Origin of the sequence: Acinetobacter sp. A2 (genome assembly GCF_012371325.1) — a bacterium.
In the GTDB taxonomy this organism is placed as follows: domain Bacteria; phylum Pseudomonadota; class Gammaproteobacteria; order Pseudomonadales; family Moraxellaceae; genus Acinetobacter.
Window position 1 is genome coordinate 1 of the sequence record NZ_JAAZQX010000007.1, and the last position, 56376, is coordinate 56376.

The window sequence follows — 56376 nt, forward strand, 5'->3', positions numbered from 1 at the left end:
TGACCGACTCAGGCTCTAGTTACACGCTTGGCAACAAGACATTAACAGAGTGCGAATTAGTCCTTGACTATGTTTGATTACATTTTAAGGAACAGTTTAAGTTCAAACAGTGGCGTATTATGTGATGCGTTTTTAACTCAGTTATGTGTTTTTTTACTGCTTTCCCTGTTGTTTTAAACGTGCAATATGCAAATCAATTTGATTGGCGATTTCAGGCAAAATCTGTTTTAAAAACAGACTATAGCCCAAAGCATCTTCCAGCTTTAAAACACCTGCTTGCACCAACTGTTCCTGCTGAAAAAGCATGGACTGTACTTGATTTAAATCAGGTTTTTGCCCCTGACTTAAACCTAGACTAATTTGCTCAAAACTCCAGTACAATTGGTCACGCTGCTGAATTAAAGCTGCCTGAGTAGACTCCTGCTCCTTGCCCTCAGTCTGTATAGGAAAGAACGCTGTTTGTGCTGTATTTTCAGCGTGTAACGTCAGTATTGGGCTCATTGCTGTAGGCGTTACATTCGACCGAACTGTTTCTGTTTCTGTTACGGGTGCTGGTGGTGGTTGAAACACATAGACCACCACAAACAATACAGTGACTGCAATAATAAAAAAACCAATGCCGAGCCATCGTGGATGTTTCATGCGCTTGCTCCAAACGCAAAGCATCTTCAATTTTTAGCGACAACGACATATCAGTGATTTTTTGGATAATCACACTTTATTCAATGCACTAAAATCTGCAAAAATTATAGTTTTTAAGATGCTTCACGCTACCTGATTGGTTAGTTAAGGGGTTGACCAATCGCTAGGAGCGTAGCCCAAACGCACCCGTTGTGGATGATTACCTACAGGCACGCTACGCACTTTTTCACCTGTAGCAAAGTCAATCACGGTCACTACATCGGTTTCACTTTCTGAAATCACACAGCTTTTCCCATCCGGGCTACGGGTTGCCCAATATGGTTTACCCGCAGCAATTAACTTGCCTGCTTTTAAGCTTTGACGGTCTACGATGGTCGCATAATCATCCATCGTGCCTGCTACACATAGTTTTTCACCATCAGCGCTGATAGATAAACCATGATGACGTGAATCATTGACCCATTTGCTGCGGTCTTTCGGAATCGTACTGCTACCTGGTAACTGTGCAACACGTGTCACCTTATCGGTTTTTAAATCATATTCAACCAAACCATTGAAGAACGATACCTGTGCATACAATTTGCTTTCATCTTTACTCAAGACCATAGGGCGCACAGAGTTGGATAAATCTTTACGTCCAAAAGCATCTAAAGCAGGTCTAAAATCAATTTTTTTCAGAACTTTATAAGTGTTGGCATCGGCAATGGTAATTAATCGCTTACCTTTGGTGAAATCTTGCCATTGTGCATCCATCGAGGTTTCTACATTGCCAATTGCAGAGTTTAAAATTTTGCTTCCACCTGCAAAGTAAATATTTTCATGCGGTTTATCTCCCGTGGAGAAACGCCCCAATTCTTTACCCGTATGAATATCTAGAACATGCACCACATTCCCAGAAGATGCCGATACTGCTACACGTTGACCATCTGGCGAAACAGCCATGTGGTCGGCACGAAAACCTTTTACAGGGGTACGCCAGTTGATTTTTCCTGTTTTAATATTGATAGAGACGACATCAGCAAAACTTGGACGCGATGCCACAATAGACTGACCATCTGGCGTGGAGTACATGTCATCCACCAGTTGATCATTGCCCTCGCCTGCGGTTTGCTGAATGTAGGTATAGGCAATTAGTTTGATAGGGTTCAGATGGATTTCCAGTAGCCGTTGTTTCCGATCGGGAATCATGTTGACCACCCCAATTTTGCCAAAATCTTGCGATGGGCGAATCACTGTTACAGTTCCATCCCAGTTATTCCCCACAAAAAACACCTGTTGAGTATTTGGCGGTTGTGGCAAATTACTGGAATCGGCATAACTTTGTGCACTCACTGCAGCGCCTAAAGCAAGCACAGTTTTACAAAGATATTGCAGCATCTTGTTTGAATAATTCATGCGTGTGTTCTCCCTGAACGGCAAAATGCATGTTGTTGTTTTTATTTTCACGTGTGTTTTTACGTCATTTTTATTGTTGACTTCAGTTGTATTTGAATAGCTTATGCTTAAATTTCTTCAGCTTATTCAATGTGCATAGCATACGCATATTGAATATTTTGCGTCTACCACTACAGCCCAACTATCCGATAGCAGACCAACTTTCAGATAAACTGAAACACTTAGCTGAAAGTGAGCAATGTTCAAAACCTTACTCACGACTACAACGACTATTCATACAAACAGCCATACTTTGTGCAATTTTCTATCAACAGCAAGCCATAAAAAAGCCCTATCACAATGACAGGGCTTTTTTAAAATTCACGACAACTTGCTCAGGTCTGGTCGATCGGTCTTGACAAGGTATCAATCATTACACCGAGCCAAAGGATCGCAACTGAGCCAAGTTATTTTGACTTTTGCAAGCGCAGTGCATTAATTACAACTGACAATGAGCTGAGCGACATAGCCACGGCAGCAAACATTGGGGTGAGTAATAAACCCGTGATTGGGTAGAATACCCCTGCAGCAACTGGAACGCCCAAACCATTATAAACAAAGGAAAATGCAAGGTTTTGTTTCATGTTTTTTACCCCCAGTTTGGCCATGTGAATTGCATGTGCTACACCACGAATATCTCCTTTAACCAAGGTCACTTGTGCAGTTTGCTTGGCAATATCGGTACCATTCCCCATGGCAATACCCACATTGGCCTGTGCCAGTGCAGGTGCATCATTAATACCATCTCCCGCCATCGCAACAATTTTGCCTTGGGCTTGATACTGTTTCACAATTTCAAGTTTTTGCTGTGGTGTGCAGTTACCGTGTACATGCTGAATACCCAATTCATTCGCCACTAATTGCGCATTTTTCTCGTGGTCACCTGTTGCCATCACCACTTCAATACCATCTGCAATCAGTTGATCAATCACTTGATGCGCATTGTATTTTAATGCGTCATGGATGGAAATGTAGGCCAGAACTTGTGTCGAACTTACCAAGAAACTGATTACATTTCCCGCAGAGCGTTGCTGATCCATTTTGGTTTGAACCTCGGAACTTAAAGATAGACCTAACTGTTCAATCAGTTTTTGACTGCCTACATAATAAGTTTGTCCTTCAATTTCACCTTTTACCCCAAAGCCTGATACATCTTCAAACTGTTCAACTTTGCTCAACTGCGTTTGTGGTACCAATTGGGTTAAAGTCTGTGCAATCGGATGGGTTGAAAATTGCTCCAGCGAGGCAATCCATTGTTCTGCCTGCGTTTGAGTCAAGTCACTGCTCAATACCTGAATTTCTTTTAAACTTGGCTTACCTTCAGTCAATGTCCCTGTTTTATCTATAATCAAGGTAGTGACCTTACTCAAGGCTTCAATTGCTTCGGCATCTTTAAACAGTACGCCTTTTTGTGCTGCACGTCCTGTCGTTGCCATGACCGACATCGGAGTAGCCAAACCTAAAGCACATGGGCAGGCAATGATCAGTACCGCCACCGCACACATTAGTGCTAAATCAAATTGTGCCTTGCCAAAAATCATCCATGCAATAAAAGTCAGCAAGCTAATTACTAACACACTCACCACAAAGTATTTAGCAAAGATATCGGCCAAGCGTTGCAACGGTGCTTTAGAGCGTTGTGCTTCTGCCACAGTCTGAATCATTTTAGCCAAAGTGGTATTACTGCCCACCGCAGTGGTTTGAATACGAATACTTCCCTGCTGATTGACAGTGCCACCAATAACCTGATCATTCAGCTCTTTTTTCACAGGTACAGGTTCACCCGTCATCATAGCTTCATCGACGTAGGTTTTACCCTCTACCACCACGCCATCTAATGGAATTTGCTCACCCGATGCAATTTGCAAAATATCACCTTTTTTGACCATGGCAATATCTACTTCGGTGATTAAATCACCCTGTACCAATTTGGCAGTATTGGCTTGAAGTTTTAACAAAGACTTTAATGAATCTGCAGTTTTGGCACGTGCTTTTAACTCTAAAATTTGCCCGAGCAAACTTAAAGACACAATCATACAAGCAGCTTCATAGTAAACCGCAACGCCATGCCCTGTTTTAGCTTCCATCGGAATCACACTTGGGAAAACTGTAGCCACCACACTGTAAATAAAGGCAGCCAACACCCCAACGCCAATCAAACTCCACATATTTAAATTGCGGGTTTTATAAGAGCTAAAGCAACGTTCAATAAACGGTTTACCCGCCCAAAGCACGACTGGAATAGATAAGACCAGCTCAATCCACGGTTGAATATGCTGTGGAATAAAGGCATGAATATGCGAACCCATCGCCAAAATAAAGACTATTAGGGTCAGAGGTAAAGTCATCCAGAAACGATGACTAAAATCCACCAGTTCAGGGTTCGGGCCTTCGTCCAAGCTTGGTTGCATTGGCTCTAAAGCCATACCGCAAATTGGACAGGTACCCGGCCCTTTTTGAATAATTTCAGGGTCCATTGGGCAGGTGTAGTCCATATCTGCCGCACCTTCAGGCACAGGACGCTGATCGGGTGGAATTAAATAAAATTCTGGATCATGCGTAAATTTATCTAAACAAGATGTGTTACAGAAATAATATGTCTGGTTTTGATAATCAGTTTTTAGGTCTGTGCTCACATCTACCGACATACCACAGACAGGGTCAATTTCGGTATCACCACTCACCGCTTGTGTAGAACCACAACACCCCATTTTAGGTGCAGTTTCAACATTTTTAGGTGCACAGCAAGCTGAACTTTGTGCAGTCGAAGCAGGTTCCACCTTGCTAGATGAGCCGCCAAAACAAGTACTTGTTTTGATAGGAGCAGCTTTTTCTGTATTACAGCAGCCACTTTTTGTACTGAGATATTGCTCAGGCTGCTGCTGAAATTTGGTCAAGCAGCTCGCACCACAAAAATAATACATCTGCCCTTCATACGTGGTGTGTGGCTTATTTAAATCTGTCACGGTCATGCCACATACTGGGTCAATATAACTTGGCTGTGTTACCACATCTGTTTCTGGCGTATTACTACAGCCACAACCTTTGCTTACAGGCATTACTGTAGTTGCTGTTTTTTCTTTACCTGCGCAACAAGTTGAAGATGCTGCTGTTACATCAGTACTTTGCGCTGTATTCGAGTCAGTGTTTTGCATACTGGTTTGATTTTGCACACTTGTACCCTGCTGACGATACATTTCAGGCTGTGCAATAAATTTTTTCTGACAATGTTCACTGCAAAATAAATAGCGTTGCTGCTGATGTTCGGCATCGACATCATCTACAAAAAATTGGGTGTTTGGTTTTACCTGCATGCCACACACGGGGTCAATGCTGAATACCTCAGTGGCTGTTTGCTGTTTTGAGCAGCAAGATTTTTTATGTTGTTCGCTCATCTTACTTACCTACTCTGCAGATTCATTTGTGGTAGCATAAAGGCTGTACCTAGGTACGGAGTCAACCCTTTTTATGAGGTTTTTATGCTCACCATTGGAAAACTTGCCAAACATTGTCATGTGAATGTGGAAACCATCCGCTATTATCAACGTATTGGTTTATTGCGTATTCCTGAAGTACAAGGCAGCTATCGTTATTACAGCGAACAAGACATTGAAACCCTAAACTTTATTCAAAAAGGTAAAGATGCAGGCTTGCAATTGAATGAAATTCAGGAATTATTGCAATTACAATTAGATGACCGTGAGCAAGTGCGGCATGTGATTGAACAGCGTTTGGCAAAAATTGACCAACGCATTCATGAATTGCAGGCTTTAAAAAACCGTCTAGTGACCTGGATTGACCATTGTAAAAGCACCCAAGACAGCAATTGCCCTATTTTACGTGAACTGAAAAATAAATAGGCAATCTTGTAGTGTTTAGTCTTGGTTCAAGGCGCCGCTTTAATTTTTACCCATAAGGATCAGTTTGAATGCAGTTGTCGGAACTCAAAACTTTACGCAAACAACTTCGACAACAGCGCAGAGCTGTGACACGCACACAACAGCAGCAAGCCCAACAGGCCGTTTTGCAGAGTCTTATACGCTTCCCAAAATTTCAGCAAGCACAAAAAATTGGCCTCTATTTACATGCTTTTGGTGAAATTTATACCCAAAGCATCATTGAATATTGCTTTGCTCAAGGCAAGCAGGTGTATTTACCCATCATTTGCAATATGAATCAGCGTTTGCGCTGGGTACGCATCAGCCAACAGCAATACCGCAATCGACGCTTTTCACACCATCCATTAGGTATGCAGGAACCCATGAGCAGCCGTGGTATGGCTGTCACCCACCTAGATCTTGTCCTGATGCCATTACTCGCCTGCGACATACATGGCACACGCATTGGGATGGGGGGTGGTTATTATGACCGCACTTTGGCTACAGCACCTCGCCATCCCTATCGTTTAGGTCTGGCACATGATTTTCAGTTTATTCAGGCAAACTTGCCACGTGAAAGTTGGGATCAACCCTTAGATGCTCTGCTTACACCACAGCGTTTTTTACGATTTAAGCGTTAAAAAAATGAGCAACTGGGCGTTGTTTTTGCTCATCTGCGCAGATAAACAGCGAATAAATTTTCATGAATTGATCATTTTGACTGAGTAGATCAATTTAAAATCACATATTTAGCTACTTTTTAAACAATTTGTGTTGACCTGCCCTTGTATTTTAAAAAATACCCATCACTATTAAAAACATGGCAACACCGTTGTCACTCATTAGGAGTGCCCATGTCTGAAATTATTATGAATCAAGAAACCTTAGAGCCTCAGGTTCCAAGTGTATTACCGCTTTTAGCGCTACGTGATGTGGTGGTTTATCCGCACATGCAAATTGCGCTATTTGTAGGTCGTGAAAAATCGATCAATGCAGTTGATGTGGCTCGTAACAGTGACAATCTAGTATTTGTAGTTGCGCAAAAAGATTCGCTTACAGAAGAAATTGATCACGACAATTTATATCAATACGGTACTGTCGCGAAGATTGTGCAAGTTGTGAATCACGAAAATGATGAAAACTGTATCAAAGTGCTGATTGAAGGCTTATACCGCGCCAAACTCGAAAAAATTATTGATGAAGACGCGTATTTGACTGCTGAGCACAGCTTAAGCTCAATGACTGTGGCGATTGATGAAAACACTCAAGCCACTCGCCTGCAAGAACTCCGTGCCCTATTTGCGCAATATGCAGAAGCAAAATTACGCAATGCACGTGAGCTGATCGCAGCAGCCAATAAAATTGATGACTTATTACAGTTATTGTTCTTTGTTGCCACACGTGTGCCACTGAATATTGATGTGAAGCAAAAATTCCTCGAACACGATGAATTTGAAGCGCACTTAACTGAATTGATGACGTATCTCTTGCAACAGTCTGAAGAACAACAGATTGAGCAAACGTTGCATGACTCAGTGAAACGCCAGATGGAAAAAAATCAGCGTGAATACTTCTTAAACGAGAAGATGAAAGTCATTCAACGCGAACTGTCAGATATGAATGGCGGTGCAGAAGATGATGTCGCTGAGATTGAAAAACGTTTGGCTGAAGCTGACTTGCCTGAGCATGTACGTAAAAAAGCAGAAGCTGAGTTCCGTAAACTTAAAGCGATGCAACCTGCGTCTAGCGAAGCGGCAGTGGTGCGTAACTATCTAGAAGTCATTTTAGATACACCATGGAACAAAGCCAGCAAAGTCAGCATCAACCTGAACAAAGCTCAGGAAATTTTAGATGCCGATCATTACGGTCTAGATGAAGTCAAGGACCGTATTGTGGAATATCTTGCTGTGCAATCTCGCGTGAAAAAGCTCAAAGGCCCTATTCTGTGCTTGGTTGGCCCTCCAGGTGTAGGTAAAACTTCTCTGGGTGAATCGGTTGCCAAAGCAACAGGCCGTGAGTTTGTGCGTATGGCTTTGGGCGGTGTGCGTGATGAAGCTGAAATTCGTGGTCACCGTCGTACTTATATTGGTGCGATGCCAGGTAAAATTGTGCAGTCATTGACCAAAGTGGGTGTAAAAAACCCACTGTTCTTGCTCGATGAAATTGACAAAATGGCACAGGACTACCGTGGCGACCCTGCTTCTGCTTTGCTTGAAGTACTTGACCCATCACAAAACAACAAGTTTAACGATCACTACTTAGATCTGGACTTAGACTTGTCAGAAGTGATGTTCATTTGTACTGCCAACAGCATGAACATTCCTGAAGCGTTATTAGATCGTATGGAAGTTATTCGTCTGCCGGGTTATACCGAAGATGAAAAAGTGAATATTGCAGAACGCTATCTTGTACCGAAGGCCATCAAAAATAATGGCTTACGTGCTAAAGAATTGACTGTTCATGAAGAAGCGATTCGTGACATCGTGCAACGCTATACGCGTGAAGCAGGTGTGCGTAGCCTAGAACGTGAAGTGTCAAAAATTGCCCGTAAAGTGGTTAAAGAAGCGGTCAGCAAAAAAGCTAAAAACCTTGAGATTGATGTCACTTCTCAAAACTTGCCAGACTATCTTGGTCCACACAAGTTTGACTATGGCATGGCGGAAGAAGAAGCAGAAGTCGGTCGTGTAAATGGCTTGGCATGGACTTCAGTGGGTGGTGAATTACTCACCATTGAAGTCGCTACCATGAAAGGCAAAGGCAATTTCATTACCACAGGTTCATTGGGTGATGTCATGCAAGAGTCAATCAAAGCGGCTATGACCGTCGTGCGTACCCGTGCTGACAGTCTAGGCATTGAAGCGACTGTATTTGCTGAAACTGATGTTCACGTACACTTACCTGAAGGTGCAACACCAAAAGATGGCCCATCGGCAGGTTTGGCGCTGACTACAGCATTGGTATCTGCCTTCACAGGTATTCCAATTCGCCCTGACATTGCCATGACAGGTGAAACTAGCTTGCGTGGTCGTGCAATGCGCATTGGTGGCTTGAAAGAAAAACTGCTTGCAGCACACCGTGGTGGCATCAAGTTGGTCTTCATTCCTCAGGAAAACGTGCGTGACTTGTCTGAAATTCCAGACAATGTCAAAGAAGGCTTGGAAATTAAAGCTGTGAAAAGCATTGATGAAATCTTGCCTTTGGCACTGACCAGTATGCCAAAACCTTTGACTAAGGCTCCAATTGTGAAGCCTGTGGCAGCAGGTAAAGCAGCACGTCACTAAGTCAACGGCCTGCTTGAACATGAGAACTTCACAAAAGAGCACTGCGGTGCTCTTTTGTTGTTAGTGCTATTGGTTTAAAACCAAAAATTTTTCTTAATTTTTAAACATTTAAAATTTATTTCACACCATTTGCTTGAAAAATAGGCAAAGCATCCACATATATTTAAGTAAGACACATCGCGCTGTATGTTTCTTATTGTTGGGTCTGTATGGATAGACCCATTTTAAATTGATCTAGCAGCCTTAAATTATAGCTTGCTTTATGGTCTGGTCATCCATATCTCCAGGTGGATGACCTTTTAACCGCAGTCCTAGTACTATTCAGGGCTGCGTTTTTTATACACGAAGATTATCCGATCAAGGCTGTAATACTTGCTGAACCAAGCCATTCACCACAGCAGCCATTTTTTCCACATTCAGCGTTTTCACCGTGTCTGCAGCGCTATGTCGTTGCGGATTGCGATAGCTGCCTGTATCGGTAATTAAAATAGCTGGAATATCATATTTCCAATAATTTAACTGATCTGAAACATCCATGCCTTTTACAAAGCTGGGAGCCACCACACGCTCACATTGCAACTGATCCAAACGCAGCATGGCATCGCAATAAGCCAAGCTTAGATCACGCGACTGCATATTGCTGAATGCCGCAATAAAGTTGCCATGACTTGGATAAATCCACTTTAAACCAATCGGGTAATTCTGCACCAAATTGCTATCATAATAACCAATCATATCCAGCACAAAGACTGCACGAATCTTTTCTTTTTCAGCCTGTACCGATTTGGCATGTACAAAACTGCCCATCAACTCCGTTTTAAAAAATGGTGGCTCCGCCAAAGTATAAAAGACAAACTCAACATTTTGGCTCAGTTTGTTTTTTTCCTGTGCCAAAATTCGGGCTGTTTCCAGTACCCCAGCCACACCAGAAGCATTATCATTTGCGCCCTGCTGCTGTCCATACACATCGTAATGCGCACCAAAAATTGTTTTTTTAGCCGCACCTACGTTTAATTTGCACACTACATTGCGGTAAGTTTGTTGATTGACCGTATAATTCTGAAACTGACAGGGTATGCCAAATACACGCATTTGTTCACGAATCCAAGCCGACACGCGATTTAGTTCGTTTACATTTTTATGGTGTCGATACTGCTCGGAACTGCCAATGCCCTGCTGCCCAATCACCTGCTGCAGATATACAGTTAAATTCTGTGGCTCTGCTTCTGAATGTGCCGTTCCAGCAAATGCTGGAGAGATCATCCCAACCATAGCAATGCCAAGCATGCCTAAATTTAAACGCTGAACATGTAAAGCGCGCATTGTGATGATTCCATTCCAAAATAAAGCCCTGAGGATTGCTGAGTATTAAAGCAACAGCCTGTTGGCAAATTCAATTGCAAATTGTGTCGTTACACAGCGCTTGTGTTGAATCATGGTTATAATGCGAGATTCTTAATACTGACCGCTTGCACTCGCTTATGAAAATTCGAATTCTGACCATCGGACAAAAAATGCCAGCTTGGGTATTAACCGGTTTTGAAGACTATTTCAAACGCATTCAACCGTTTGTTCAGACCCAAATTATTGAACTCCCTATGGCAAAGCGAGGCAAAAATGACTCTGAAGCTGACATTTTGAAATATCGTCAAATTGAGGGCGACAGTATTTTAAATGCAATGAAAGCCAATGAAGTGTTGATTGCGTTAGAAGTCGGTGGCAAAGAATTTAGTACTGAAAAACTGGCAGATACGATGAAAGGGTGGATGCTAGAGGGTAATGATGTAGTCTTGGCAATTGGTGGCCCAGATGGTCATTCTGAAGCGGTACGTAAAGCCGCAGCTTGGCATTGGTCGCTGTCTAAACTGACCCTACCACATCCACTGGTTCGTGTAATGCTCATTGAACAGCTATACCGCGCCATGAGCATTAACCACAATCATCCTTATCATCGTGCAGGTTAAATACGATCATAATTCATCTTTGAGATACCGAAACATCTTCAATTCAAGTGACGTTGCAAAGCTGCAACATAGCGTTGAATAAAAGTACATTTCACTCATCTGCTTTTTTTGAGATGCTAGCAAGGCACAGGCTTTTAGGGATTTTGGCATGAACTTACAGACATTACCCGGTTTATTTATCTCGCATGGTTCACCCATGTTGGCACTCAATCCTGAACAGGTTGGGCCTGCGCTGCATCGTTTAAGTTCTAATTTGCCAACACCGCAGGCCATAGTCGCAATGTCTGCACACTGGGAAAGTAATTCTTTAGAAGTCAATACAGGTATTCGCCCTGAAACATGGCACGATTTCCGTGGCTTTCCTGAAGAATTATACGCCCTGCGCTACCCTGCTCCGGGCTTACCAGAACTTGCCGAAGATATTTTACAACGCCTGGCGGATGCAGGCTTTGCTGCGCATGCCAACAGCACCCGACCGCATGACCATGGGGTGTGGATGCCGTTGTTGCACATGTATCCCGATGCCAATATTCCTGTGATTGCGGTTTCGCTGCCAATAAATATGAGCGCAGAACAGATTTATCAGATTGGTCAAAGCCTTGCTCCTTTACGTGAGCAACAAATCTTGCTGATCGGCTCAGGCAGTATTACCCATAACTTACGTGAATTGTCATGGCACACGGCTGATGCAACTGTACCTGAATGGGCCTCTAGCTTCCGCAACCGTGTGGTACAGCATTTAGGCCACAGTGATTATGATGCAGTGCTCGACTGGCAGAATTTACCTTATGTTGCGCGTAATCACCCAACCCTTGAGCATTTTGCCCCTTTATTTTTTGCGATGGGTACGGGAGATCGTTTTAGTATTGTGCACAGCAGTTTTAGTATGGGCTCACTTGGCATGGACATTTACCGTTTTGATTAAGCCCTAACCTAAACAGGTGAAAAAGTATTATTTTAAATGAGCTATGTTTTGGATTTTGACGACAACTTATAGCGAGTTTTAGCAATTTGAAAATCTGAGTCCCATAAAAAACCGATGCAATCTTGCATCGGTTTTTTGAAAGTCTATTTAAGCGAATAGCTTAGAATACACCTTGAGACAGCATTGCATCGGCAACTTTTACGAAACCAGCAATGTTCGCACCGTCTACATAGTTAATAGTACCATCTTCTTGAGTACCGTATTTCACGCAGTTACGGTGAATTTCTTTCATGATTGCATGTAAGCGCTCATCAACTTCTTCAAACGTCCAACCTAAACGGATTGCGTTTTGAGACATTTCAAGACCAGAAGTTGCCACACCACCCGCATTCGATGCTTTACCTGGTGCGTATAAGATTTTCGCTTCTACGAATCTCTCAACAGCTTCTAAAGTTGAAGGCATGTTCGCACCTTCAGCCACACAGATTGTGCCATTCGCAAGTAAAGTTGCTGCATCATCACCATTCAACTCATTTTGAGTTGCACATGGTAATGCGATGTCACACTTGATCCCCCAAGGACGTTGACCTTCAAGATATTCAAAACCGTGTTTAGACGCAAATTCAGAAATACGACCACGTTTTACGTTTTTAAGTTCCATTACTTCACAAAGTAATTCTGGTGTGAAACCTTCTTTTACGTACACAGTACCGTTTGAGTCAGAAAGTGAAACGACTTTCGCGCCCAAGTACATCGCTTTGTCTGCAGCGAATTGTGCTACGTTGCCTGAACCTGAAATTGCAACGACTTTATCTTTGAAGCTATCGCCACGTGTTTTGAGCATTTCCTCAGCGAAATACACAGTACCGTAACCCGTTGCTTCTGGACGCGCCAAAGAACCACCGAAAGACAAACCTTTACCTGTGAATACACATGAAGTGTCATTGCTGAGCTTCTTCATCATACCCGCCATGTAACCTACTTCACGGCCACCCACACCAATATCACCCGCAGGGATATCTGTGTTAGAACCTAAATGACGGTATAACTCGATCATCAACGCTTGGCAGAAACGCATGATTTCGCCTTCAGACTTACCTTTAGGGTCAAAGTCTGAACCGCCTTTACCACCGCCCATTGGCAATGTAGTCAAAGCGTTTTTAAAGGTTTGTTCAAAACCTAAAAATTTTAAAATAGATAAGTTCACTGAAGGGTGGAAACGCATTCCCCCTTTAAATGGACCAATTGCTGAGTTGTACTGTACACGGAATGCACGGTTTACATGAGTTTGACCTTGGTCATCTACCCATGAAACGCGGAATTGAATCGCACGCTCAGGCTCAACCAAACGCTCAAGCAAACCATGTGCTGCATATTGAGGGTTCTTTTCAATGAATGGCCAAAGGCTAGTCATTACTTCTTCTACAGCTTGTAGAAACTCTGGTTGATGTGCATCACGTGTTTTAACGTAATCTAGGAATTCGTTAAGGCTGTTGTATTTCAACGCTTAATCCTCAGCAGAAAATGGATCAAAATTGGTCAAAATTTCAATCAATGATATATTTTGGCGCAAAATATTAAATATCTTTTGTTAACAATCTACAATAGTTTTTTTCAAAAAACTTTAAAACATTTGTATTTTCATAAATTTAACTTATTTTTTAGCGTGTTAAGCCTATAAGTTAATGTAACAAATTAATTCATAGTTTTGAGCATTTTCGCCCAAAAAGCTAGCAGTAATTGTACTGAATTTGCGCACAAGCCTAAAAGCAGAAATCGTGCTAAAATCATCGACCTAGAATTTTGACCTCGTTTTATCTTCCGTTTTCTACTGCTGTTTAGGCGGTATTGGTTTGTCCATGAATTCGCAAATTGCCCTGATCCAAAATATTGATGCACTGCTTCCACAAACCCAATGCGGTTTATGCGGGCATCGTGATGGTTGTTTACCTTATGCCAAAGCGATCGCTGAAGGTGAAGCGGCCAATAAATGCGTACCTGGTGGACAACCTGTTGCGGATGCCTTGGCAGCTTTATTACAACGGCCTGTATTGACCGCAGAAGCCAGTGTTTGGCCTGTGCAGGCAGATGGACGCCCACAACGTATGAAAGCGCTTATACGTGAAGATGAATGCATTGGCTGCACCAAATGTATTAATGCCTGCCCTGTAGATGCAATTTTAGGTTCAGGCAAACTTATGCACAGCATTTTGACCGACTTATGTACAGGTTGTGAACTCTGCATTCCACCTTGTCCAGTCGATTGCATCGATTTAGTTGAAGATACCCAACCCTTGCTGTCTGAAAGCGCACGTGTGGCAGAACAGCATGATTTACGTCAACGCTACTACGCACACATTCAACGTGAAGAACAACGTCGTTTACACCGCAAAGGCCCTGTGGTACGTGCAGAAATTGATACAGAACTGTTTGCTCAATTTACAGCACAAGCAAATGTGGCTGTACCTGTGATTGAATTACCTGTGCAAAAAACGGAACAAATTTCCACAGCCGATGCGCAAACCACCATTGAACTTGCAAAATTACGCACACAAATTAAAAAGTTAGAAAAACAACTGAGCGTGCGTGAAGATGAGAAAAAACGTGTCATGCTTGCCAATTTACAACAACAATTACGTGAATTAGGAGCATAAACATGTCCTTAAAAAGCACGACTTTAAAAGCCAAGCCTGTTAAAGAAGCGTCAAAAAAAACGGTTACGGTCAAAGAAAAATCTTCAAAAAACATGACCAAAAAACAGATTCAGACTTTTTTTGAACGCTTGCGTGAGCAGCGCCCTAACCCAACCACTGAGCTTAATTTTTCCAATCCTTTTGAATTATTGATTGCCGTGACTTTATCGGCTCAAGCTACGGACGTCAGTGTCAATAAAGCCACTGACAAATTGTTTCCTGTTGCCAACACACCTGAAGCGATTTATGCCTTAGGTGTAGATGGCCTAAAGGAATATATTAAAACCATTGGACTATATAATTCCAAAGCAGAAAATGTCATTAAAACCTGTAAAATTCTGATCGAAAAACATGGCAGTATCGTGCCGAATAATCGAGCCGATTTAGAAGCTCTGCCCGGCGTGGGTCGTAAAACAGCCAATGTGGTACTAAATACCGCTTTTGGACAACCGACTATGGCCGTAGATACGCATATTTTCCGCTTAGGTAACCGTACAGGTTTGGCTGTGGGTAAAAATGTTTTAGAAGTTGAACACCGTCTGATTAAAGTTATTCCTAAAGAATTTTTAATTGACTCGCATCATTGGCTGATTTTGCATGGCCGTTATTGTTGTATTGCCCGCAAACCTAAATGTGGGGAATGTGTGGTGTCTGATGTTTGTAATTGGCCTGATCGCTTTGAATTTGGGGCACATCGCAGTATTACAATGCACGAAATCTAGCTTGAGCAATCTCTAACTAAGCGTTTCAATAAACAGACTGTGCCAAACAACGAAGACAATGTGGATAACTGTGCAATCTATACACAATCACAGCATGAATAAATCTACTTATCTTCAGGGTCTGATGTATGAGATGACTGCTCGCTTTGTTGTTGCTTCAATTTCGGATGCAGTTGATAGTGATTGCCAGTTTTCTTCTCTGCTGAATCTTGCGCTTGCGTATTGCGCAACAATTTATAGCTCACAAAAACAAGAAAGCCTAAAACGGCAATACTTGCCAATAACATGATGATCACAGCAGCATGTTGCAAAGCACTCTCCCAAACTGAAACAAATAAAAAGAGCCCTAATATGAATCAGGACTCTTTTAAAGTCAAAACAAGCAGCCTGTTTAAACGATTTTATTTTCTTTTAAACAGACTTGGTCTAAGACCTAGACTTATTTTGCTTGGTCTAAAATAGCAAACAAATCTGCTTGAACTTCTTCAATTGGACGAAGACCATTCAATTTGTTATAGCTTGGTGCATTTTCACCAGAAGCAGCACGACCTTGATAGAAGCCAACCAATTGCTCAGTTTCTGAGTGATACGCTTTTAAACGTTTACGAATAGTTTCTTCTTGGTCATCTGGACGTTGAACCAAATCTTCGCCAGTTTCGTCATCTTTACCTTCCACTTTTGGTGGGTTGTAAACAAGGTGATAAATACGACCAGATGCAGGGTGCTGACGACGACCAGACAAACGCTGTACGATTTCTTCGTCTGCAACATCAATTTCAATCACGTGGTCGATATTGATGCCTTCGCTTTCCAAAGCTTCAGCTTGTGGAATGGTGCGAGGGAAACCATCAAAAATACAACCATTCACGCAATCTGGCTGCGCAATACGCTCTTTCACTAAGCCAATGATTAGTTCATCAGATACCAAACCGCCACCGTCCATGACGCTTTTGGCTTGTAGACCTAATTCAGTACCTTCACGAATTGCAGCACGGAGCATATCACCGGTTGAAATTTGTGGGATATTGTAGCGCTTACAGATCAACTGAGCTTGTGTACCTTTACCTGCTCCAGGTGGTCCGAGTAAGATAATGCGCATAAAAAAACATCCTCATTTTAACAATGTATTTGACACTCGTTGCATATCAGAGCCATCGCCCTTTACGCAGCCAGCATCCTCTTATAAGAAAGCGACAAACAAATGTATTAAACCAGCAATAAAACCAGTTACACCACCCAAGACAATTAAAATCCACTCATCTTCCTGAAAGGCAGGACGCAAGAGATTCTGGAATTCTTTTGGCGTCAGTTCACGAATACGATCTCTGAACATTTGATAAATTTTCTGTGCACGGCTCGCATTAAAGGCAGGGTCGCATACAGGCACCATCGTAATTTCAATCGAACGATCAATCAAGTCAGTCTTGAGTTTGGCATACTCTTTTGGCCCCAAAGACAACTGTAAAGAGGTACGAACCAATGGTGTTTCCATAATTTCGTTGATGTGGCGTTTGACAATACGGCGGGTTTTGTCTTTTTTACTGCCATACATCATTTCAGTCATAATCGATTTTAACGTAATCAGATCTTCTGTGACTACCGTTGCAAACACATCCGAGACTTCTTCTTGGCGTTTCATGAACGCACCCTGAATATTATAAGTCCCAATGCGTGGAATCACTGGCTTAATCCATGGAAATTGACGATTTTCAGTCAATTTAAAGAACTGCGGATATTTCACGTAATGTGGTTCGACTGGGTTAAATACCATCCAAATCGCAATCCAGTTGGTCAAGAAGCCCCAAATTGCCGCCCAAAATGGAACCGTCCAGTGCCATGGTACAAGAAACCAAACAATCATTTGGAAAATACCAAAGAACATCCCAATCAATGCACTGATATGCCAAATAAAGTTAATTTCTTTTTGACCGACTTTTAGGAACATACGCACCATTAAGCGGCGATCACCTTCCATTTGGCTGACCACCATTTCACGCATATCCACCAAGGATTCAACATTCAAGGTCAGTTCAGTCACCAATTCACGCAGCACACCTGGCAATTGTTTATGCGCCTGTGCGTAAATACGGCGTTTAATCGAATACGGTAGGTTTTCCCAAAGCACAGCATTGCGGTCTAACATGACCTCATCAATTAAGTGCTCAAGTTCAAAACCCACTTGCTCACCAATAATACGCGCCATATCTTCAGGGTCCATAGCATTGAGAAACTCACGCAATGAACCTAATTTTGACAATGTGTTATCGGTAATGATGCCTGAAATACGCCCTGCTTTACGCGGTACAATCCCCTGCCATCCCACAGGAATAGGCCCAAGGTGAAAGCCCCAAAAGCTAATTGGATAGAACACCATTTTTAGTGCCATCCACACGTGCGCCCAAGTCACAAAAGCAGTCACAGGAATAATACTGAGCACGGCCCAAAAATCTGGACGATTCAAAAAGGTTTGCCACAACTGATTGACGTACTCAAGCATGCATTTTTTCCATATTTAGTTCTAATTACAAGATTCTAAAGTAGTTAAAAGTCACTATTCTGACTACAAACCCATACTGAGCGTATAGGAAAATTGTAGTCTAGGCTCAGTTTCCGCAATCACTCGCCCTTGTCGATCTTCCAATTTTTCACCTGCGCCAATGCCAACACTAAAGCTACTGATGCGTTCAGGGCCCAGTAATACATAAGCCAGATCAATGCCTGCACCTAAACGCGCTTTTTCTTCACCATCCACCCATTTAGATTCTAGGTGTCCTGCGTAAGCGCCAATATAATAACCATTTTTGTCTTTACCTGTGAGGTGGTATGGGTAACGAAAACCTGTTTGCCCACCGACTTCATGGTCACCATTTAAAAAAGCCCCCGCTTTTAGATAGGCAATGCCATAAGGATTGACCCATTCACCATTCAAATGCAGTAATTTTTGGGTAATACCCGCCCCTACATTCCAGGTTTTTGCGCTATCTGCGCTAATTTTTGCTTCAGGTAAAAAAGCAGTGTTCCCAGCAAAGCTAAAACTTGAAAAGGCAAGTAATGCCACGAAAGAATAGACTTTTGTCATTATTGTCACCAGTGTCCATTTGTTTTAATTTTAAAAACAGTCCTGTTTTCGTGTGTTGACTCTAGCAGAATTGTCAGGATTCTTATATACAGCAAATTACAATTTTGATGTCGCTAAAGTCAAAAATTAAGATTGCGCCCATCTTCTAGGTTAAATCGGGCAATTCAGTCAAACATGGTTACTCAAAATTGCCAATAGATGCGTTAGAATAGTCCAAATTCGTTCTCCCTCATTTTTGTTAAGCCAATTTTTGTATGAAACAACACTATCCGTTAAAAAATGCTCAGCAAGAGAAGCGTATTTTTCGCAATCGCATCTTTTTTTCGGTGGGTGTTGTGGTTTTTTTCTTGCTGCTGTTGGTGGCTCGTTATGCCTTTTTACAAATTAGCGGCTACGATGAATTTGCGACTGCATCAGATAAAAACCGAATTCGGCTACAACCACTCGCACCTGCACGTGGTTATATTTATGACCGCAATGGTGTGTTATTGGCAGATAACTACCCTGTGTTCTCAGCCACTTTAAGCCGTGCAGATGTTGAAGATATTGACGATACCATTGCGCGACTGACACCTGTTTTACAACTGACAGAAGAAGATATCGATCGCTTTAAAAGTCGGATTAAAACTTCACGTAAAACTGAACGTGTATCGATCAAGCTGAATTTAAATGAATCCGATATTGCCCGCTTTAGTGAAGTGAAGTTTCAATTCCCAGGGGTCAATATTGAAACTCAAATGACGCGTTACTACCCACATGGAGAGCTATTTGCGCATGTGATTGGTTATGTCGGGCGTATTAATGATAAAGAACTGAAAGAAATTGATAAGGATGCTTATGCAGGCACCAACCTGATTGGCAAAATTGGGGTGGAAAAATCTTATGAGCATTTGCTGCACGGAGTTCCAGGCAATGAATCTGTAGAAGCCGATGCACACGGGAATGTACTGCGCAATTTAGGACGCAAAGACCCTGTACGTGGCAATGATTTGTTTTTGTCATTGGATTATGGCTTGCAAGTGGTCGCCTCTGAACAACTGGCAGAACGCCGTGGTGCAATTGTGGCACTTGACCCACGTACAGGTGAAATTTTAGCTTTAGTCTCTAGCCCAAGTTTTAACCCCAATTTATTTGTCACAGGCATCAGTCATACTGACTACTCTGCCCTGCGTGATAATTTAGATCAGCCACTGTATAACCGTGCAGTACAAGGGGTTTATCCACCTGGTTCGACCATTAAGCCCATGTTTGGCCTTGGTGGTATTCACTATGGTTATGTCGACTGGAAAACTGCCATTCAAGATTATGGCTATTTTACTTTACCGGGTGACAGCCACCGTTTCCGTGACCATAAAAAATCTGGACATGGCATTGTCGATATGCATAAAGCCCAAGTCGTGTCCTGCGATACATATTTCTATGTACTGTCCTATCGTATGGGCATTGAAAAAATGAACGATTGGATGCGTCAGTTTGGCTTTAGTGAAAAAACTGGAGTAGACCTACCAAGTGAAAGCACAGGCTTGTATCCAAACCCTGATTGGAAAATGCGTACTCGTAAAGCCAAGTGGATGAAAGGTGAAACCATTTCCGTCAGCATTGGACAAGGCGCCTTCACTTCTACCCCTTTACAATTGGCGATGGCCACCGCCATCACCGCCAACAAAGGCTTTAAAGTTACACCACACGTACTACGTGAAAGCCGTGGTGCAAAACCTTTTAAAGTTCACAATGGCACCAACGGTAAAATTGACTTTAATGGTACTGAAGAAGACTGGATTAAAATGCGTGAAGCTATGGTTGATGTGATTCAATCAGGCACAGGTAAAGGAATCAAAAGTGGTTTGCAATATTCTGTTGCAGGCAAAACAGGCACAGCACAGGTTAAAAGTATTGCACAGGGTAAACGCTATAATGAAGCATTGTTGACAGATCGTCAGCTTGACCATGGCTTGTTTGTCGGCTTTGCCCCTGCGGAAAACCCGGAGATTGCCATTGCAATTATTCTTGAAAATGGCCGTGGTGGTTCTGCCGCAACAGCCTTGGCGCGTCCAATTTTGGATTACTGGTTACTCAATAAAGATAAAAAGCCTATTCGCCCTTCTGCTGCACAAGTCAGCGGTGGTTTAATGACAGCAGGTTTAAAACCGAGCGAATTGCCAAGCGGTGAAGTGACATCAACAGTTGTGCCATCTGCCAACCCAACCAATACAGCAACAACAGCCTCACCTGCTGCAACAACTCGCTCATCCACAAATCCGAGCGCTGTAGTTCAATCTCAGCCAGCTGTGTCAAATCCATCAGCAACATCAGCATCTCCAGCAACACCCGTAGAGAGTGATTAAATTATGAAAAATCAACTGCGTATTATTGGTGGAGAATGGAAACGTCGCCAATTGGCATTTGCCTCTATTGAAGGACTACGCCCGACCCCTGACCGTGTGCGAGAAACCTTATTTAACTGGCTGATGTGGGATGTGCAAAATAGTAAAGTTTTAGACCTTTGCGCGGGCTCAGGTGCTTTGGCCTTTGAAGCACTTTCACGTGGTGCAGCACAAGTAGTGATGATTGAGCCAAATCGTACGCAGGCTGAATTTCTACAACAGAATTTAGAGTTGTTACGTGTCACTAAAGCACAGGCGCAACTCAAAGTCAGTACAGCACAACAGGCCTTAAACTCACTAAAAGGTCAGTTTGATTTGGTCTTTTTAGACCCGCCGTATAGTCTAGATTTATGGGAAGAGTTGTCACATTTAAGTGATCCGCTCATTGCAGAAAATGCTTTGATTTATGTTGAAGCAGATCGGGATTTAAACATCTTAAAACTACCAAATAGCTGGCAAAAAATAAAAGATACCAAAGCAGGTACAGTTCGTGCAGGCTTATATAGAAAGACTACGGCTTAAATTGGGCTGAATTTATCGTTTATACCTTTCTTTCACCATGCAGATTTACTGGTATTTTTAAATGTATGAATACCACTAACGAGCCTTTAACACTTAGATGAGCATCCTTATGACTTGGTTACTGTTTATCTTAGGTGCGATCATTGCAGGTTTTATTCAAGGCTTGACTGGCTTTGCTTTTGCCTTGGTGGCAATGTCATTTTGGGTTTGGGTACTCCCACCACAATTGGCTGCGCCCTTGGTGGTGTTTGCGTCCGTGTGGAGCCATTTAATTTCACTGTATAATGAACAACCACATCAACTCAGCAAACAGCTGATTTTGCCTTATCTCATTGCAGGTTTTATTGGTGTCCCTTTGGGAACGTATTTGCTAAATGTACTCAATGCCGAAACCTTTAAAATAATTTTAGGCTTATTTTTAGTGTTGTGGTGCCCAATTATGCTGCTTAACCCTCAAATTCCAGCCATTCAACGCTCAGGAAAAATTGCCGATAGCACTATTGGTTTTATTGGCGGTATTTTAGGCGGTTTAGGTGGATTTTGCGGTTCGGTACCTTCTGCATGGGTCATGCTAAAAAATCTTAGTAAAGAACAACAACGCTATATTCTGCGACACTTTAACTTTGCCATTCAGCTTTTTACACTGTTGGCTTATGCTATACAAGGTCACTTAGACACAACACAATTGCCCTACATGGCAGTAATTATCATCAGTGTGAGCCTGCCAGCAATTTTAGGTGCAAAATTATTTTATAAAATTTCTGAAAAGCAATTTAAACAAATTGTGCTGAGCTTGTTATTTGCTTCAGGCTGTTTTCTTTTACTCACCACTGTATAGATACAAATACCACAAGCGCAACAATTTCTGCTTTTCAAATCCGCTTAAATATGCAATATTATAACATTACAATATTAGGTGTTTTAAAACGTATGAAAGTTCGATCTTCATTAAAAAGTGCAAAGTCACGCGGTGATTGCCAAATTGTAAAACGTCGTGGCAAATTATTTGTGATCTGCAAATCTAACCCACGCTTTAAAGTAAGACAGGGCTAATGCCCTGTCTTTTCAATTGAGACATTCAATTTGAATGTTGATACCATCGCTTACTCTGAATAGTAACGTGTATCCACACTAAAGTTTTCAGGAAATTTAGCTTCAATTTGTGCATAAAATGCCATAATTTCAGCCATGTCCTTTTCATAATCACCCGTAGGAAAAATAATTTTACCTATACCTGTTTTCTTTTTTGCATAGTCCATATATGCCAAAGCAATAGGTACACCTGCATTTACAGCCACGTGATAAAACCCTGTTTTCCATTGTTCCTGACGCGCACGTGTTGCCTCTGGCGTGACCAACATGACCAATTTCGGATGGGTCTTAAATAAATCCGTCATTAGCTGCACCATACTTGGACGCGCTTCACCAGGTGCTTTAGGACGACGATCTATACCAATTCCACCCATGGCACGAACAAAAGGGCCAAAGGGTAATTTCATATAGCTGTCTTTAATGGTCAGACGAACATTAACACCTAAAGCCTTAAGCCCCAAACGTGCATACAGGGCATCCCAATTACTGGTATGCGGTGCGGCAATCATGACATATTGGTCTAATTCCAACGGACAATGATTATCAATTTCCCAACCCATTAAATTTAAGCTACGCTCAGCTAATTTTTCAAACACAACCACATACCCCAAATAAAGTGGACGAATTTTAGCAACTGCTGACCAAGATAAAAGTAGCATTTAAATAATAAATAGACAATTACTATATAAATGTACAAAAAAATGATGAATTTGAGATGAACAACCAGTTCTTCGCAAAGTTATTCAATTTATTGACTTGTTCCTTGCAAAATTAAATACCATGTCAAAATATCAAGGCATGATCATCAGCACGAAAAACCTAGACACTTTGAAAGATATAACAAGGTTCGTGAAGTCACTGCGGCATCTAACTTGTTATAAGTTGCAACAAATCTGCTGCAAAAATGTCGTGAATCTGCTTTTCAGACTAGACATGAACGTTTAAGGTGACAGCAAGACAGCTCTGAATCTCTAGCTTGTATGCTAAATCGTTATCATCTCACATTGACCACCCTCACCTTGCTGCTATCTGCCTGTGGTCAAACAGAAAAACATCAGGAAAATCAGGCGGCATTTGCACCTGAAAACCAAATTTTGCCTAAAGCTCAAGTCCTAGCTAAAACTGAAACTGCTACGTCTAGCACAGAAACGATTGGGCAATGGACGGGGGATTTTAAAGCCCTGCTACCTTGTGAGCGCTGCGAGCAACATGTGATTCATTTACGCTTGAATGAAGATCAAAGCTTTGAACTCAATGAAGTACAACGTTTTAAGCAACGAAGCCGTGAAAATAATGTGACAGGACATATTCAGGCAGTCATTGCCAAGACTTCATCAAATCAAGAAGCATCCACTAGTACAGCAGATCAATGGTTACTGCAAACGCAGAATGGTCACACTTATGCGACCATACAATTGACTACTTATGGTTTGGAACTGCACTTACAGCAACAACAGTCACAACACGCTGCAAAAAAAGTTCTTCTACACCCTGTAGAAAATATGCAAGTTAGCAATGCTCTAAAGCATGTAAATATTCAAGCTGAACAGGTGCAAAGTGTTGCCATCAAAGAATTGAATGATCCTGTGATTGCGCACGATTATTTTTTAGCAATTCATAACCAGTCCGATCAGACACTTAAACTCAATGCCAGTGATTTGATTTTAGTAGATCAACAGTACCATGAATACGCAGCAGTGATTGAACCTGAGTTTTTATCGCCTATTCCAGCACAGCAAAAACAGTGGATTAAAGTATCTTTTCATTACCCTGCTTCTGTACAGGCAGATGTGATCAAAATTAAATAAGCAAAACTTTGATTCATTAAAATTTTATTCAAAAATAGCTTCATCACTTTTTAACAGCCATAAAAAAACCCTGCTTACGCAGGGTTTTCTTTTAAACCATTCAGCGATTACGCGTTGAATTGGTTCATAGTGTTTTTAGCTTCGTCCGCAGCTTTAAGTGCGTTGTCACCAGAGAAGATTTCTTTGTGATCGTCACCGATGTCAGAACCAGCCATTGCTTGGTGTTTAACGCAAGAGATACCACCACGGATTTCTTTACGTTGTACGCCAGCAACATAAGCCAACATACCTTCAGAACCGAAGTAACCTTCTGCAAGCTCATGAGTAGAAAGCGCAGCAGTGTGGTAAGTCGGAAGTGTGATCAAGTGGTGGAACACACCTGCTTCACGAGAAGCATCTGCTTGGAATGTACGAACTTTTTCATCAGCATCAGCAGCTAATTCAGTGTTGTCGTACTCAGCGCTCATTAATTTAGCACGGTCGTAAGCAGAAACGTCTTTACCTTCAGCAACCCAACGATCGTAAGCTTGTTGACGGAAGTTTAAAGTCCAGTTGAACGATGGAGAGTTGTTATAAACAAGCTTCGCATTTGGAACAACTTCTTTCACACGGTTAACCATGTGTGCAATTTCTTCTACGTTTGGAGTCGCAGTTTCGATCCAAAGAAGGTCAGCACCGTTTTGTAAGCTAGTTACACAGTCAAGTACAACGCGGTCAATTTGAGTGCCTTCACGGAATTGGTACAAGCCAGAAGCTAAACGCTTAGGACGGTGTAATTTACCATCACGCTTGATAAGAATTTCGTCTTCTTTCGCTTCAGAGATGTCAATTTCTTGAGTGTCTAAGTAGCTGATGTATTGAGAAGCGATGTCGCCTGGCTCTTTAACCACTGGGATTTTTTGAGTCAAGTCAGCGCCTTCAGAGTCAGTACGTGCAACGATGATACCGTCGTCAAGACCCATTTCTAAGAACGCATAACGTAAAGCGTGGATTTTAGCGATGAAGTCTTCGTGTGGAACAGTTACTTTACCAGCTTGGTGACCACATTGTTTAGCGTCAGAAACTTGGTTTTCGATTTGTAGTGCACAAGCACCCGCTTCGATCATTTTCTTAGCAAGTAAGTAAGTTGCTTCTTCGTTACCGAAACCAGCGTCGATGTCCGCAATGATTGGCACAACGTGAGTTTCAAAGTTGTCGATTTGTGCAGTGATTTCAGCAGCTTTAGCAGTGTCACCAGCGTCTTGTGCTTTTTTAAGTGCACGGAACAAATCGTTTAATTCTTTTGCGTCAGCTTGACGTAAGAAAGTGTAGATTTCTTCGATCAATGCAGGAACAGAAGTTTTTTCGTGCATAGATTGGTCAGGAAGAGGACCGAATTCTGAACGAAGTGCAGCAACCATCCAACCAGAAAGGTAGATATAACGGCGCTCAGTAGTACCGAAGTATTTTTTGTTCGCAATCATTTTTTGTTGCGCAACAAAACCGTGCCAGCAACCTAAAGATTGAGTGTATTTGCTTGAATCAGCATCATAAGCAGCCATATCACGACGCATAATCGCAGCTGTATATTTAGCAATGTCTAAACCAGTTTTGAAACGGTTTTGCATTTGCATACGCGCAGCATCTTCAGGACTGATGTCTGCCCAAGTGTTGCCGAATTTTGCTTTTAATTCGCGGATTGCATCAATCGCTGTTTGGTATGTAGACATGATATTTTACCCTGTAATATTATTTAGGATTTATCAATCGAAGGCTAAATCGCGCTTATGCTTGATTGCTCAGATTTAGAGCACTTCGTTACGATGAATACAGAGTAGATTGACTGAATGAATTAATCCAATATTCTCGTGTAATTCTCGGTATTTTTTAAAAAAATGTATAGATCAAAGTCTTACTCTGACAAGCTCACAAAAAACTAAACCATTGTTTTAAATTGTATTAATTTTAAAAAACCATAAATATCTTTGCTTACAAATTCATCTTTTTGAAGATAATTTATTCATTAGACTTAAGTCTTGCGTTTCTAAAAAAATACTTGCATTGGCCATTTCTGCCATTTTTTAGATAAAATTTGATGATATTCAATTCAATACAACTGCATAGATTTCACTCAAAAGCTTTGTTTTATTATCAGTTTTGCCAATGCTTATTGGCATACACGCTTTTAAAATACTGCAATTAGAAAAGTAATGCGCTTGTACACATATTTCATTCAGAAATAGTCAGGACTTTGGCTGTTTTTATTGCCATTTTTTGCTGTTTATCTCGTCGTTTTTTTCATCATAATTTCTACACAAGCCATACAGCTTATGGCATAATCCCTATAATTTATTGATTTTATTTTCGGTATTTATTTTATGAATCTGGAGCGGGTTGATCTTAATCTATTAATTTATCTTGATGTCTTACTTCGTGAAAAAAATGTAACACGTGCTGCAGAACAATTAGGGGTCACCCAACCTGCCATGAGTAATATTTTACGTCGTTTACGCAATTTATTTAATGATCCCCTGCTAATTCGTTCTTCTGAAGGTATGACCCCTACCGAACGCGCGCTAGAACTACAACCGCGTATTCGTGATGCCTTGTCTGACCTTTCCATGATTCTGGAACCCCGTACCGAATTCCGCCCTTATACCTCTAATCGTGTTTTTCGGATTATGACATCCGACTATGCCGAAGCAACACTAGTACCGCGTTTGGTTAAAGCGTTACGTTCTGAAGCACCCAATGTTGTACTCGACTTTCTAACGCCTAGTGATGTGTCATACCGTGACATGGAACAAGGCAAAGTTGATTTGGCGATTAACCGTTTTAATGAAATTCCGCAAAGTTTTCATCAGGTTTTAGTCTGGCGTGACAGCTTCTCTTGCTTACTCAATCACAAACACCCTGCTGCCAATAATCTCAATTTAAAAAGTTATTTAGATGCTCAGCATATTTGGGTCTCTAAAACTGGTATGGGCGTTGGCTTTGGCGTAAATCCTGAAAAACAGGCTGGTTTAGGTTGGATTGACCAAGCATTAGAGCGTATTGGCCAAAAACGTAAAATTTCGGTATTTACCCGTCATTATCAAATGCCTGCTTTACTTGCCTCTAATGTCGATTTAGTTGCTACCCTGCCAACCCGAATCGCACGCTTACAAGCCAAAAGCCAAAATTTACTCATTAAAGACCCACCATTTTATATTCCAGAATTTGAATTGAAGATGGCATGGTGTCCATTGCTACATCATCACCCTGCGCACCGCTGGTTACGTCAACTGATTTTATATGTGGCACGTCAGATGATTGAGGAAGAAAATCGTGAGTTTTTAATGAATAACTCTCAATTTTCAGCCTATTAATTAAAAATTCACTGAACTTATTATTTGTAAAAGCTTATACTCAAATGAGGAATATTTCGGTATTCCTCAGCATTTTAAAAAGATTCAAATTTGTAATAGATACAATAATATAATCCACAGGTGGATTCGTGAGCCTCTTCCAGAATATCGTTATTATCTTAATACTCATTGTCGGAGCTGGTTTTTTATCCCTGACCGAAATTGCACTGGCAGGTGCGCGTAAAGTTAAATTAAAAATTTTAGCCGAATCTGGCGATGAACGTGCCCAAAAAGTATTAGACCTACAAGAAAACTCGGCTGACTTTTTTGCGGCCTCTCAAATTGGCTTAAATGCTGTTGCAATTTTAGGTGGTATTTTAGGTGAAGGTGCATTTCGTCCTTATTTCTACAACCTAGTCATGCGCTTTTATCAAGGGCCTTGGGCAGAAACCATCAGTTTTGCACTTTCTTTTACCTTGGTCACGTCACTGTTTATTTTATTTGCCGACCTGATGCCTAAACGCTTGGCCATGATTGCCCCTGAAAAAATTGCAGTGGCGGTTATTAACCCCATTCAGATTTTTATTCGGGTCTGTAAACCTTTGGCATGGATGATCAATGCCATTGCCAATGTGCTGTTCCGTTTATTTAAAGTCAACACCACCCGTGAAGATAACATTACTTTTGATGATATTTCTGCGGTGATGGATGCAGGTGCGCAGGCTGGTGTTTTGCAGAAGCAAGAGCATCACTTTATTGAAAACGTGTTTGAACTAGAAGAGCGTAACGTGCCTTCAAGTATGACCACACGTGAAAATGTGGTGTTTTTTACCTTAAAGGAATCGGAAGCCAGTATTCGACAAAAACTTGCAGAGTACCCCTATTCCAAATTTTTGGTGTGCAGTGAAAATATTGATGACGTGATTGGTTATGTGGATGCCAAAGACATTTTAGTCAGAATTCTAAACAATCAATCTTTACTACAACTGAATGAAAGCACCATCCGTAATGTTTTGACCATTCCAGATACCCTCACGCTTTCTGAATTACTCGATCGTTTCCGCTCTACCAAAGAAAAATTTGCGGTGGTGATTAACGAGTATGCCTTGGTTGTCGGTGTGATTACCCTGTCGGATATTATGATTACCGTAATGGGCGATTGGGTGACACCCATTGAAGAAGACCAGCAAATTATTAAACGTGACAATAACTCATGGTTGATTGATGGCAGCACCCCAATTGAAGACATTAAACATGCGCTGCAAATTGATGAAATGCCCGATGATGAAAATTATGAAACTATTGCAGGTTTTATGATGTATAAATTGCGAAAAATTCCACGACCTGCAGATTCTGTATTATTTGATGGTTATAAATTTGAAGTGGTCGATGTCGATCATTTTAAAATTGACCAACTCTTGGTAACGCGCATTGTAGAACCTTTGGACAACGCAAATGCTGTAGCAACAGAAGAATAACTATGTGCTAAACACGACAATAAAAAAGCACCACATCGTAAATGATATAGTGCTTTTTTATTGGGAACGATCTAAATATTAGTATTGCTTAATCAATTCATCCAATACCGCATGATAATGAATTGCAATATCTTCAGCTAAGATTTTATAAACATTATCAAATTGCACCATCGGCCAGCCTTCTTTCCAGAATGGGAAAATATTGTGCAAATCATGGGTAACCGTTGCATCTTCACGCACAATTGCCTGTGCGATCTGTGCCAAGACTTGTGCTGTTTCAGCACCATCAATGGCTAAATAATCTATGCCACGTACTTTCAAAATACGTACACGGTCTTTTTTATAACGAATTTTTTTGGCTTGTGCATCGTTCAGTTGTAAAGCCAAACTAACCGCTTCAACAAACTTGCTTTCGAAAGACTGATTCAGTGCCACCAACGCAGCTTTATGCGCTTCCTGACGACCTGCTTTCCCACCATTACGGATAATCTCTTTTGCCTCTGTATCCAATTCATCACTTTTCATGGATTGTAAAATGTCGAGTATTTCGATATCACTTAATGATTCAGGAGATTGGTCAATCATGTACTGTCCTTAGACAAAAGAGCAAAACGCTATTTTCGCACAATTTCAGCGAAAGCTCGACAGATTCCGCTGTAATAATTTTACTGCGATAACAGTAAAGTAAAAGTACATCGAACAGATCAGCAGTAATCTTAACGCCTTACAGTCATTGCTCATCTAAAAAACCTGAGATCAACAAATATAATGACTCAAGCCTTTGAGCAAATTCTCTTGTAAATGTGCCGGTTCAACAATTTTTAGATGTGGAATCCAATACCTCACCAAAGGATATAGCTGCATTTCATGGCGGATTTGGCATGAAATGAGCAGCTCACCACACGGTTTTTCTTGAAGAATTTGTTGTTCTGGAAACAGTCGCCGCTGTTTAAAATACAAAGCAACTTCTGCATCTACCGATAAACGGATTTCCTGTTTGTCATGCCCAAACCAAATGCCCTCTTCATCTTCCAACTGCTGCAAAATTTCAGTCTGATGCTCAAAGTCTTGGGCGATATGCGTATGATCAACCTGTTCAATACGGCTTAAACGGTAGACCCTTAAAGTGTCTTGATCAACTGCAGCCAAATACCAATTGCCGTGATGATGGATTAAACGATATGGCAACACTTCTCTTAAGCTACCTTTATAGGCAAATGCAACCGATTTCTTTTGCTGGATAGCTTGCGTCAAAACCTTAAAATGTTCTGCGTATTGAGTGGTGTCTTCATAATGATAACCTTTGGCTGAAAACACCAAGTTTGCCCGATGATCCATTAACTCCCTTAAAAACGAGATGTCCAAAGAAGGATATAAATCACTGATGCCCGACAACTGAGCAAAGTTCTGAATATCCTGTAATTTAAAACGGCCTAAATAAGATGAATCTAAATAATAACGCTTGCTGCGCTGGTCTTGCAGCAGAGGCAAATATGCATTCAAACGGTCAAAATCACGCTCGATGGTTCGGGTACTGACCTGAAACTCTTCTGCCAACTCCTTGACACTTAATTGATGTCCTACATTTAATTTGGTTAAAATATTGGCAAGTCGATCTGCCAAACGCTCATGTGTTGAACTCACACATTTCATAACACCCTCTTTGTGCTTTTTTCTATAGCACTGTTTTTTATCACTATAACCGTATTAAAAATAATAAAGACTTTAATTTAAAATGAAAATTCAACTAAATATATAGATTAAAACGACCTCGTATTTTTAGCACCAATGAATAAAGACTGCCAATTTCTGTGAAAATTTAATATGAATTATCACGCTTATCAGCATCTAAACGTGCGTTATAACGCTCTAAATGTAGCATTGCACTATACACGCGATGTAAATCTCCTAAATTGATTTTCTTGCGAATAATGCTTTTGTGCAACCGTTTCAAAGCAGCAAAACTATGCTGAGTACTGTAAAAAGAAGGTAGAATTTTCATGATGTTGGCCCTCTGTTGTGCAATGTTAGGATGGTATGTTTTTAATCTTTATTTGTTTGGTTGGAATTAATATACATCGCATTTTCGACAGGTTGTGTCGGATGGTTCACCATTATTTTACTTTTTGGTAAATCTTAGAAAAATAGTATTAAATTTAGAAGAATCATAATGTAATTTTTATTGAAAAATCGTATCTAAATTTGTACGCATAAAAAAACTGACCCATGGTCAGTTTTTTTGAATGATGTACGAAAAGCCTTAAAGTACTTCTACAACAACCTTACCCACATGGTCACCTGTGTCCATTTCTGCATGGGCTTGCTGAATTTGATCAAACTTAAATGTTTTGTAGATCATTGGTAAGCATTCACCTTTTTCCAATAAAGGCCATACCGTCTCTTGTAAGCCTTTGGTGATTTCTGCTTTTTCTGCCGTGTTGCGCGCACGCATGGTTGAGCCTGTAATGGTCAAACGTTTCATCATAATTTGACCCAGCTTAACCTCTTTGGCTTTTGCACCACCTAAAAATGCGATATAGACCAAGCGGCCATCACGACGTAATAAGTTTAAATTACGCTCTAAATACGGCGCACCGACAATATCTAAAATAATATCAACCCCAGCATTGTCTGTAGCAGCCTGAATTTCTTGCTCAAAGTCCTGAGTTTTATAGTTAATTGCTGTAGTGAGGTGTGAAATTGCCTGTACTTTTTCATCTGAACCCACTGTCGCAAAGGTTTTCAAACCGAGAGCATTACACAGCATTAATGCTGTTGTACCAATGCCACTGGTGCCACCATGAATAAGTGCTGTTTCGCCAGCTTTGGCTTTGCCCATTTGGAATACATTTGCCCACACAGTAAAAAATGTTTCAGGAATCGCTGCAGCCTGCACAAAACTCACGCCTGCAGGAATAGTCAAAGTTTGGCTTTCTGGTACTACACAATATTCTGCATAGCCGCCACCATTGGTTAAGCCACAAACACGATCACCCACTTTAAACTGGCTGACCTCTGCCCCTACAGCAACTACTTCACCTGCAACTTCCAAACCTGGAACAGGAGTTACTCCTTTCGGCATTGGGTACAACCCCTGACGCTGTAAAATATCTGGTCGATTCAAACCAAAAGCATGAACTTTCACTAAAACTTCATTGGCTTGCGCTGCTGGAATTGCCACGGTTTCATAGGCCAGTTTTTCTGGCCCACCTGGTTCTGTAATAATAATTTGCTGCATTGTGCTTGCGGTCATGACAAATCCCTGCTTGATTAATTGTTAAATGAATTCTGACTATTTGAACATAAAACAGTAATGCATTAAAACCCAGATCAACTTAGGTATAATTCAAATCACATGGTGTTTTCACTCATGAATAAAGGGTATGCAATGTCAGAAATTGTAGAATATAACGAAAATAATTACCGTGAATTTGAATACGAAATTGGCTTAGCGGTGATTCGTTTTTATGCACCTTGGTGTACGCCCTGCGTGCAGAATGCACCGTTTTTTATACAGCTTGCTCAGCAGTTCGATGCCTCAGTAAAATTTGGCAAAGTGAATGTAGATTTATCTTCCATTCTGACCTTACGCTATCAAGTCCTTGGTTTGCCTACTACGCTTATATTTCAAGATGGTCAAATTGTAGAGCGATTGTCTGGCAATATTTCCAATGCACAATTACAACAAAAAATTCAGGCTTATCTATCTGCCTAAAAAAGTGACCAGCGACAACATCCGTTAAGGTCACGCTTAAATTAAGATTGAACCACCACTTGATCACGCCCTGCATGTTTGGCCTGATACAAATGCACATCTGCAGTTTTCATTAAATCATCCACATGACTGTAGCTATACTCACGCGTCATCCATGCAACGCCTATACTTAAAGTCACGTATTGTTTGTGATCTTCTCTTGCGACATGCTCAAACTGTGCATCTCTTACCGCCTGCAACACGTTTTGCATCAACTGCCCAATCACATGCTGCGGAATATCATGCAGCAAAATGGCAAATTCCTCGCCACCATAACGGGCGACATAAGCGCTTTTAGGTAAGGTCGCATGTAACACCTTGACCAAATTTTGCAAAATTTGATCACCTTTTAAGTGCCCATAATGGTCATTGTATTTTTTAAAATAATCGACATCCAACATGGCAAACACCAAAATATGCCGTTTGCCCTGTAGCGTTTCTACATACAAACGCTGGATTTCTTCATTTAATGCACGGCGGTTATAAGCGCCTGTAAGTGCATCAATTTTAACCTGCATCTCTAGCTTTTCATTTAAGTTGCTTAATTGCTGGGTACGTTCCTGCACTTTAGAATCCAAAGAACTGTTGAGATTAATCAACTTCTGGTTAAGTCGCTCAATATGTAAATTGTGATAGGCATAGTTACGTGCCTGCTGAAACATAATCAACAACGCATACACACTGGTGGAAATAAAAGATAAGTGTATGGAATCGACAAGATTCAATACCAATAAAAAGTCATGAATAAACGTGGCACACAGTATAATGACCGCCCAAAAGTTGATTGCAGAATAGCTCTCTCCCAAACGAATAGTTTGATAAAACCCATACGCAAAATTGGCCAAGACGACGATAAAGAAAAAGGCGCTATAAAACGCAAGTTGCTGAAAAATGCTAGGCTCAGCCCATACCGTCACACCAATATTAAAACTGAGCAGCAACATTGCCGCACTATAAATCCAGCGGTTTAAATAATGCGTGCTGAGTAAAAACATATAACTCAGAAAGAATAAAATCGCAAAAAAGCTAAATAAGTATTCGAGTCTTAGCCCCCATGACCAGCTTAAATTCAGGAAAGTGGTATAAGCATAAGGGGCAGAAAATAAGTTATGGAGTGCCAGAAAAACGATAAACAGACCAAGAATAAAGATATGTTTGTTCTTTCCTCCCTGTGCTTGGCTAAAGGCTGAGAACATTAAAGTAAACACACCGATACCAAGTACTGCGCCACAAATCATGGCAATACTCATCATCAAACGCTGAAATTGCTGGTTGATGACACGACTAACACCAATTTTCATTGGGTTTTTTAAGCCACCTTGTAAGCCCTGAAAACTGGAGGCTTGGATGGTTAACGTAAAATATTCACTTTCAGGCACAAAATAAGCAATTCGTGGTGCATTTTCTGTTTGGTGGGTGGCAGCATCTGCCCCCACCGTGCCAACCCGCACCAAACCATCACCATTTAAAAATACTCGATACGCGCCATATTGGTTAGGAATCCAAATTGCAATCCGTTTACCTAAAAATTCTTTAGGAATTTGAAAATGCCCAATGAAAGTGCCATAGGTATTGCTATTGCCCGTCAAATCTTCAAATGATGCTGGCAATTCCACCGTCTGTGCAGACAAGACTGCGCTAGGTTCTTGAAGGAGTTGTTGTGGATAGAACAGCCATTTACCTTCTAAAAAGCTGGGATGGTCTTCTGTGAACTGAATATGATTGAGTAGTTTTTGATGTAAATAGTAAGATTCAGGTGCGGATTCATACTGCGCCCAAACATGATGTGTTGTAAGCGTACTACATAGCAACAGCAAACATATAAACGCACAAGTGCGCCACATCTGAATTAAGGCCAAAAAATATAGATCCTAAATATACCTGTTTTTTAATCTAATCGGTCTTGAGCTAAATTTGAAGTAAAAAATAAGTCATTCATACAATACTTTACATGCATCAGATGAATGACTTATGACCAACGATGTTCAACCAAGATCAAATAAAATTATTGATCGCGTGTTTTCACATCGTAAAGTTCAATTTCAAAAATTAAATTCGAGTTAGCTGGAATAATATTGCCCATTTTGCGCTCACCATAAGCCAAATGTGCAGGTACGATTAACTTACGTTTACCGCCAACTTTCATGCCCATAATGCCTTGATCCCAGCCTTTGATGACACGACCTGTGCCAATCACCGTTTCAAAAAAATTTCCACGGTCAAGTGATGAGTCAAACTTGGTTCCGTCTTCCAACCAACCCGTATAATGTGTGGTAATTAAAGCACCTTTAACCGCTTCTTTACCTTCACCCACCACTAAATCAATAATTTCTAATTCTGCACTCATGCGGATCTCCAAATATAAATGGTCATGTAATTAACATAGACCACAAAGGATTAAATTTTAAAATCAAATGTCTGACTGATTTCCAACCAAATTACAGCAGACTATTGCAAAAGATTATTGCAACTGTGTCCACTCAATCTGAGCCTGCGCCTGATCACCTATCAACGTCCATTCACCATCCATTACATTCAGCTGTAATTGCATGGTGCGTTCGCACAGCGCTTGAATGGCTTCAGTGCTCGCTGCAGACAATTGCCAAACTTCTACATTATTTAAACTTTTGATTTTACTGTTGCGTTTGTACCACTCATCTACCGATGAGCCATAAGCAATAATAGCCACCTGCTTACAACGTGCACTGGCTTTTTTGACTTTGTCTTCGTCTGGGCAGCCTACTTCAATCCATTTTATCAATTGACCTGTTAAGTCTTTTTCCCACAAGGCAGGCTCATCGGTTTCAAACAAATCTTTGGTAAATTCCAAAACTTCGTCTGCATAACGGGCAAAAGCCAAAATGCGCACCATCAGGCGTTCAATGGTTTCAGAAGGATGCAATGCCATTGTTAGTTGATAGTCACCATATTGATGCACATCCATATTGGCAATGTTCAAATCTGCTTTATAAATTGTCGCTTTTAGCGCCATTGTGCTGTTCCCAAAACCAAGTCAAATTTGCCGCTAAGCATAATAGATTTTAGTTTTTTTTGCTGCATTGATTGCAGTTCAATCTGCACCTTAATCATTCATTTAATGTGTCATTTGCAAGCTGACAGGCCAATAATTCTGCTTCAAATGCCTGCCAGTCACGTGCTGTTTGATAAATAATTTCGATGCGGTTATCAATTCCCTCTTCGGTAGATTGATAGTTGAATTGCTCAGGATTGAAGTTAAAACTTTGCCAACCTTGATTGGTGTTAAAAATTCCTTTAATGCGTAACCAGTCTTGTTGCTCACACAGCAAATCTAACAGTGGATAAAAGTCGAATTGCCAACGTTTTGGAAATTTCCAGCCCGCCACCGAATAGCCCTGAGCACTTTCTACATAATGATATGGCAACTGTTTAATTTCTGCTTCAGATGTATTTGCAGCTGGGATCAGCGTTTTTTGTAATTTTAATAAGGGCTGAATTTTGCGTTGTGTGCCTACATACAGTTGATCAATTTCTGCCAAAGTAATATTGCCTTGTGCTGCTTTCAGCCACCTTTGAGCATAGGCTTGATACTCGTGTTGCAATTGCACCAGCGCCTGTTCGTCTACAGCCTGCATTTGATCTGCATGTGACACCACTATAATTTGCGCAGCTTTCAGTTGATCTGCATATAGGTTTTGCTGTGACCATGCATGATCGTGCAAACGTGATCCATCGACCACAGTCACCAAAGCACGCATAGATAAATGTGTATGCCAATGCGGTTCAGTTAGTTGCTCCAACAATTGTGCAGGATGGCCCAAGCCTGTTGGCTCTATAAATAAACGGTCAGGTTGGGTTTCAGACAATAAACGCGATAAAGCAATTTGCATAGGTAGTTGACTGCTACAACATAAACAACCACCCAGTAATTCTTTCACTTGATAGCCTTGCTGTTGCGGCAACAATTGCTGATCTACTCCAATTTGACCAAATTCATTCATCAGCACAGCCCAGACCTCATGTTCTGGCTTTTGACTGAGCAATTGTTTTAATAAGGTGGTTTTGCCTGCACCCAAAAATCCAGAAATAATATGGGTCGGAACTGCTTTTTGTGGTGCAATTAATTTCAAAACAAACTCACTGTATTAAAGTACAAACAACAGCAAGCATGCTAAGCAAGTTTAGTTTTAAGTTCAATCTGAATCTGAATACGTGAAAATTTGGGCTATAAAATAAGTTTATTGAAAGATTCTCTTACATTTAGCCAGCCTGAATTACGCAATAAATTGCACGAAATTTCCAGCTTTCCACTGATCGATGTAATGTTTTATTGCTGCACCAGCAATTTCCTTTGGGAAAAGACGCTTACTTTGACGAAATTTAGCTGCAATTTTAAAACAAAATTTACCAAATTCTTACCTGCTCATCATCATTGTGATGTTCAAGTAACCGCATCTGTTTTGCTTTGTTGCAAGCATTGATCCTACATTCTGCACTGCTTAGCATGAGTCCCTGTTCAGCATGTTCAAGTCAGGTGATGACTAATTTGAATATTTGAGAAGCAAGATTCGCTTCTGCTGAATATTTAGGTTTATAAATTTTAAATAAGGATGCCAAACTATGAAATTAACTCATATTCTATTCGCTTCTGCCTTCGCATTTGCTACAGCCAACAGCTTTGCTGCCAAGGCTGAGACCAGCAATACCGAACGAGAAAAAGTGATTGTTTCAACTCAGGAAGCTGTGGCTGAACATGCTTCAGAACAAACTGCTGCACAACCAGCTTCTGAAACTGCAACTGAGCAACCTGCTGCTGCAACGCCACAACCTTAAGTCCTTCACACAGTGACACAACGCTAAGTTGTAAATACCACAACCGTTGCGTTTGACTCCACTCTCTGGGCGAACACAGCGGTTGTCTTGTAACTCAAAGCCTAAATCCACCATAGAAAATAATGATGATTAACTCGGAAACAATCTCTTTAGATCGCAGCCAATCCTAATAGCGTAATCAACAGCACTATCCCTTTCTCCACACTACTCAACTGCATTATAAAATTACGCTTTTTTCTTCACCAATGTAGGTACCACCATCAATTTATAGAGCACTAAAGTCAACAAGGTGATCAGCGCACACAACATATAAGTCAGCGAGTAGCCATACCATGCAATGAGAACACCCATCAACACTGAACCAATTGCCATGCCTAAATCAAACAAAGTGAAAAAAGTAGAAATTGCATGCCCCATCCGCTGTTTAGACACAGACTGAATCGCTACGGTTTGTAAACATGGGAACACAGAACCATAACCAATACCAATGAACACAGCAGAGAGCCATAAGACCCATTGATTAGATAAAAAGCTGACGATGGCCAAGCCAATCGCAAAAAATAACAGTGAGGGATAAATCACAGAACTTGGCCCACGCCGATCATATAAGCGTCCAACCCACGGACGTACCGCAATCATCGACACTGCAAACACCACAAAAAACACACTGGTATAAGCCAGTAAGTTTTTGGATTCGCTATACGCCGTGATAAAACTCATGATGCTTGAATAAGCCAGTGCCGTGAGTAATGCCACTAAACTGACAGGAATAACTTTTGTTTCAATCAGGTCATGCCAACTTAAGCCTAAACTTTTGGATGTACTTCGATTCGCTTGCTCTATCGATGCAAGTGGTTGTTCTGTTGCTGTGCTATCTTTCACATCTAACAGCCAACAAAAGACAAAGCCTATGCACATAATGATGCATAAAATGCCGAATAACACCTGAAAGCTACTGAATTGCACTACAGTTAAAGCTAACAATGGCCCGAATACCACACCCAAATTGGTGGACATGACAAAGTAGCCCATGCCCTCACCTTTACGCTGTTCTGGAATAAAATCATTGGCCACAGGTACTGCAACCGTAGTCAAAATACTGAACCAAATACCATGTAAAAAGCGCACCAACAGCAAACTCCACATGCTGTCTATCCACAAATAGCTAAAAGCAAACAGTACAAAAAATAATTCTGAACCACGAAAAGAGAATTTCTTGCCCAGTCTTTCTACAATCAAACCTGAAAATGGTCGAATAGCGATGGAAGAAATTAAAAATAATGTCAGTGCCAAACCTGCTTCTTTTACCGTACCATCCAAATCTTTCATAATGTATATGGGTAAAATCGTCAGCAAAGCAAAATAATAAATAAATAAAAACAGGTTATTGCATACGCACAAAATAAAGGAACGATTCCATAATCGTTGTGAACCGTCTGCAATAGAAGATGAAGAAGACATAAAATTTTACTTTACGATTGTGCTGTAGGCATCAATGCAGGTTGAATCACCAACTGCACTAAATCGTGGATATACTGTGCATCAGGCATACGGTTGAAAAAAATAATTTGATAATGAATAGGCCCATATAACGTGTCGAGCATCATCTCAAAAGGATAATCCTCACGAATTTCACCACGCTGAATTGCGACTTGTATTAGCTTTCGTGTTTGCTCACGACGCGGCAATAAATAATCTTTAAAAAACTGCCCCGCAGTTTCACGCTGCTCTGCCATAACCACCAATAAAGCCCGCCCCACGCCATGATTTAAAGCCAGACTCAGTCTTGAAAGTTGCTGCATCAAATTGAATTGTAAGGACTGTTCAAAATCCAACTCAAACACTGACTCAGTTTGTTGTTTAAACGCCTCAAATACCAAATCAGACTTATGCTTCCACCAACGGTAAATTGTGGACTTCCCTACCCCTGCACGTGCAGCAATATCTTCAATGGTCAATTGACGATAGTCCTGCTCTGCAAGCGCAGCCACCACTGCATTTAAAATGCACTGTTTACGCTTGGAACTTTTTTCTGGTGTATGCTCTGTCATGTGCTATCCCAAATTTGTGGATGTGATTTGCTCTACAAAACGATACGATACGTTTCGTTTTAATATAATAAAGTAAGATTACAGTAGATACTAGTGCTAAGACGTTTCAATTGATGATCCATCTGGCTTTACAAGCGAAGTACCTGAGCAATCATTAATTTTTACGGAATAAAATGCAGGCATAAAAAAAACCTGCTTATTTTAAAAGCAGGTTCCGATCAGCGAGTCAACATCAACTTAGCTGTGTTCAGTTTTCTTGTAAATGCTGCAAGATGGATGATGATTTTCCTGCAAACGCGCCACTTTACGCTGTTCTGCAGCTTCAAAACGACAACGTTTCCAGTCATTATCTAACTTCAGTGCTGGAATTTGTTTTGGTTTACCGTGTTCATCTACAGCCACCATCGTGAAATAACAGCTGTTGGTATGGCGTACAGTACGTTTTTGAATGTTTTGTGCTTCTACACGAATCCCAATTTCCATTGAAGTACGGCCAACATGGTTGACACTGGCAAGGAACGTCACCAATTCACCTACATGAATTGGCTCTTTAAAATTCACTTTATCTACCGAAAGGGTCACGACATAACTACCCGAGTAGCGACTCGCACACGCATACGCCACTTGGTCTAATAGTTTTAAAATTGTTCCACCATGTACATTCCCCGAGAAATTTGCCATATCGGGTGTCATTAACACGGTCATGGTTAATTCTGACTGGTCATCTAACACTGGGGCAATTTGATCTAATGGTGACATCGCGTTCTCTAGACTCTTTTCAAGACAGTAAGATAAGAACCATTATTATATCGTGTTTAGAAAAGTTTGAATGTTCATTTCGGCAACAACTGCATCATTATTATTTATATTGTTTATGACAACATTTATTTAAAATTATAAGACTAAAGGCCAATGCTCCCAAGCTGTTATTTTTTAATCCATTTCTGTTTTTTTAAAACACTTGTTCAAATTTGATATTCGGTTAATCTCATTGATTCAAGTGTTCAAAAAACCATCATATTTTTTATTTTTTATAGATAATTCAAGTGATTTACCACCCAATTTTAACGCTAGATGACAAAAAAAAGGCTTAAAAATTGACTTACAGATACACTAATTAGCAGCCAGACGCAGCATTTCCTGCGACACATTGCTATAAGTTAAAGTCTGATCTTGGCTTAATACAGCTTCAATAACATAAGTCCCATCTGGATTAATCATGGTAATGGTAAAAACAACTTCTGCCATGGTCGCCAGTTTTACCTGCTGTCCCACTTGAAAATGCAACATAATGCTGCCCCCTTCAATTTTGTGCTGTGTTCTAAAGTATTTATCTTAAAGTGAATGAATTTTCTTTATTTTTTCTGACAAGCATCATCAAAACAAAAAAGTAATTTGCTACATAGCATAAATTGAAATATATCAAATGAGAATTTATTTTTAATCTGTTTTAAATCTAAATATCCAAGTCATCTTGATGAGATACTTTTTAAGTATTCTATTTTTTAATTATAGATATAAATGAATTACAATAATTAAAAGTGAATTTTTCCATGAATAATCATTTTTATTCGCTCGCACTCATACATAAGTTCAATTAGACTCACCCTTTAAATCATCTTATTTGAGTCATATAAAGTTTATAGGCAGTTTTATTCACTGCCCATAGAAAGCCTGTGTGTTACTGGCGTTGTACCCGACAATCCGATGCCCATGACTAAAATGATGACGGCGATAAACCTGATCAATTTTATATAATTGTTGTGTAGTCGCATCTGCGCCTGCCTGCATGGTCGTTTCACGGCCTTTCACATCAAAAATATGCGCCTTTTCACGTAAATCAGGTTCAATCACGACATCCGCCTGCTTCAACTCTTCATTGGCCAAGTGCTTTTGCATGATATTAATGTTCTGGTTAAACAGCCCCCAAACATTACTGGTTTCGGTATGGATTGGCTGAGCTAAAATATTCACGGCAATCACAATATCTGCACCTAATTCACGCGCGACTTTTACGGGTACAGGGCTAACCAAACCGCCATCTACATATTCATGCTCAGCAATTTTTGTAGGGACAAACATACTTGGAATAGACACCGAAGCGCGTACTGCCTGCCCCGTATTTCCATAATTAAAGACGACTTTTTTACCTTCTTTCAATTCGGTCGCCACTACATACATAGGTATTTTAAATTGTTCTAAACGCAGTTGATCGACTTGTGTATTGACATAATTTTCAACTTTTTTACCATCAAAAAAGCCTTTTAAATCGAAAGTAACATCGCGCACATCATTGGCTTTCATGTTTAAGGCAATGTCACGTAATTGTTGCGCATTTTTTCCACTGGCATAAATTGAGCCAACAATGCTGCCCGCACTACTGCCCACAATCAAATCAGGCTGAATACCGTATTGCTCTAATACTTCAATTACTCCAATGTGTGCATAGCCACGTGCACCACCGCTGCCTAATACCAAAGCCACCACAGGTCGCTTGTTTTTTTGCTTAAGTTGCTGAAAGTCAATTTGATTCAGGCGTGACTCAGCTTCAGCCACAGCAGGCTGCGTAGCCACAAGATTTTGTGTCAAATTTTGCGGCTGTTGTGGGACAGTTTGACAACCCAACATCCATAATGCGGTTAGCGATACACACCAAATTTTCATATAGACCTTCTTGAATCCATAGCTTTCAGTCGATACTTGTTTGCAATTTAAAAATAGCAGGCTCATGCTTCCATTACATTTGAAACATAGTGACTATTTCAGTATGCACAGGCCATGGGCACTTCAGCAAATCACTCATATAAGTGCACATAGTCTATCTATTATTTTAACTGATCCTTGTAGTAATTCGTTAAACTGTCACGTCTAGCCACTACATTGGCGCACAAGTTGAATCTGTCTACACATATATGCACACGCTCACTTCTTCTTCGCTATTTTGGGTCTTTCTACAATTGGGCTGCTTGTCTTTTGGGGGGCCTGCAGCACACTTGGTATTTTTCCATCAACGCTTTGTGCAACAGCTCAAATGGTTAGATGAAGCACAATATGCCCAAGTTGTGGCACTGGCTCAACTTTTACCAGGCCCAACCAGTAGTCAGGTGGGTTTAGCGATTGGTTATTTACAAAAAGGCTATTGGGGGGCAGTACTTGCATGGCTTGGTTTTACTTTACCTTCTGCTGTGTTCATGGCTTTAGTTGCAGTACTCGGACATCAATATTTAGAAGTGCTTTCTTCAGATAGTTTCCACACGATTCAACTGATTGTTTTAGCCGTCGTGGCTTGGGCATTTTGGCAAATGTTAGGCAGTTTTTGTAAAACTATTTGGCAATACGCCTTAATGCTGGCTGCAGCTGTTTTTATTTATTTTGTGCCTTTTAGTTTGAATCAAGTCTTGGTGATTTTGCTTGCAGCAGTTTTGGGTATATGGATGGCAAAACAGACGCCAACGAATGTTCAAAATACAGATGCAACTCAAACGAGCTTTACTGCAAATCACATCATTCAGCATCGTAAATACGCCATATTTTGGGGTGGGCTGTTTGTTGCACCGTTTATCATATTAACAGGACTCAACTGGTTCACGCCAAATTTGCTTTATGCCGCCAACTTAAGTTTCTATCAAGCAGCCTCTTTGGTGTTTGGTGGTGGCCACGTTATTTTACCCTTGTTACATCAAGATTTTGTCAGTACTGGTTTAGTAAGCGCAGAACAATTTGATTTGGGTTATGCCATGGCACAATTAGTTCCAGGCCCATTATTTAGTTTTGCTACTTATTTGGGCAGTTTAGTTCCCATGACGGACATGATGTGGCTCAATGCTGTTTTAGCGACTTTGGCCATTTTCCTGCCTTCTTTCTTTTTGGTTTTTGCTACCTTGCCGTATTGGTCTTGGTTAATGCAGCAAGTTTATATTCGTCATGCCGTTACAGGTATTAATGCCGCGGTGGTTGGGCTATTGCTCTACATGGTGGTGGAAATGGCACAACGCTATGTACTGAATTTCTATGACCTTATTTTTGTTGCCCTCGTGATTGTGCTGTTAAAGTCAAAATTACCCGTTTGGCTGAGTCTGATGGGAAGCTTCCTGCTCTATACTGTGTTATTGAATTTTATTGCTTAGGCTATTTTTAAGATTCACTTAAACCAATGCCTGTAGCATAGCGTTCGAGTGTAAAGGCACTCTCACCGTTATATATCGCCATAAAAAATGCCAGCTCATGTGAACTGGCATTTTATTTTGCAATCTATCTACAACTGAACAGCTTAACCTGCAAAGAATTTCAAAATAGACTGAATCACAGCGACGTTAATCAAGTCGACAAAGAAAGCGCCACACAACGGCACAATCAAGAATGCTTTATAAGAGGGGCCATACATATTGGTAATGGCTTGCATATTAGCAACCGCGGTAGGTGTTGCTCCCATCCCAAAACCACAGTGCCCTGCGGCCAATACCGCTGCATCGTAGTTTTTACCCATAATGCGGAACGTGATAAAAGCCGCATATAACGCCATGGTGATGGTTTGCGCACCTAAAATCACCATCAACGGACCTGCTAAATCTGCCAATTGCCACAATTTAAGCGACAACAAAGCCATCGCCAAATATAAAGACAACGACGCATTTCCAAACACATCAATCGCACGGTCAAAAATATTGACTTTAAAAATACTTTCCAAGACATTACGCAGAATCACACCGCCCGCCAATGCCCAAACGAAAGTTGGCAATTCAAACATAGTACCTTTGGCAGCGCCCGTCATAAACTCGGCAAATGCCAAACACGCTGCAAATAAACCCAAAGTGGTAATGGCATTATCTGCTGTGATTAAACGCACCTGATGCGGATATTCAAATGGAATAAACTCATTAGAGTCTTGATCTGCAGGCGTATTGTCACGTTTTTCAATTTGTTCTTCAGTACGTGGTACGGCCAATTGATGACGGTTGATTAAGGTTTTGGCTAAAGGGCCACCAATCAAACCACCAATGATCAAACCAAAGGTTGCACTGGCCATACCTAATGCCAACGCCCCTTGAATACCATACTGGGTTTCAAAAATTTCGCCCCACGCACCCGCAGTACCATGACCACCCGTTAAGGTAACTGAACCTGCAATTAAACCAATTAGTGGATCAATACCTAATAATGTTGCAAGACTAATGCCGACAAAGTTTTGCAGCACAATAAATGTGGAAATTGCAATCAAGAAAATAATTAAACCAATTCCGCCCTGACGCAATTTTGTAAAGTTCGCGCTTAAACCAATCGAGGCGAAGAAAATCAGCATAAAACTAGTTTGTAATGCGCTACTGATGGTAATGCTATAACCCCAAAATTGATGCACCAACAATGAAACAATTGCGGCAACCAAACCACCTGCAACAGGTTCAGGAATGTTATAGCGTTTTAAAAAATCAATTTTATTAACCAAAAACCGTCCTAAGAGCAGGACGATGACCGCAGCAATCAGCGTATAAAACGCATTAAAAGTAAATTCCATGGCAATATCCATATAGTGATTGCAGATTATTTTTTAATATGATGAAGAGCTGTCTATGCAAACCAAAGCATTTGCATCAGCATAACTCTAAATCAACTAAAAAATGCCGCAATATAAAGTATGTAAGCAGTATCGTATTTGACCGATGTTTAAGATGTATGCGTTTCACTGAGCCAACCCAATCCTTAGGTTTCACTCAAGCATTATGATCTGCGTTTGCCTAGAACAGAAGAAAAGAAAGACAAAAGACAGCAATTTCACTTTCGGGGTGACTTCGAGTGCAAACAACTGAATCGGCTTAAGACTGAGAGGTAATCTCATATAAGCTCCAAGATATCTGAGGTGGATAAATACCTTGCGATAAAGATATTCAATCACTTGATAAAAAACAGCAAGATTAAAGGTCGAACATTATGCATTTTTTTTGACAAAAAGCTGCTATTTTCTGCGTTATTTCTATAAATTTTATTGATTGTTTTCAACTATAAGTGCAAGTTACAGCATTTTATAAAAGTGAATAAAATTTAAGTTACTGAATTAATATCATAAATTTCAGACATAAAAAACAGAGCTTAAAATTAAGCTCTGTTTTGGATTTTGCTCAAAAGTAGCGACTTAGAAGCTATAACGCGCCATAAAGCCTACGCGGTCATCACTGAATTTTTCACCAGCAAATGTTTTACGTTCACCATTAATGTATTCGATACCTAAATCAACTGGTTTTACAGGTGAATAGATAAAGTTAATCCACGCTTGTTGTACTTTCTCGTTAGCACCATCATTTAAACGCGCATAGTCTGTACCATCATCTGCAAATAAAGCACCATAAGCTAAAGTTGAACGCAGTTGTGGTGAGAACTTATAAGTAGCACCCACTTGTACACCAATCGTTTCATTCTGCTCAATGTTCTTATTAGCATCAAGTTCATACGCCGAGTTATTGCCATATAAGTAGTTGCTGTTACCTTGTACATAAGATACATCAGCAGACACTTTTAATGGTTCTGAAACTTGGTAGTTGGTACCTGCAGCCACACCCCAACCTGTTTTATCATCACCAGAAGTAGCTTTATAATGTTCTACCAATGCACGTGCAGAAGCAGAACCTTTACCTTCTGCATAAGCTTGAGTCACTTTTGCCGTTAAATTTGGTACACGATAAGTAATATCAGTACCAGAACTATTACCCTCTTCAGCAGAAACGAATAATTGTGTCGCAGGCGCTAATTTATAGTTGTAGCGTACTTGCGGCACACGTGCTGTACCACCACCAATATTCGTGGCAAAGTCAATCATTTCTGGTGCATGATTAGACAAGAAATTCGATGTAGTTTGACCGAATAACCAGTTATTTAAAGTCAAATAAGCATGACGGATACGTAAGTTTTCTGATTTGTCATTATCAGCACTTGCAAAATCAACTTCGATTTTACCACCAAGTTTGTTGTCACCCATTGGCGTACTAAAATCTAAACCTAAACGCGTAACTTTTGGTGTAGCGCGTAATTTATCTTTTACGTTATTTTCACCTGTTTTGTGAGTAACGTTAAAATCATTATCCGCACCATCAATAATATAGTTTGCGTCCCCACGGATCGAACCATAAATAGATACGTCTGCACCAGATTTAGACTTTAAGCTGCTTAATGCACTTGCAGGTGCAGCAGGTTTCGCCTGTTGTACTTGGGCAATTTGAGTTTGCTGCTGTTGTTGTACTTGCTGTTGTTGCTGAATTAACGATTTCAACGCTTCAACTTCTTGACGAAGTTCTTGAATTTGTTGTTGCTCAGTTTTTGCTGCGTGAGCAGTACCCACCATTAATGTTGTAACGGCAATCGCCAAACCTTTGATCATAAACTGACCGTTGAATAATTGACTCATTCATTTCTCCAAAATAAAACAACGCTGCATCCGTGCATGATGATTTTTTGAGTCATCTATCGATTTCACATCGAATTATAAAAATGGCTTAAAAATCACCACACTTTTGCCCCAATAGACAAAGACACATCAATATTAAAAATATTACAATTTGTGTCATATATTACAGCCATCAATCTATCAAGTTATTGTCTTTATTAAAATCAGTTTTCCCGCACAAATATAAATAAACGATCAAAATTTCAGATCAAAAAACAAAATAAACATATTTTTCAATTAGTTAAACAGGTGGATTATTCAACTAATTGATCATTCATTAGACTATTGTATATATTTAGGTGTAGTTAAAAGTGTAATATTCCAGCTAAAAAATCAGCGTTACAGAACAAAAAATATAATTTTTTGTTCAATTCTTAATCTAGGTCAGGCTTAATTTTAAACGTGGCTAACATACCTGCTCCTATAAACAGCAGCATCAACAGCGCCATATTCAGCAAGGCACTCCAGAACATAAAATTCAGTAATACTCCACCAATCAGACCACAAAAGAATTGTACACTGCCCATTACCGCGCTGGCAGTTCCTGCTCGTGCACCTTGACCCGCCATGGCCAGTGCCATCGCATTCGGGCCTGTAAAACCAATACCTGACACTGCTAAAAACAACCCAAGCATGACCCATATTAAATCAGCTTGTGGCAAACTCCCCGCAATTACCAACAATAATGCGCCTGTTAGTTGAATGGTGCTGCCCAGCTTTAAGCGTTGTAATACACCCAATTTTCCAATGATTTTTTTATTGATGGTTGAAAACAGCATAATGCCAACGGCATTTGCACCGAACAAGTAGGCAAATGCAGTTTCACTCAGTCCGTATTGATCCATCATGACTGCACTCGAACCGCTGATATAACAAAATAAAGCACCACCAGTTAAGCAACCTGCTAACATCGGCATGCGGAAATTTGAATCTTTTAGAATAGAACCATACAAAGTCAGCACCTGCTGAAAATTCAGGTTTAAACGGTGTTGCTTAGCTAAAGTTTCCTGAAAAAAGAAATGCACGCATATCAAACAAACCATGCCAACACAGGCCAGCACCGCAAAAATGGCTTGCCAATTCATCCATTGCAAAACCCACGCCCCTAAAGTTGGCGCAATAATCGGGGCAATGGTCATCACAATCATCATGCTTGAAAAGGCCTGTGCTGAAGTTTGTAAATCCAAACGATCACGAATTGCAGCCCGGGCGATCACCACCCCCACACAACCGCCAAGTGCCTGTAAAATACGTGACGCAATTAAACTCCATTCATTTTGAGCAAAAACGCACAATACACTAGCAACAGAAAACAACGCCAAGCCAAAATACAATGGTGGTTTACGTCCTATACGGTCACTGAGTGGGCCATAAATTAATTGCCCCAATGCCAAACCTAAAAAATAGGCAGGCAAACTATTAGCCACCATTTGGGTAGGTACACCAAACGCATTTGCCATGACAGGCAAAGCGGGCAAATACATATCAATCGACAATGGCCCAAGCGAGGTCAATAACGCCAACAACAAGATCCATGCTGTTGAATATTGCTGTGAAGATGGTTGTGGCGTACCGTTAGAACTTGGTATCGTTTTTGCTATGGTCATATTTTATGATGAAATGGCATACTTGCAGACAAGCTTACACGCTCCATAGTATGATTTGTTGGCATCAAAGATGAATTTTCACATAATTTACCTGACTCCCATAAAACCTCAGTCTAAACAGAGCATTTGCTTAAAGGAATACAGTTGAAATCTTGGCTGACACGGCTGAAACAAGCGACTTATAACACCACGTTTATGTATAACATCCGCATGCTCATTGCATTTGCGGGAACGGCATTTGTCCCCTATTTTATGGGCATGCAACTAGCCACAATTCCTCTCACGCTAGGTGTTGTGGCAGCAGGCTTAAGTGATATTGATGACCGCTTTTCAGTGCGGATTGTCAATCAGCTATATACCTATATCGGCTTTTTTATTACCGCCACCTCTATTCAGTTTTTATTTCCACATCCGGTTTTATTTGCCACAGGTTTAATTCTTTCCTGCATTGTTTTAATTCTGCTGGGTTCACTCGGTCGACGCTACGCCACTATTTCTTATGGCTGTTTAGTGGTGTCGGTCTATTCCATGCTTGGGGTAGATTTATTTGAAGAATGGTATATGCAACCACTGCTCTTGGTTGCAGGTGCTATTTGGTATGGTTTAATTTCAACCATTAGCTTTTTACTGTTCCCTGTGCGTGCAGTACAAGACAAGCTGTCGCATAGCTATGCATCTTTAGGTGACTTTTTATTTGCCAAATCCAATTTATTTGATGTCGATATGACAGCAGCAAGTTATCAGCAAAGCATCATCGACCTATCGCTCGAAAATGGTAAATTAATTGGAATTTTTAACGACTTAAAAACCGCATTGCTAACCCGCTTAAAGGGAGACCGTGGGCAAAAAGATACCCGTCGCAGTTTGCAATATTATTTTGTTGCACAGGATATTCACGAACGTGCCGACTCTGCGCATATTGACTATCAAAAACTGGCTAAAATCTTTCAGCACAGCGACATTCTGTTCCGTTTCCAACGCATTTTGTCTATTCAAGGCAAAGCCTGTAAAGACTTAAGCGAAAGTATTTTGCATCGTCAGCCGTATCTGCATAACACACGCTTTAAACATGCTTTTGAAAACTTAAAACAGTCTTTGGAAAAACTGCGAAGTGAACAGCAATACGATCAAGTCTGGATCAATGCCCTGTTTGCCTTGTATCAGAACCTAAAATCAATTGATGCACAGTTACGCAACCTTGAAACCGAACGTAATATCAAACTGGATAAAGCCAAATATATCGAACAGCAACTCAAAGATGATGATTTGAAAAACTGGGATGATATAGTCATCCGCATCAAACAGCATTTAACGCCTGAATCGGTGCTGTTTCGTCATGCTATTCGTTTATCCATTGTCTTATTAATTGGCTATGTATTTGTGCAAGTGACCAATATTGAATATGGCTATTGGATTTTACTGACTGCTCTATTCGTGATGCAGCCAAACTTTAACACCACTAAACGGCGTTTACGTTTGCGTATTATTGGAACATTGGCAGGCATTGTGGTCGGCTATGCGATTTTATATTTTGTGCCTTCTGTAGAAGGTCAATTATTGATTCTGATCATTAGCGGCATGCTGTTCTTTGAACTACGCAGTAAACAATATGCACAAGCCACAGCCTTTATGACCATTTTGGCACTCATGAATTTTAACTTGGAAGGTTTGGGTTATGCTGCCGCCATTCCACGTATGCTAGATACTTTAATTGGCTGTGCATTGGCATGGTTTGGCGTGAGCTTTATTTTCCCTGACTGGAAATTCCGCCGCCTGCCCCGTACCATTCGTCGCTCACTGACAGCTCAATGTGACTATTTGGCAGAAGTCATTGAACAATACAAACATGGACGTAACAACGGGTTAAATTATCGTGTGGTGCGTCGTGCAGCGCACAACACCGATGCCGAAGTTGCATCACTTATTTCCACCTTAGCCACCGAGCCTGACTTTGACCCCACACAAAAAGCGCAAGCCTTTGAATTTCTGTGTCTAAATCATACCTTTATTAGCTATATTGCTGCCTTAGGGGCACATCGTGACAAAGTTGAAGATCAGGAAGTCCTGCAATTGCTCGACCAAGCACTTGATAATATTCGGGGTGCATTACTCAACGATGAAATGCCAGATTTAAGTGCGCACAACATGATACAAACCATTCGTCAGCGTTTAAGCCAAAACAAGGAAGAAGATCAAAAATCCTTGATTATTTTGCAGCAATTATCCTTGATGATGAGTATTTTGCAGCAAATGAGCCGCTTAAAACAAAGTTTGAGCCATGAACACGATCAGGACGCAACAGAGCTAGCCTCTTTGTAAAGCTTGTTGCAAGTAGAGTGTGCGACATAACTTTTGCCGCATAAATGATTATTCACCGACCTTAGCATGATTTTGCGACAATATACTCACTGAATTGCTGTAATTAATGCTAAACTTTTTGCAGTTTTAAATTTGTTAGTTTCACTATGACCGCGAAAAATTTATACGCCTATACCTTACAGCCTGTGACCTATGAAGTTTCTGAAGAAGAACAGCGTCATGCGCAATTGGTCATTTGGCGCAGCACCAATAAAATTGGCATGAAAGCATGGATCATTATGGGCGTCATTGTTGCCCTATCTGTTTTAGGCATTCTGCTGTTAAAAAATTATTCTACTATTTTCTGTTGGGTTGCCATTGTCTGTGTGGTGCTTTACTTATTAGTACGCAAATACGGCTTGGAATGGTACGTCAAACGTAAAATGAATGAATTTCCTGTACAAGAAATTAAGGGCATTCGTTTAGGCGTACAACCGCATGGCATCGTCATGCGTCAGCAAATGGGCGCTCAAGAAGGTGTAGGTGCTATTGGCTGGAAAGATGTGTACGAATGGTACAACACCCCTGAATTTATTTTAATGAACTTTAAAGTAAAAGGTCAGCAAGGTGCTTATATTTTACCAAAGCGTATGGATAGCCGAAACTTCTCCTTTAATACTATTCGTAAGCACTTAACTGAATCTGCTGGCGAAGCAAAGCAAATCTAAATATCCTCTACTGAATAGCAAGCCTCTGTCCCCCGTGATGGAGGTTTTTTTTGATTAAAATTAAAACAATAAACGATAATGAGAATAAATATTATTTGCAATACGCATTACACCTGTATTATTCTTCATCACAATTCATTCTCAACACCCACGCCTTATGTTGAAAAAAACATTCTTCCAAATTCACTGGTTCCTTGGTATTACCGCTGGGCTTATTTTGTCACTCATGGGCGTGACAGGTGCAATTTATTCTTATGAACAAGAAATTCTAAAATGGATGAATCCTGAAAGTTATCAGGTACAAGTTGGGCAAACGGCCAAATTGACACCTGCTGAAATTTATGCGCATTTTCAGCAAGTACAACCCGATTATAAAATCAATAGCATTAGCATTGCCAAAGACCCTGCGGCCTCCTCAAGCATTAATATTGCCAAAGAAGGTTCAAAACGTGGGCAAAACATTCTCATTAATCCCTATTCAGCAGAAGAACTTCCAAAAGTTAAAGGACGCGAGTTTTTTCAGTTTATTCAGCAATTACACCGCAATTTAACCGTTGGGCCAGTCGGCAAACAAATCACAGGCGCATGTACGCTTATTCTGATTTTCTTTGTGTTAAGTGGTATTTATTTGCGCTGGCCAAAACGTCATTCATTCAAACAATGGTTCGCAATTAAACCCCAACTTAAAGGGCGCAATTTTATTTGGGACTTACATGCTGTTGTAGGCACATGGGTCATCATTTTTTATCTGATTTTAGCCTGTACTGGACTGTTTTGGTCTTATGATTGGTGGCGTGGTGGCATGTACAAAGTACTGGGGGTGGAACGACCACAGCCTCAGCAACAAGCTCAACCTCGAGCGAATGCCTCGAATCCAACTCAGCTTAATGCAGCATCGAGTACTCCTTCTATAGAGCAGAAATCATCAGAAAATAAAAAACCGAAAAATAATATAGATGCTGCTCAAATCCAACTTGCCTTAAATCAGGCGTGGCATCACTTCCCGCAACAATTAGGACGTGATTATTCCAACATTACCTTCAATGTGCCCAAACAAGCCAATGCGGAAATTGACATCAATTTTGTGGATGCCATTCCTCAGCATGAACGTGCACGCAACACGGCGACCTTTAATTATCAAAATACCAAGATCACTACATTACAGCTCTATGCAGACAAAAAACTTAATGAAAAAATCATGAGCAGCATGTTGCCTGTGCATCGTGGTAGTTTCTTCGGCCCGATTTATCAGTTTATGGTCATGCTGGCTTCATTAATGATGCCATTATTCTTCATTACAGGCTGGATGCTATATCTGAAACGTCGTAAACAAAAACGCTTAACTGTAGCAGCACGTCAATCGCAGCAGCAATTCAGTATTGACCCAAATGCTGAGCAATGGTTAATTGTTTATGCCACGCAAACAGGTGTAGCAGAGCAATTGGCATGGCGCACAGCAACGAGTTTGCAAGAAGCGCATCAACCTGTCACTGTCAAAGCTATTCAAGAATTGCAGACAGCTGACCTCAAAGACAATACCCAAATATTGTTTGTTGCCAGCACCTACGGCACAGGAGATGCACCCGATTTAGCCTCTAACTTTGTGAAAAAAATCATGTCACAAAGCTTAAACCTCTCTCATTTACGTTATGCAGTTTTAGCTCTAGGCTCTAAAGAATATCCTGACAGTTATTGCGATTTTGGTCATCGTCTTGCTGCATGGCTGCAACGCAATCAGGCTCAAGCTTTATTTGACACCATAGAGGTAGACAATGCCAATCCTGCCGATGTACAACGCTGGAATCAAGCGTTAGCACAGGTGACACAGCTTGAATTGCAAAGTATGCAAATTGATAAAACCTTTGATACATGGCGTTTGCAACAACGTGATTTACTCAATCCAGATAGTTTAGGTGCACCTGCATTTAATATTGAACTTGTACCGCAGCACGAAGCGCATTGGGCTGCAGGTGATATTGCCGAAATTCAACCTGGCAATAGCACGGCACGTATTCAATCCTTTTTAGCGCAACATCAACTAGATGCACAAACACTTGTGCCGAAACAGCAGCAAACGCTGCAACAATGGCTTTGGGATAAAGACTTAACTGTTCACATTCAGCCGTTTCAAAGCCTTGAAGATTTATTGGTACAACTGCCTGTACTACCAAGCCGTGAATATTCAATTGCCAGCATCCCAACTCAACAAGTTTTGCGCTTGGTGGTACGCCAACAAGCTGATGCGCAAGGAAAACTTGGCTTAGGCTCGGGGTGGCTGACTCAACATGCAGAATTGGGACAAAACATTGCCCTTCGCATTCGGAATAATCCTAGCTTCCATTTAATTGCAGATAATCGCCCAATTATTTGTATTGGTAACGGTACTGGACTTGCAGGTTTGATGAGCCTATTACACGCACGTACGCGTCTTAATTACAGCCAAAATTGGTTAATTTTTGGTGAGCGCCAACAAGCACATGATTTCTTCTATCAACGTACCATTGAAGCTTGGGTTAATACAGGCATGTTGCAACGACTTGATTTAGCCTTCTCGCGTGATCAAGATGAAAAAATTTATGTTCATCATAAATTACGTGAACACGCTGCTGAACTAAAACAGTGGATTACAAACGGTGCTGTAATTTATGTATGTGGCAGTATTCAGGGCATGGCCAGTGATGTCGATCACGCCTTACAAGATATTTTAGGCGATGACCAACTCGAACAATTACGCCTACAAGGTCGTTATCGTCGCGATGTATATTAACTCGGTATGAGAACCTTAATGTCATTCTACTGAGATCAAAAACACTCAGCCAAACATGATTTGGCTGAGTGACCAATTGGAATAAGATTTAGATATACTGATTTGCACCAATGTATTGAATTGAAGCTTATGCCACCCGCTCTATCAAGCCAAACCCACACTCAACTGAATTGGTTTAAACGTGTGCTGAGTAGCATGGTTGCACTGATTTTAGTGTTCGATGGTCTGTATTTAATCAGTTTAAAGAAAATTCATTTTGGCACAGTACTGCCCGTGGTCATTGGTATAATTTTATTGGGTTATGCCTTATTTTACAGATGGATTCAACGCAAGCTCACACAGCACTCAAATCTAAAAATATACTGGAGATTAGGCTGGGGCGTATTTTGGTTGTGGTGCATCAGCTTATTCTGTTTTTTTGCTTATATTCATTTGGGCACACAATCTCAAACATCTGCTCAACCCAATGCCAAAGTGGTCATCGTATTGGGTAGCGGGATTGAAAATGGACTTCCCTCACCAACATTAGCCAAACGGCTAGACACTGCAGCATCTTACGCACTTCAGCATCCACAAAGTTATTTGATCGTGAGTGGAGGGCCCGCCTTTACAGAGCAACTGACCGAAGCACAAGTCATGTCAAATTATTTACAACAGCATTATGCCATTACTGCATCCAGAATTATTTTAGAAACCAAAAGTACCAGTACGGCACTGAATTTACAGAATAGCCAACCACTACTTCACCACTTAGGTACAGATAAAACTCAACCGATTATAGTGGTCACCAGTGATTTTCACACCCTGCGTGCAGCTGCAATTGCTCAACGGCAGGGTTATACTCAATTCAGCATGCTCAGTGCACCTACACCACTCTATACGCGCTATAACGCATGGTTACGCGAATATTTTGCATATATCAGTGGTTGGTTGCTCAATGAATATTAAAATTCAAGCAATACAGCTTGCTTAATTGATACGAATCGAACGTGGTAATGGAATTTGCATATCTTTAAAAAATTCCGGTTTTTGCATATAAACCTGATACAAATAATTTTTCAAATCCAGTAATAATTTCTCAGGGGCAACCAATACATTCTGCCCTTCTGGACTTAAATTCATAGAAATATTGGTGCTTTCTTGACGTAAAAAAGGAATCACTTTTTCAATAAAATCTTTTAGTGAAATTTCTTGTACTTGATAGTTGGCCCAATTGTCTTTGATTAGCAATTTAGCCAAACTTTTATTTTGCCAAATTGCAAAAGCACGCTGGCCTGTGGGTGTTGCACACAATGCCCAACCATCTTCATATAAAGCAAACACATGCCCCTGAGACACCATCGTCTCAATAAATTGCTTATAAATATCTTGCGCGTTATAAGTTTGCGTTACTTGCTTAGACGCCGCTTTACGTTGATAAGGATTTCGCATAAGTCACGGATATTAATATTATTATAGATAAAAAATTCTAGGCGAATTTATAGCAATACGCAAGAAATATAAGATAAAGAAGGAGAAGAATATATGGTGGGCGCTGACGGGATCGAACCGCCGACATTCTGCTTGTAAGGCAGACGCTCTACCAACTGAGCTAAGCGCCCTGAGATATAAAAATAACGCTGTTATTTTTAAGACGCAAGACCAAAAAAGAATAGTCTTGGTATTTGATCACACTTTTCACTTCAGGGCGTGAAAAATG

At 40.7% G+C, this 56376-nt stretch carries 48 protein-coding genes, 1 tRNA gene and 1 pseudogene; 21 read left to right on the forward strand and 29 right to left on the reverse strand.

The features are described from left to right. Positions 1 to 153: 153 nt before the first annotated feature. The 3 genes from HHA43_RS04145 to HHA43_RS04155 form a co-directional block, all read right to left on the reverse strand. Positions 154 to 642 (reverse strand): hypothetical protein, encoded by a 489-nt coding sequence (locus HHA43_RS04145; RefSeq protein WP_168460617.1) that lies wholly within the window; start codon positions 640 to 642, stop codon positions 154 to 156. Between the two features lie 144 nt (positions 643 to 786). Then, positions 787 to 2037 carry a YncE family protein gene (locus HHA43_RS04150; protein ID WP_168417814.1) on the reverse strand — a complete coding sequence of 417 codons (1251 nt, stop codon included), beginning with the start codon at positions 2035 to 2037 and terminating at the stop codon, positions 787 to 789. A 446-nt stretch (positions 2038 to 2483) separates the two neighbouring features. Beyond that, positions 2484 to 5471 carry a heavy metal translocating P-type ATPase gene (locus HHA43_RS04155; protein WP_168460615.1) on the reverse strand — a complete coding sequence of 996 codons (2988 nt, stop codon included), beginning with the start codon at positions 5469 to 5471 and terminating at the stop codon, positions 2484 to 2486. 84 nt (positions 5472 to 5555) lie between these two features. Here HHA43_RS04155 and HHA43_RS04160 point away from each other — a divergent pair, with 84 nt between their 5' ends. From HHA43_RS04160 to lon, 3 genes are all read left to right on the forward strand, one after another. Next, positions 5556 to 5936, forward strand: a complete 381-nt coding sequence (locus HHA43_RS04160; protein ID WP_168417816.1) for a MerR family transcriptional regulator — start codon at positions 5556 to 5558, stop codon at positions 5934 to 5936. A 68-nt stretch (positions 5937 to 6004) separates the two neighbouring features. Further along, positions 6005 to 6595, forward strand: a complete 591-nt coding sequence (locus HHA43_RS04165) for a 5-formyltetrahydrofolate cyclo-ligase (protein ID WP_168417817.1) — start codon at positions 6005 to 6007, stop codon at positions 6593 to 6595. A 213-nt stretch (positions 6596 to 6808) separates the two neighbouring features. Further along, positions 6809 to 9235: an endopeptidase La gene (gene lon, locus HHA43_RS04170; RefSeq protein WP_168417818.1), complete on the forward strand. Its 2427-nt coding sequence runs from the start codon at positions 6809 to 6811 to the stop codon at positions 9233 to 9235. Between the two features lie 357 nt (positions 9236 to 9592). On the opposite strand, the gene HHA43_RS04175 is transcribed toward lon, so the two are convergent. Further along, positions 9593 to 10558: a M28 family peptidase gene (locus HHA43_RS04175; RefSeq protein ID WP_168460614.1), complete on the reverse strand. Its 966-nt coding sequence runs from the start codon at positions 10556 to 10558 to the stop codon at positions 9593 to 9595. A gap of 158 nt (positions 10559 to 10716) precedes the next feature. Between HHA43_RS04175 and rlmH the strand changes: the two genes are divergently transcribed. Further along, complete coding sequence (gene rlmH / locus HHA43_RS04180) at positions 10717 to 11199, forward strand: 23S rRNA (pseudouridine(1915)-N(3))-methyltransferase RlmH (protein ID WP_168460612.1); 483 nt, start codon at positions 10717 to 10719, stop codon at positions 11197 to 11199. 148 nt (positions 11200 to 11347) lie between these two features. Then, on the forward strand, positions 11348 to 12124 hold the full coding sequence (locus HHA43_RS04185; protein ID WP_168541783.1) for a dioxygenase: 777 nt from the start codon (positions 11348 to 11350) through the stop codon (positions 12122 to 12124). Between the two features lie 160 nt (positions 12125 to 12284). Here the strand turns inward: HHA43_RS04185 and gdhA are convergent, their stop codons facing one another. Continuing rightward, a complete protein-coding gene (gene gdhA / locus HHA43_RS04190; RefSeq protein ID WP_168541792.1) occupies positions 12285 to 13628 on the reverse strand; it encodes an NADP-specific glutamate dehydrogenase in 1344 nt (447 codons plus the stop codon). 334 nt (positions 13629 to 13962) lie between these two features. Here gdhA and HHA43_RS04195 point away from each other — a divergent pair. Both HHA43_RS04195 and nth read left to right on the forward strand, forming a co-directional pair. Then, a pseudogene (locus HHA43_RS04195) lies at positions 13963 to 14778 on the forward strand (RnfABCDGE type electron transport complex subunit B); the annotation flags it as partial. Positions 14779 to 14870: 92 nt separating this feature from the next. Beyond that, entirely contained in the window at positions 14871 to 15539 is a 669-nt protein-coding gene (gene nth, locus HHA43_RS04200; protein ID WP_168541801.1) for an endonuclease III, read from the forward strand. A gap of 104 nt (positions 15540 to 15643) precedes the next feature. On the opposite strand, the gene HHA43_RS04205 is transcribed toward nth, so the two are convergent. The 4 genes from HHA43_RS04205 to HHA43_RS04220 form a co-directional block, all read right to left on the reverse strand. Next, positions 15644 to 15850 (reverse strand): hypothetical protein, encoded by a 207-nt coding sequence (locus HHA43_RS04205; protein ID WP_168417824.1) that lies wholly within the window; start codon positions 15848 to 15850, stop codon positions 15644 to 15646. 128 nt (positions 15851 to 15978) lie between these two features. Further along, positions 15979 to 16638: an adenylate kinase gene (gene adk / locus HHA43_RS04210; RefSeq protein WP_004970717.1), complete on the reverse strand. Its 660-nt coding sequence runs from the start codon at positions 16636 to 16638 to the stop codon at positions 15979 to 15981. Between the two features lie 81 nt (positions 16639 to 16719). Next, entirely contained in the window at positions 16720 to 18036 is a 1317-nt protein-coding gene (locus tag HHA43_RS04215; RefSeq protein ID WP_004970719.1) for a hypothetical protein, read from the reverse strand. 63 nt (positions 18037 to 18099) lie between these two features. Next, positions 18100 to 18618: a hypothetical protein gene (locus tag HHA43_RS04220; RefSeq protein ID WP_168541795.1), complete on the reverse strand. Its 519-nt coding sequence runs from the start codon at positions 18616 to 18618 to the stop codon at positions 18100 to 18102. 254 nt (positions 18619 to 18872) lie between these two features. Between HHA43_RS04220 and mrdA the strand changes: the two genes are divergently transcribed. From mrdA to ykgO, 4 genes are all read left to right on the forward strand, one after another. Next, positions 18873 to 20963, forward strand: coding sequence for a penicillin-binding protein 2 (mrdA, locus tag HHA43_RS04225; protein WP_168417825.1), 2091 nt, complete (start codon positions 18873 to 18875; stop codon positions 20961 to 20963). 3 nt (positions 20964 to 20966) lie between these two features. After that, positions 20967 to 21524: a 16S rRNA (guanine(966)-N(2))-methyltransferase RsmD gene (gene rsmD / locus HHA43_RS04230; RefSeq protein ID WP_168417826.1), complete on the forward strand. Its 558-nt coding sequence runs from the start codon at positions 20967 to 20969 to the stop codon at positions 21522 to 21524. A 109-nt stretch (positions 21525 to 21633) separates the two neighbouring features. Then, positions 21634 to 22362 carry a sulfite exporter TauE/SafE family protein gene (locus tag HHA43_RS04235; RefSeq protein ID WP_019837835.1) on the forward strand — a complete coding sequence of 243 codons (729 nt, stop codon included), beginning with the start codon at positions 21634 to 21636 and terminating at the stop codon, positions 22360 to 22362. A 92-nt stretch (positions 22363 to 22454) separates the two neighbouring features. Continuing rightward, on the forward strand, positions 22455 to 22577 hold the full coding sequence (gene ykgO / locus HHA43_RS04240) for a type B 50S ribosomal protein L36 (RefSeq protein ID WP_084792804.1): 123 nt from the start codon (positions 22455 to 22457) through the stop codon (positions 22575 to 22577). A gap of 50 nt (positions 22578 to 22627) precedes the next feature. On the opposite strand, the gene HHA43_RS04245 is transcribed toward ykgO, so the two are convergent. Further along, positions 22628 to 23212 carry a 1-acyl-sn-glycerol-3-phosphate acyltransferase gene (locus tag HHA43_RS04245; RefSeq protein WP_171525564.1) on the reverse strand — a complete coding sequence of 195 codons (585 nt, stop codon included), beginning with the start codon at positions 23210 to 23212 and terminating at the stop codon, positions 22628 to 22630. A 384-nt stretch (positions 23213 to 23596) separates the two neighbouring features. Here HHA43_RS04245 and HHA43_RS04250 point away from each other — a divergent pair, with 384 nt between their 5' ends. Continuing rightward, positions 23597 to 24424: a copper resistance protein NlpE N-terminal domain-containing protein gene (locus HHA43_RS04250; RefSeq protein WP_168541798.1), complete on the forward strand. Its 828-nt coding sequence runs from the start codon at positions 23597 to 23599 to the stop codon at positions 24422 to 24424. A 107-nt stretch (positions 24425 to 24531) separates the two neighbouring features. Here the strand turns inward: HHA43_RS04250 and HHA43_RS04255 are convergent, their stop codons facing one another. Further along, positions 24532 to 26133 carry an isocitrate lyase gene (locus tag HHA43_RS04255; RefSeq protein ID WP_168417830.1) on the reverse strand — a complete coding sequence of 534 codons (1602 nt, stop codon included), beginning with the start codon at positions 26131 to 26133 and terminating at the stop codon, positions 24532 to 24534. 648 nt (positions 26134 to 26781) lie between these two features. Between HHA43_RS04255 and HHA43_RS04260 the strand changes: the two genes are divergently transcribed. Both HHA43_RS04260 and HHA43_RS04265 read left to right on the forward strand, forming a co-directional pair. Beyond that, entirely contained in the window at positions 26782 to 27771 is a 990-nt protein-coding gene (locus HHA43_RS04260) for a LysR family transcriptional regulator (protein WP_168417831.1), read from the forward strand. A 128-nt stretch (positions 27772 to 27899) separates the two neighbouring features. Continuing rightward, positions 27900 to 29228, forward strand: coding sequence for a hemolysin family protein (locus HHA43_RS04265; protein WP_168417832.1), 1329 nt, complete (start codon positions 27900 to 27902; stop codon positions 29226 to 29228). Between the two features lie 78 nt (positions 29229 to 29306). Here HHA43_RS04265 and HHA43_RS04270 read toward each other — a convergent pair whose 3' ends face one another. The 4 genes from HHA43_RS04270 to HHA43_RS04285 form a co-directional block, all read right to left on the reverse strand. Beyond that, positions 29307 to 29813: a hypothetical protein gene (locus HHA43_RS04270; protein WP_168417833.1), complete on the reverse strand. Its 507-nt coding sequence runs from the start codon at positions 29811 to 29813 to the stop codon at positions 29307 to 29309. A gap of 171 nt (positions 29814 to 29984) precedes the next feature. Then, positions 29985 to 30881, reverse strand: a complete 897-nt coding sequence (locus HHA43_RS04275; RefSeq protein ID WP_168417834.1) for a helix-turn-helix transcriptional regulator — start codon at positions 30879 to 30881, stop codon at positions 29985 to 29987. Between the two features lie 166 nt (positions 30882 to 31047). Further along, positions 31048 to 31230 carry a hypothetical protein gene (locus HHA43_RS04280; protein WP_168417835.1) on the reverse strand — a complete coding sequence of 61 codons (183 nt, stop codon included), beginning with the start codon at positions 31228 to 31230 and terminating at the stop codon, positions 31048 to 31050. Positions 31231 to 31488: 258 nt separating this feature from the next. Further along, complete coding sequence (locus HHA43_RS04285; RefSeq protein WP_168417836.1) at positions 31489 to 32481, reverse strand: NAD(P)H-quinone oxidoreductase; 993 nt, start codon at positions 32479 to 32481, stop codon at positions 31489 to 31491. A gap of 135 nt (positions 32482 to 32616) precedes the next feature. Here HHA43_RS04285 and HHA43_RS04290 point away from each other — a divergent pair, with 135 nt between their 5' ends. Next, positions 32617 to 32943: a thioredoxin family protein gene (locus HHA43_RS04290; RefSeq protein ID WP_168417878.1), complete on the forward strand. Its 327-nt coding sequence runs from the start codon at positions 32617 to 32619 to the stop codon at positions 32941 to 32943. A gap of 41 nt (positions 32944 to 32984) precedes the next feature. On the opposite strand, the gene HHA43_RS04295 is transcribed toward HHA43_RS04290, so the two are convergent. The 4 genes from HHA43_RS04295 to HHA43_RS04310 form a co-directional block, all read right to left on the reverse strand. Then, the gene (locus HHA43_RS04295; RefSeq protein ID WP_168417879.1) at positions 32985 to 34826 is read right to left on the reverse strand and encodes a GGDEF domain-containing protein; all 1842 of its coding nucleotides are present in this window, start codon (positions 34824 to 34826) and stop codon (positions 32985 to 32987) included. A gap of 161 nt (positions 34827 to 34987) precedes the next feature. Continuing rightward, complete coding sequence (locus HHA43_RS04300) at positions 34988 to 35329, reverse strand: FKBP-type peptidyl-prolyl cis-trans isomerase (protein WP_168417837.1); 342 nt, start codon at positions 35327 to 35329, stop codon at positions 34988 to 34990. Positions 35330 to 35443: 114 nt separating this feature from the next. Then, positions 35444 to 35974, reverse strand: coding sequence for a YaeQ family protein (locus tag HHA43_RS04305; RefSeq protein WP_168417838.1), 531 nt, complete (start codon positions 35972 to 35974; stop codon positions 35444 to 35446). Positions 35975 to 36068: 94 nt separating this feature from the next. Further along, on the reverse strand, positions 36069 to 37091 hold the full coding sequence (locus HHA43_RS04310) for a CobW family GTP-binding protein (protein ID WP_168417839.1): 1023 nt from the start codon (positions 37089 to 37091) through the stop codon (positions 36069 to 36071). Between the two features lie 490 nt (positions 37092 to 37581). Here HHA43_RS04310 and HHA43_RS04315 point away from each other — a divergent pair, with 490 nt between their 5' ends. Continuing rightward, positions 37582 to 37794: a hypothetical protein gene (locus HHA43_RS04315; protein ID WP_168417840.1), complete on the forward strand. Its 213-nt coding sequence runs from the start codon at positions 37582 to 37584 to the stop codon at positions 37792 to 37794. Between the two features lie 225 nt (positions 37795 to 38019). Here the strand turns inward: HHA43_RS04315 and HHA43_RS04320 are convergent, their stop codons facing one another. The 5 genes from HHA43_RS04320 to HHA43_RS04340 all read right to left on the reverse strand — a co-directional run bounded on the left by HHA43_RS04320 (position 38020) and on the right by HHA43_RS04340 (position 42509). After that, on the reverse strand, positions 38020 to 39255 hold the full coding sequence (locus HHA43_RS04320; RefSeq protein ID WP_168417841.1) for an MFS transporter: 1236 nt from the start codon (positions 39253 to 39255) through the stop codon (positions 38020 to 38022). A gap of 11 nt (positions 39256 to 39266) precedes the next feature. Beyond that, on the reverse strand, positions 39267 to 39845 hold the full coding sequence (locus HHA43_RS04325) for a TetR/AcrR family transcriptional regulator (RefSeq protein ID WP_168417842.1): 579 nt from the start codon (positions 39843 to 39845) through the stop codon (positions 39267 to 39269). A 237-nt stretch (positions 39846 to 40082) separates the two neighbouring features. Beyond that, positions 40083 to 40604 (reverse strand): acyl-CoA thioesterase, encoded by a 522-nt coding sequence (locus HHA43_RS04330; RefSeq protein WP_168417843.1) that lies wholly within the window; start codon positions 40602 to 40604, stop codon positions 40083 to 40085. A gap of 354 nt (positions 40605 to 40958) precedes the next feature. Then, on the reverse strand, positions 40959 to 41135 hold the full coding sequence (locus HHA43_RS04335; RefSeq protein WP_168417844.1) for a hypothetical protein: 177 nt from the start codon (positions 41133 to 41135) through the stop codon (positions 40959 to 40961). A gap of 366 nt (positions 41136 to 41501) precedes the next feature. Next, positions 41502 to 42509, reverse strand: coding sequence for a patatin-like phospholipase family protein (locus HHA43_RS04340; RefSeq protein ID WP_168417845.1), 1008 nt, complete (start codon positions 42507 to 42509; stop codon positions 41502 to 41504). A gap of 248 nt (positions 42510 to 42757) precedes the next feature. Here HHA43_RS04340 and chrA point away from each other — a divergent pair, with 248 nt between their 5' ends. Next, positions 42758 to 43972 carry a chromate efflux transporter gene (gene chrA / locus HHA43_RS04345; RefSeq protein WP_168417846.1) on the forward strand — a complete coding sequence of 405 codons (1215 nt, stop codon included), beginning with the start codon at positions 42758 to 42760 and terminating at the stop codon, positions 43970 to 43972. Between the two features lie 143 nt (positions 43973 to 44115). On the opposite strand, the gene gltS is transcribed toward chrA, so the two are convergent. From gltS to HHA43_RS04360, 3 genes are all read right to left on the reverse strand, one after another. Next, positions 44116 to 45357, reverse strand: coding sequence for a sodium/glutamate symporter (gltS, locus tag HHA43_RS04350; protein WP_168417847.1), 1242 nt, complete (start codon positions 45355 to 45357; stop codon positions 44116 to 44118). Between the two features lie 615 nt (positions 45358 to 45972). Next, positions 45973 to 47238, reverse strand: a complete 1266-nt coding sequence (locus HHA43_RS04355; RefSeq protein ID WP_168417848.1) for a DcaP family trimeric outer membrane transporter — start codon at positions 47236 to 47238, stop codon at positions 45973 to 45975. Between the two features lie 413 nt (positions 47239 to 47651). Continuing rightward, positions 47652 to 48884: a multidrug effflux MFS transporter gene (locus tag HHA43_RS04360; protein ID WP_168417849.1), complete on the reverse strand. Its 1233-nt coding sequence runs from the start codon at positions 48882 to 48884 to the stop codon at positions 47652 to 47654. A 144-nt stretch (positions 48885 to 49028) separates the two neighbouring features. Between HHA43_RS04360 and yccS the strand changes: the two genes are divergently transcribed. The 4 genes from yccS (at position 49029) to HHA43_RS04380 (ending at position 55625) form a co-directional block, all read left to right on the forward strand. Continuing rightward, on the forward strand, positions 49029 to 51203 hold the full coding sequence (gene yccS, locus HHA43_RS04365; protein ID WP_168417850.1) for a YccS family putative transporter: 2175 nt from the start codon (positions 49029 to 49031) through the stop codon (positions 51201 to 51203). Between the two features lie 146 nt (positions 51204 to 51349). After that, positions 51350 to 51910: a YcxB family protein gene (locus HHA43_RS04370; RefSeq protein ID WP_168417851.1), complete on the forward strand. Its 561-nt coding sequence runs from the start codon at positions 51350 to 51352 to the stop codon at positions 51908 to 51910. 157 nt (positions 51911 to 52067) lie between these two features. After that, entirely contained in the window at positions 52068 to 54677 is a 2610-nt protein-coding gene (locus HHA43_RS04375) for a PepSY domain-containing protein (protein WP_168417852.1), read from the forward strand. Between the two features lie 129 nt (positions 54678 to 54806). Continuing rightward, a complete protein-coding gene (locus HHA43_RS04380; protein ID WP_168417853.1) occupies positions 54807 to 55625 on the forward strand; it encodes a YdcF family protein in 819 nt (272 codons plus the stop codon). 21 nt (positions 55626 to 55646) lie between these two features. Here HHA43_RS04380 and HHA43_RS04385 read toward each other — a convergent pair whose 3' ends face one another. Both HHA43_RS04385 and HHA43_RS04390 read right to left on the reverse strand, forming a co-directional pair. After that, positions 55647 to 56108 carry a DUF2750 domain-containing protein gene (locus HHA43_RS04385; protein ID WP_168417854.1) on the reverse strand — a complete coding sequence of 154 codons (462 nt, stop codon included), beginning with the start codon at positions 56106 to 56108 and terminating at the stop codon, positions 55647 to 55649. Positions 56109 to 56202: 94 nt separating this feature from the next. Next, positions 56203 to 56278: transfer RNA gene (locus tag HHA43_RS04390), tRNA-Val, on the reverse strand. Positions 56279 to 56376 lie beyond the last annotated feature (98 nt).

Coding starts and splice junctions, on each gene's coding strand:
- HHA43_RS04145 (WP_168460617.1), bottom strand. CDS start 642: ATGAAACATCCACGATGGCTCGGCATTGGTTTTTTTATTATTGCAGTC.
- HHA43_RS04150 (WP_168417814.1), bottom strand. CDS start 2,037: ATGAATTATTCAAACAAGATGCTGCAATATCTTTGTAAAACTGTGCTT.
- HHA43_RS04155 (WP_168460615.1), bottom strand. CDS start 5,471: ATGAGCGAACAACATAAAAAATCTTGCTGCTCAAAACAGCAAACAGCC.
- HHA43_RS04160 (WP_168417816.1), top strand. CDS start 5,556: ATGCTCACCATTGGAAAACTTGCCAAACATTGTCATGTGAATGTGGAA.
- HHA43_RS04165 (WP_168417817.1), top strand. CDS start 6,005: ATGCAGTTGTCGGAACTCAAAACTTTACGCAAACAACTTCGACAACAG.
- lon (WP_168417818.1), top strand. CDS start 6,809: ATGTCTGAAATTATTATGAATCAAGAAACCTTAGAGCCTCAGGTTCCA.
- HHA43_RS04175 (WP_168460614.1), bottom strand. CDS start 10,558: ATGCGCGCTTTACATGTTCAGCGTTTAAATTTAGGCATGCTTGGCATT.
- rlmH (WP_168460612.1), top strand. CDS start 10,717: ATGAAAATTCGAATTCTGACCATCGGACAAAAAATGCCAGCTTGGGTA.
- HHA43_RS04185 (WP_168541783.1), top strand. CDS start 11,348: ATGAACTTACAGACATTACCCGGTTTATTTATCTCGCATGGTTCACCC.
- nth (WP_168541801.1), top strand. CDS start 14,871: ATGACCAAAAAACAGATTCAGACTTTTTTTGAACGCTTGCGTGAGCAG.
- adk (WP_004970717.1), bottom strand. CDS start 16,638: ATGCGCATTATCTTACTCGGACCACCTGGAGCAGGTAAAGGTACACAA.
- HHA43_RS04215 (WP_004970719.1), bottom strand. CDS start 18,036: ATGCTTGAGTACGTCAATCAGTTGTGGCAAACCTTTTTGAATCGTCCA.
- HHA43_RS04220 (WP_168541795.1), bottom strand. CDS start 18,618: ATGACAAAAGTCTATTCTTTCGTGGCATTACTTGCCTTTTCAAGTTTT.
- mrdA (WP_168417825.1), top strand. CDS start 18,873: ATGAAACAACACTATCCGTTAAAAAATGCTCAGCAAGAGAAGCGTATT.
- rsmD (WP_168417826.1), top strand. CDS start 20,967: ATGAAAAATCAACTGCGTATTATTGGTGGAGAATGGAAACGTCGCCAA.
- HHA43_RS04235 (WP_019837835.1), top strand. CDS start 21,634: ATGACTTGGTTACTGTTTATCTTAGGTGCGATCATTGCAGGTTTTATT.
- ykgO (WP_084792804.1), top strand. CDS start 22,455: ATGAAAGTTCGATCTTCATTAAAAAGTGCAAAGTCACGCGGTGATTGC.
- HHA43_RS04250 (WP_168541798.1), top strand. CDS start 23,597: ATGCTAAATCGTTATCATCTCACATTGACCACCCTCACCTTGCTGCTA.
- HHA43_RS04255 (WP_168417830.1), bottom strand. CDS start 26,133: ATGTCTACATACCAAACAGCGATTGATGCAATCCGCGAATTAAAAGCA.
- HHA43_RS04260 (WP_168417831.1), top strand. CDS start 26,782: ATGAATCTGGAGCGGGTTGATCTTAATCTATTAATTTATCTTGATGTC.
- HHA43_RS04270 (WP_168417833.1), bottom strand. CDS start 29,813: ATGATTGACCAATCTCCTGAATCATTAAGTGATATCGAAATACTCGAC.
- HHA43_RS04275 (WP_168417834.1), bottom strand. CDS start 30,881: ATGAAATGTGTGAGTTCAACACATGAGCGTTTGGCAGATCGACTTGCC.
- HHA43_RS04280 (WP_168417835.1), bottom strand. CDS start 31,230: ATGAAAATTCTACCTTCTTTTTACAGTACTCAGCATAGTTTTGCTGCT.
- HHA43_RS04285 (WP_168417836.1), bottom strand. CDS start 32,481: ATGACCGCAAGCACAATGCAGCAAATTATTATTACAGAACCAGGTGGG.
- HHA43_RS04290 (WP_168417878.1), top strand. CDS start 32,617: ATGTCAGAAATTGTAGAATATAACGAAAATAATTACCGTGAATTTGAA.
- HHA43_RS04295 (WP_168417879.1), bottom strand. CDS start 34,826: ATGTGGCGCACTTGTGCGTTTATATGTTTGCTGTTGCTATGTAGTACG.
- HHA43_RS04300 (WP_168417837.1), bottom strand. CDS start 35,329: ATGAGTGCAGAATTAGAAATTATTGATTTAGTGGTGGGTGAAGGTAAA.
- HHA43_RS04305 (WP_168417838.1), bottom strand. CDS start 35,974: ATGGCGCTAAAAGCGACAATTTATAAAGCAGATTTGAACATTGCCAAT.
- HHA43_RS04315 (WP_168417840.1), top strand. CDS start 37,582: ATGAAATTAACTCATATTCTATTCGCTTCTGCCTTCGCATTTGCTACA.
- HHA43_RS04320 (WP_168417841.1), bottom strand. CDS start 39,255: ATGTCTTCTTCATCTTCTATTGCAGACGGTTCACAACGATTATGGAAT.
- HHA43_RS04325 (WP_168417842.1), bottom strand. CDS start 39,845: ATGACAGAGCATACACCAGAAAAAAGTTCCAAGCGTAAACAGTGCATT.
- HHA43_RS04330 (WP_168417843.1), bottom strand. CDS start 40,604: ATGTCACCATTAGATCAAATTGCCCCAGTGTTAGATGACCAGTCAGAA.
- HHA43_RS04335 (WP_168417844.1), bottom strand. CDS start 41,135: ATGTTGCATTTTCAAGTGGGACAGCAGGTAAAACTGGCGACCATGGCA.
- HHA43_RS04340 (WP_168417845.1), bottom strand. CDS start 42,509: ATGAAAATTTGGTGTGTATCGCTAACCGCATTATGGATGTTGGGTTGT.
- chrA (WP_168417846.1), top strand. CDS start 42,758: ATGCACACGCTCACTTCTTCTTCGCTATTTTGGGTCTTTCTACAATTG.
- gltS (WP_168417847.1), bottom strand. CDS start 45,357: ATGGAATTTACTTTTAATGCGTTTTATACGCTGATTGCTGCGGTCATC.
- HHA43_RS04355 (WP_168417848.1), bottom strand. CDS start 47,238: ATGAGTCAATTATTCAACGGTCAGTTTATGATCAAAGGTTTGGCGATT.
- HHA43_RS04360 (WP_168417849.1), bottom strand. CDS start 48,884: ATGACCATAGCAAAAACGATACCAAGTTCTAACGGTACGCCACAACCA.
- HHA43_RS04370 (WP_168417851.1), top strand. CDS start 51,350: ATGACCGCGAAAAATTTATACGCCTATACCTTACAGCCTGTGACCTAT.
- HHA43_RS04375 (WP_168417852.1), top strand. CDS start 52,068: ATGTTGAAAAAAACATTCTTCCAAATTCACTGGTTCCTTGGTATTACC.
- HHA43_RS04380 (WP_168417853.1), top strand. CDS start 54,807: ATGCCACCCGCTCTATCAAGCCAAACCCACACTCAACTGAATTGGTTT.
- HHA43_RS04385 (WP_168417854.1), bottom strand. CDS start 56,108: ATGCGAAATCCTTATCAACGTAAAGCGGCGTCTAAGCAAGTAACGCAA.